Source organism: Pseudoalteromonas sp. Z9A5 (assembly GCF_011378875.1).
Classification (GTDB): domain Bacteria; phylum Pseudomonadota; class Gammaproteobacteria; order Enterobacterales; family Alteromonadaceae; genus Pseudoalteromonas.
In genome coordinates, this window is the sequence record NZ_WTLC01000020.1 from 1 (window position 1) to 57,671 (window position 57,671).

Below are 57,671 nucleotides of genomic sequence, written 5' to 3' on the forward strand. Positions count from 1 at the left end.
TTTATGGGGAATAACCACACTGTATAGGCTCTGCCTTGCCTAAATACCAAACAGACTGCTGCAAATTTAACCTTGAAAGATCAACAGACCCTAGCCTTATCAAAATTAATCATTACTTATGCCATTATATTTGCAGGCAATGCTTTTAAACCTAAAAGGGTTACTTTAAAATGCGCGCACTATGATTAAATTCTTATCTTTAAAATACATCACTTTTTTTATGGGTTTTATATCCTGCTTTGTGATGCATACAACATTTAATGTGCCGTTAGTTATTTCGGCAGCATTAACAGGACTTATCGGATCATTTATACCGTTTCCTAAAAGTGTTAAAAATCATCCTTATGCTGCTATTTATGCAGGTAGTTTTGCTGGTATGTGCTCTACTAATTTAATAACCAGTTATTGGGAAATTGCGATTATTTCGCTTATAGGCGCTAGTTTGTATGTGCTTACTATGAATATGTTTACTGGTTTTGGTGGAAAACTTGGCAGCGTTGCCTTTGCAAGCGTTGCTATATTTGTTTTAGCTAAAGGAATTGTACTATGAGCCTTGAGTATCCTCTTTTAACACTGCTTGGCGCATTCTTAACCTTTTTTTTAGCAAAGCATAATCGCTTTGACGCCATAAGAGCTTCTGCTTCGCTGTCTATAATTGCTTACTTAATTTTTAGCGCGCTAAATTTAAATCCAGATCTTTACAGCATTATATTTTTTGGCGGTACCTTTATAGGTATGAGCGCCCCACACCGTTTTGGCATATATACAGTGACTAACTCCGCTATTATTTTTTCAATACTTTTTGAGTATTTAGTCCCACGGCTTGATGGCTATGGTGGCGCACTTGGAATAAGTGCATTTTTATCGGTATGTATTTGCCATATTTGTATCACCCTTGGCGCACCTAGAAGTAAAAAGCCAATCAATTAAGTTACAGCTTACAACTCTTTATTTTACTCTAAACAAACGCACTACTTAGTAACCTATTAGAGTATTAAAAACACAAAAGTAAGTGTTGAATACCAAGCTATATTACAAAAACTCCTGCCCCCTAGCTCAATACCCACAAAAATATGTAATAAAAACAACCAAAATAATTGGTTAACCAAAAGCCAAGTATGTAAATAGTAATGCATTCTAAAAAATCACAAATTGGTAAGTTTTAATTTTTAAATTGGTATGTTAGATTAAAGTTAAGCGATATCAGTACCGCGCAATTTTTACTTCATCACACAGAGACAATAATGATAAAAAATACATCCACATTTAAACTTACGGCTTTAGCCGTTATCACCCCTTTACTTTTTACCGCTTGTACAAGCACGCAAAGCAATAACCAGCAAAGCGATGCACCAGTACCTGCAAGTAAATTTGATTTATCACACTGGAAAATAAATGTACCAGTAGATTTAAACAACGACGGTAAAATTGATGAAATAGATGTAGAAGAAATTCAGACTTACGCACACCCTGATTTTTTCTACCTTGATGAAAAAGGCTACATGGTATTTACCTCCCCTAATAAAGCGCTTACAAGTGCTAACTCTACTAATACCCGTAGTGAACTTAGACAGATGATCCGTGGATCAAATACTAAAATTAAAACTAAACATTCTAAAAACAATTTTGCTTTAGCTGTTCACCCGCTATCTGACCGATTTGGTTCTGTTGGTGGAAAAATGGAGGCAACGTTAAAGGTAGATCACGTTGCACTACGCGCTACCGACCCTGATAAAAAAGCGGCTTACTCGGTTGTTGTAGGGCAAATTCACGCAGGTAAAGATCAGGCACTTATTGATACTAAACTTGGATTTGGTTGGGGTAATGAGCCACTTAAAATATATTACAAAAAATGGCCAGGGCATAAAACAGGCTCAGTTTTTTGGAACTACGAACGTAACTTAGCTAAAACCAATCCTGACCGTACAGATATTACTTACCCAGTTTGGGGTAATACATGGGAAAACCCTAACGAGCCAGGCGGTGCAGGTATTGCACTAGGTGAAGAATTTAGCTACACGGTAAATGTGTATAAAAATGTTATGCACCTTACATTTAGCGCACAAGGCAAAGAAGACGTTAACTACTCTATTAACTTAGGTAATAACGTAGATGCTTATGGCAAAGTGGACGAAAAAGATCATCCACATGGTTACGCTGCAGATTGGCATTACTTTAAAGCAGGCGCTTATAACCAATGTAGTACTAAAAGCGCGAAAGGTATTTGGTACCCAGGTTGTTTAGGTACTGGCGATTGGACTACAGATAAACAAAATGGCGATTACGCTCAAGTAAGCTTTAGTAAACTGGAGTTAAGCCCAGCGACACCGCCAACAAAATAACTTATTAGGCTAGACAGCCTCAGATAAGTAATTTTTTAGTGATGTAAACAGTGGCGTTGGTAGATTATTAATATCGCACCAGCGCCACTTTAAACATTTATTAGGCTCTTTAAGCTCAGGCTCCCCGCCTTCAAAATCAGCTTTTACATACAACGTAATATAGTGTTTGTTCTCTGCTGTAAAAATATCATTGGTAAAATCAAGCTTAGTAATTTTACTTACCTTTAAACCTGTTTCTTCAAACACTTCTCGTATTGCACATTGCTCAACACTTTCACCAAACTCTAAATGCCCACCAGGTGTTGCCCATGTATTAGCACCGTGCGCGCCAATACGCTCACCTAGTAAAATTGTGTTTTGATGCTTTATGATAACCGCAACCCCTACTCTTACTAAGTTACTCATATCGTGTTTTCTCTTATTTTTACTGCCCGCCATGCTGAACCACACGCTTTGTATTGTCAATTTTGTATTTTTAAAACCAGTGTATTGATTAACTTTTAGCCGACCAAGGTCGAATAGCCTGCCTGTTAAAAAGAGCCTACATTTTGTAAGGTCTCTCACACACAAATTTAGTTTTAGGAGCCTTACATGTCAGGCGAGTATCAACAGCAATATAATACATTTAAGCAAAACCCCACACAGTTTTGGCTTGAACAAAGTAAAAATATTCCATGGTATAAAACACCAAAGCAAGCATACACACAAGACGACGACGGGCTTTACCATTGGTTTAGCGACGGGCAATTAAATACTAGTTTTTTAGCGCTAGACCAACACGTTATTGCCGGATTTGGCGAGCAAACGGCACTAATTTATGACTCCCCTGTTACCAATACAAAGCAAACTTATAGCTACTTACAATTACAACAAGAAGTGGCTAAATTTGCAGGTGTTATGCAGTCATTAGGTGTTAGAAAAGGCGACCGTGTTGTAATTTATATGCCAATGATCCCACAAGCGGTTATTGGTATGCTGGCGTGCGCTCGCTTAGGGGCGATTCATTCTGTAGTATTTGGTGGGTTTGCTGCGCACGAGCTGGCTGTACGCATTGATGATGCCAAGCCCAAACTTATACTTAGCGCCTCATGTGGTGTTGAAGTAAACAGCGTTATTGAATACAAGCCACTCATTGATAACGCAATAGACTTAGCTGCGCACAAAGTAGAACACTGCGTTATTTTTCAGCGCCCGCAAGCCATCGCCACACTTAAGCCTAAACGAGACATAGATTGGACTCAGGCAATGCAAACGGCTGCAAGCGCAGATCCGGTGCCTGTAAATGGAGATGATCCGCTTTATATTTTATATACCTCAGGCACAACGGGTACACCCAAAGGCGTAGTGCGCGAAAATGGCGGTCATGCAGTGGCAATGCAATACAGCATGGCAACCGTTTATGGTATGAAGCCCGGCGACGTATTTTGGGCAGCGTCTGACATTGGTTGGGTAGTTGGGCATTCTTATATAGTTTACGCGCCGCTAATGTATCGCTGCGCTACCGTATTATATGAAGGAAAGCCCGTAAAAACGCCCGATGCTAGTGCATTTTGGCGCGTGGTTGAAGAGTATAAAGTAAATGCATTATTTAGTGCCCCCACCGCCTTTAGAGCAATTAAAAAAGAAGACCCAAATGCCGATGGTTTTAATCAATACGATACCTCTAGCTTAAAACGTTTGTTTTTAGCCGGCGAGCGGTTAGACCCTCCCACTTACGAGTGGCTTAAAGAAAAAACCAAACTGCCAGTGCTCGATCATTGGTGGCAAACAGAAACCGGCTGGGCTATTGCTTGTAACCCTGTAGGGCTTGAGTACTTAGCAACAAAACCTGGCAGCTCTACCGTGCCTACTCCAGGTTTTGACGTGCGAATATTAGATATGGATGGCAATGAATGCGCAGCTAACGAGCAAGGCGCCGTGGTAATTAAACTGCCACTTCCACCAGGTTGCCTACCAACAATTTGGCAGGATACCACGCGCTTTAAAGCAAGCTACCTAAATGAATACGAAGGTTATTATTTATCTGGCGATGGTGGTTATATTGATGAAGACGGCTACCTATTTATTATGGGCAGAACCGACGACGTTATAAATGTAGCAGGACATAGGCTTTCTACTGGCGAAATGGAAGAGATAGTAGCCGCGCACCCTGCTGTTGCCGAATGCGCTGTTTTTGGCGTGAACGATCCTCTAAAAGGGCAACTCCCTATGGGAATGATCGTGCTTAAAAATGATTTTATGGGCTCAAGTACCGACGTAGAACAAGCGCTTGTTTTAAGTGTTCGTAATCAAATTGGCGCTATTGCGTGCCTTAAAAATATAGTTAGCGTAGAGAGGTTGCCCAAAACCCGCTCGGGTAAAATACTGCGTAAAAATTTACGTCAACTAGTTGATGGCGAAGAGCTACAAATACCTTCAACCATAGATGATGCCAGTATCTTTGAAGAAATAAACCAACAACTAACACAAAGATAAACCCAACCAACCTATCTAAAGCCATTTTTATAATGGCTTTTTATTTCATCCTCATATTTGATCCTTTTACTTAAGTTTAGGTTTAGGTTTAGTTTTAAGTTTTAAGTTTTAAGTTTTAAGTTTTAAGTTTTAAGTTTTAATTTAACCAACAGCTGAAATTTTTTACGGCTTTGTACTTTCTTCTTTTAATAGCGTTATTAATTTAATCAATTTAAAAAGGAATGGTGTATGCCCCGCTTGCTACAAAAACTATTAACTACAGCCCTATTATTTATAGGCTTTGCCACACAAGCCTATGAAATAGAAGACTTAGGGGACGGCTTACACCGCTTTATAGACGACAGACACCGCTCAGTATTTTTAATCACTCCTGAGGGCGCAGTTGTTACCGACCCGCTTAATAAAAAAGCCGCCACCTGGTTAAACGAGCAAATTAAAACCCGCTTTAACGTACCGGTAAAGTATGTAATTTATAGCCATAATCACAGCGATCATATTTACGGCGCCGAGGTATTTAAAAGCCCGCACACCACGTTTGTAGCGCATAAACTCGCTGCGCAAGATATTAAAAACACACAAATGAAAACAGTAACGCCCAGCCTTACTTTTGATGATGAGCTACTACTTACCCTTGGTGATTCCACAGTAAAACTTAACTACCATGGTCCAAACGATGGTCGTGGTTCGGTTAGTATATTATTCGAAAAGCAAAAAACATTGTTTGTAGTTGATTGGATTGTTATTGGCAGAATGCCGTGGCAAAAGCTGTGGAGTTACGATATTCAAGGCATGATTAACTCAACCCAAGCGGTACTCAAATATGACTTTGATACTTTTGTAGGCGGACATGCCGATATTGGCAGCAAGGCTGATGTAGCGCGTTACTTAAGTTATTTAGAGCTTTTATATAGCCAAGTAACAGCAGGCGTTTTAGCCGGTAATACGCTTGACGAAATTAAACAAAATGTAAAGTTAGACCAATTTAGTGACTTTAAACAGTTTGATGCATGGTTACCGCTTAACATAGAAGGCGTGTACGAGCGTTTAATGGAAGAGTCTGGTATGGGTTGGCGCAGCGATTTATAAGTTTGAACTCAGTGGACTAAGCTCTGAGCTCTAAACTCAATATTATAAGCATTGGTATTGGCGTATTTAACGCAGTACCAATGTACTTATTAATTAGTTAAATAGACGTCAAAAGCCATATAAACCACCTTTACAATATCCTTACGTTTGCTTACAGCACTATACAAAAAAAAGTTTATCCTAGGCTTTGTATTAAGCTATATAGGACTAATAAACATGAACTTATCTTTAAAAGTAGTTTTAGTAATGACGACCGCGCTTATTATGAGCGGCTGCACTGTATATCAACATGGTCCCAGTGCGCATAAACCACATAAAAAAGCAGTCAAAGTAGTTACGCCTGTTTTAGTAACTGAGCACAACTCTCCAAACATTGTGATCGTAAAAGCCAAGCCCACAAAACAAGCCTGCACTAAACACGATGATCATTGGCATTGTAAGGCTCGTTAACAGATACTTTGCTAAATAAATCACTAAGTTTCTATATTCTCAGCGTTAAATTAAATATTTTTGAATATAAAAAACCGCGCTAAAGCTTTTTTAAAAGTGCCTTAGCGCGGTTTTATATTTTAAATCTAAGTATTCTAAGTATTAAAAAAAGCGTATTAACTAAAATCGACCACCACTTCATAACGCCCAGGCATGTCGTTTACTTCGTATACCCAACCGTGTCGTTTTATTATTTTTTCGCTTAACTCCAACCCTAAACCGTAGCCAATATTGGCAGGCTTGTTTGTGTTATTAGCAGTGTGTGGCGTATCAGTTTGTTCGCTGCTATTTACTATAATTACACGGCTGCCCTGCTGAGTAATTCGCACTTTCCCTTGTTGCGTATGCTGATATGCATTACGTATTAAGTTAGTAAGCACAATGTGGCATGCGGTGACTTCGGTATTTATAGTCGTATTTTGGTTATCGGTATTTATAAGTACATCAACTTGTTTTGAATTGAGTAAATAATCGAGTTCGTTACCTAAGGTCGTTATTTTTTCGGCTAGGTTTACAGGCTCTGGTGCACTTTGCTGGTCGTCATTTCTGCTAAGCCACAATAACGTCTCGGTTAAATCGCTCATGGTTAAACCTGCGCGCTCTATTCGCTGCAGTGTAAGGTGTTGTTTATCGCTTAAAGGTGCTTTTTCGCTTAAGCGGTTAAGTAATTCAACGTTGCTGCGAATAACCGAAATTGGTGTACGTAACTCGTGGCTCGCATAACTTAAAAAGCGCTGTTCTCGCTCAAGGCTGTCGTGAGCAGAAAGCAAGCTACTGCGTATTAACGTTGCCAAGGTATTTAGTTCGTTATAGGTAAAGTCGGGCGGCGTGTTTTGTAAATTATTTTGATTTAACGACTTAGCCCAACCACGTAGTGACTCTACTGGCTTAGCTATTTTTTTCATTACCATAAACAAAAAGAAGGTAAATAAGGCAATGGCTGCAAAACCAGTAATGGCTATCAATGTCATGCGGTGTATTGGTTTTACACTTCCCATTCTTTTAGGGCGATTTTTTTCAAGCATAATGCGCGATATATAACGCGCCTCGCCATTTGGGTTTTGATAGTAAACAACAAAAAACAAGTCTGCAGGCATAGTAAACAACGAGGTATTATCTTTCACTTTTTGTAGTACACCGGCTTCATTTGGCGCTACTTCAAATTTTTGCTGTATTATTTCTGGCATGTCTTCCCAACGGCTCGCCACATTAAATCCAACAATATTTTTTGGCTGCCCATCTTCAATCTCAGTGGTTTGCGAAAGCTCAAACATAACTCCGTTTAACCCTCGGTCTAAGCCATCAATAAAATAATTAACACTTAAAAACGAAAAGCCAATTGCCATTAATGAACTTAAAAGCACCATGGTGGCAAAAAAATACAACCTCAGGCTGGGTCTAATTTTCATGCTTGTATCTCATTTTTTAATTTTAGCGCAAACCCTACACTGGGTATTGTTTCTAGTACGGCTTGGCAATGCGCTTGCTCTAGCTGTTTACGCAAATGATGAATATGCACTTTTAAGCTATTGCTGTCTGGCTGATCGTCGCCCCATATTGCTTGCATAATTACCTGTCGGGTTACCGGTTTTTGCTGCTCTCGTACAAGCACTTCTAATAACTTAAAAGTAATGGGTGATAACTTTAAACTGTGCTCTGCCACTGTTGCTGTATGCGCGGTTAAATTAAGTGTTAAGTTAGCAAATGTAAGTCGCTTTACCTCTCCACTTTTACGCTTTGCCAATACTTGAACCCGCGCTACTAGCTCTTTCATAGCAAATGGTTTTACTAAATAGTCGTCACTACCGGCTGCAAACCCCTCAAGCTTATTGTCAAGGCTATCGCGCGCTGTCAGCATTAATACTGGTATATCAATGCCTTGCTCACGCAATGTTTTACACATGGTTAAACCGTCCATTTTTGGCATATTTACATCTAATATAATCATTTGATATTGATTACGTTCTATTAAATTTAAACCCATTACGCCATTGCTTGCATGGTCACACTCTATTGACTCAATTTCGAGATAATCAACAATGGTGGTTGCCAAATCTATGTCGTCTTCAACCAGTAGTACGTTTATCATTAAGAGGCTGTTTCCTGCGTTTTATTTTTAGCACCTAGCGATTTTAGCACAGCATCAATACCACGTTTAGCATCGGTTTGAATCATCAATAATGCCGGTATAAGTATTAAGGTAATAACCGTAGCAAACAAAATACCGTAGCCAAGTGATGCCGCAGCAGGAATTAAAAACTGTGCCTGCATTGAGGTTTCGCTAAGTAGCGGCACTAAGCCTGCGTAAGTTGTAATTGAGGTAAGTAATACCGCACGCAAACGACTCGTACACGACTCAACTATGGCATCGTGTGTGCTCATGCCCTCTTCTTTTACTAGTTCGTTAAAGCGTGAAACAAGTAATAGGCTGTCGTTTACAACTACGCCACTGAGCGCCAAAATACCATTTAATGACAATATACTAATGGTTAAGTCGTTCCACCAATGTCCTAAAATAGCGCCCACAATGCCAAACGGAATTGCCACCATGATTAGTACTGGTTGAATGTACGATTTAAGCGGAATAGCCAGCAACACGTAAATAACTAATAAAGCCGCTACAAACATAGTACTCATTGAGCTGGTGGTTTCGCTTTGTTGCTCTGCCTCTCCTGCAAAATACACACTTAAGTTAGGAAATTGCTGTGTTAACTCAGGAATTAAGTCGCGCTTTAAATTAGCAACTAACTCGTTTGGAGCAATCACGTTTTTATCTACTTGTGCGCTTAAATAAATTGCACGTAGTCCATCAATGCGGGTTATTTCATCTTGCTGATATTCACTGCTTACTGTGGCTACGTTTACTAGCGGTACAACGGTGCCATCAGGCAGGCGAATACGCGACTGCATTATATCGGCAGGTGTTTTACGAGCATCTTCTGGGTAGCGTACACGCACTTTAACTTCGTCTTTATTACGTTGGTAGCGTTGTACAACTGCACCACCAAAGGCTTGAAGTACTTGCTTTGATAAACTGGCTGTATCCATGCCAAGTGCACGCCCTTGTGCATTTAGGGTAAATTTAAGCTGTGGCTGACCTGGGTTTAAGTTGTCGTCTATTCCGTTAACGCCTGCGGTATTTTGTAAGCGCTCCTTAAATAGTGCGCCCGCCGCCATTACGGTTTCGTCGTCCCACGCTTTAAGCTCAACTTTAAAGTTATCGACCATTTTACGCGTGGCTAATATTTGTAATTTTTTACTGCCCTCAAGGCTACCTGCTACGCGCTGCCACTCTTGAGCAAATTCGCTTGCTGTAAAAGCGCCTTCGTTTAATAGCTCAACACTTACTTCACCGCTGGTGTCGCTACTGCTAACAACTTGAAGGCTGGTTATTTCGCTTTTGTCAGAGCTCAACTTAGTCATTAAGTTTTGCTCAGCTTGTAATGCACTTTGCTCTAGCGTTAGTAAATTTGTGTTTGTTTGCCCATAGGCTGCGTCGTTTTGCATAACTAAATTGGCTGTTACGGTGTCGCCTGCAATACTTGGGAAAAAACCAACTTTAACTGTGCCTGTCATTGGCATGCCAATAACCAGTATAAAAAAGGCGATAAACGCAGCCACTACGGCGTATCTAAAGCGCAGTGAAAATTCAATAACCTTGCAGTAAATGTTTTTGCTAAACCAGCTTAAGCCACTATCAGCACCATGTTGTATTTTTGACCACAGACCCCCTAAGCCTTTTTTAACTTGGCGTTTAGTACTAATGTGGGCTAAATGCGATGGTAAAATAAGTTTTGATTCAACAACTGAAAGCAGTAAACAAATAGTTACTACGGTAGCAAATTGAGAGTAAATTTTACCTAAGTTACCTGATACATTCGAAAGCGCCACAAACGCAGCCACCGTGGTTAACACCCCAAATATTGTTGGCACAGCAACCTTCATGGTGCCTAAAACTGTATTATTTAATGTATCGCCATGTTTTTTACGTGTGGTGTAAATACTCTCGCCTACAACAACGGCATCGTCTACCACTATACCCAGCGCCATAATAAAGCCAAAGGTGGTCATTTCGTTTATGGTCAGTGCGGTGTAGCCATCGGTCATAAAATAAAGCGTACCAAAAAATACAAACGGCAAGCCACCAGCCACCCACAGCGCTACGCGTACGTTTAAAAATATGGCAAGTATTACAAACACCATAATAATACCGGTCACGGCATTTTTAGTAAGTAGCGATAAACGATCGGTGATCATGGTGCTTTTGTCGTGCCAGCTTTCAAGCTCTACGTTTTGAGGTAATAAACCGCTTTCGTGCCATTTATCTATTACGCTATTAGCTTGCTCAACAATGGTAGTTATATCGCTGTTATCGCCCATTAAAATTTCAACGCCTACGGCATTTTGTTGGTTATAACGGCTTAATGAGTTGCTATCTTCGGCAAATGAGTCGGTAACGGTTGCTACATCGCCTAACTTAATTTGTGTGCCTGATGCGGTTGTTAGCAATACAATATTGGCAAAGTCGCGCTGCCAGTAAGCTTGGTCAGCGGCTTTTAAGCGTATAATTTTACTACTATCGCGTAAACTAGTCGAAAGCGGGCTTGATGACTCATTATTAATGACCTCGCTTATATCGCTAATAGTTAAGCCATAGGCTTGGAGTTTACCTTCGTCGATTTCTATGGACATCATCGGGTCAATCACACCCGACTGCGCTACGTCGCTAATACCTGATTGCGCTAATAAATCGGCTTTAAGTTTTTCGCCCAGGTTTTGTAATGTATGGCGATCGGCATCCCCAAAAAGTTGCAGCGTTAATGCATGATCTTGCCTACGGGCTTTATCAATAACAGGTTGCTCAGCATCTGCCGGAAAGTTATTAATAGCGTCAACTTGGTTTTTAACGTCAACAAGTAACTCATCGAGTGAGTAATCAGTACTTTTTTCAATGCTTACATGGCTGCCGCTAGCATCGGATGTAGAGGTAATACGTTTAATACCTGATACGGTTTCGAGCGCTTCTTCAATTTTTAACGCTATTCCTTCTTCGGCTTGCAATGCATCGCCACTGTCGTAAACCACCGACACCGAAATAATATCCGGCTCTAAACTCGGAAATGCCTCTTTACGTAAAGTCGAAAGCGACATAACCCCCATTACAATCACACTAACTAACAATAAGTTAGCGGCAACAGAGTTATTTGCAAACCAGTTAATAATACCGTGCAGCGGGTTATTATTACTGGGTGATTGAGGTGCTTGATAAGGGCTCATTATTGTATCTCCTCAACAATTGGATTTACTTTCATATCGCTTAGGTAACTTACTAATGGGCGCGTTACTACTTTTAAAGCACTTTGCTCTGCAACTGGCGAAATATATACGTAATCACCACGCTCAAATACTTTATTGGCTTGTATGCTTACTAAGTTGTTTTGATCATTTACGTACCAAATTGAACCATCTTGAGATACCGCAGAAGCAGGTAGTTTTATTACGTTACTTAACTGCTTACCGGCAATTTCTACCGCTAAAAATGTGCCAGGCAGTAACGGCGTTGCTTGCTCAAACGGTTTATCTAAGGCAACAATTACACTGCGTTGACGCGAACTGTCATCAAGGTGTTGCTCAAAACGTGCAATGTAACCATTCCATTTAGTATTGGTGGTTACATCAGTTAAAATAACCTCGCCTGATTTATTATTTGCTAGGTTTTGCCACTGGCTTAATGAAAGCGGCACGGTTATTTCTATTTTGTCGGTACTGTTTAGCGTGGCAAGCGTATCGCCAATACCTACATAAGTACCTAAATCTATATCGCGCGATAAAATAACAGCGTCAAATGGTGCACTTAACTGGGTGTTATTTACATCACGCAGTGCGGTTTTAAGTGCATATTGTGCTTTATCGAGCGTAGCTTGCGCGGCTTCTAATTGCAGCGTTCTAAATACAAGCGGCGAGCTTGGTGCTTGCGTAACGCCTGAGCGATCCCATTCACGTTTTGCCTGCTCACCTAAATCTTGTTCTTCTTGCAGTGCTAGTTTTGCATCAGCCAATGTTGCTTTTGCGCTAGCTAGGGCCTGTAAGTATTCGGTGTCATCAATTTTTGCAAGCACTGGCCCTTTAGTTATTAAGTTACCGGTCGCAAATTGCTCGCTCATACTGGTTACTTCGCCTTTAACTTGCGCTTTTAAGCTAAGTGACCAATGCGCTTTAGCTTCACCATGCCCACTAACATAAGCCTGATAAGTGCTCGGAGCTGCATTAATTACCGATACATTTGGGGCAATAGCTTTAATAGCGGCAGGTTGTGGGCTATTTGCTTGTTCAGCCATTTTTTGACCGTTATACATAATAGCAAGTCCTATACAAACAATAGCAACAAGCGTTACAACAACCGGTGTTGGCGAAATTTTCATGACGATACTCCAAGGCCCAAAGCGAGGCCTAAATCTATGCGGTTAGTTAAAATGGTGTAGTTTATTTGGCTAAGCTGAGCTTGCAGGTCGTATACTTTTTGTTGCACTGTTAGCAAATCTAAAATATCAACCAAACCTTGTTGATACTTACTTTGATAGTTACTAAAGCTGCGTTGAGCGCTGGCAAGTGCATTGCTAATTTGCAGTTGTTGCTCAGTTAATGATTGCTCCTGCCCGAGTGCATTTTCAACTTCGTTTACCGCACTTAGTAGCGTATCTTGGTATTCCCAAAACGCTTGCTCGGCATTTAATTTTGCAATATCAACTTGCGCACGCAGTGCTCCACCTTCAAATAAAGGGGCACTTAAACTACCCAATAAACTCCACACAGGGCTAGTTAATAATGCTTGGCTTGGCGTGCTTGCTAAATCACTCAGTGATGCCGAAAGCGAAATACTCGGTAGTAGCTCTTTGTACGATACATCAACCAAGTAATGCTTTGCCTGAATGTTGTAATAGGCACTTTGTAAGTCAGGTCGGCGTGCCAAATCTTGCTCTGGTAATGTACTTAATGGCTCAATAACGCTTGGCAGTGTTAATGTACTTGGCAGGTTTTGAAGTTTATCAGTGCCTACAATTAGCATTAAAGCACGCTTTGCTTTTGCTATTTTTTCTTCGTAATCGGCAATGGTTGCGCGAGTAGATGCCGTGCTAGTACGGGCGGTATCAAGCGCTTCTAAATCACCTAACCCATATTGGTAGCGCTCTACAATACTTTGCTCATTATTTTGTAAAACAACTAAACGTTGTTGCTCTATATCGAGTAAATTTTGCTGCAAAATAATATTTAAATAAGTACGAATAACACTCGCTACTAATGTGTCTTTAGCACCTTGATAAGTAGCTTGGTTACTGGCAATAGTCATATCTTGCGCGGCTACGTTGTCAGCAATTTTTTGCCATATATCGGCTTCCCAACTTATACCTACTGATGAGCTATATTGCGTGCCTTCGGTCTCACTGCGCTGCGCGTCAAATCCTGCATCTACACTAAACCACTGACTTGCAGCGGTTACATCACGCTGCGCATAAGCTAGTTTTAATGCAACATGCACTTGATTAAACGATGGATTATTAGTAACAGCTTGCTCAATAAGCGAATCAAGCCCTTCAATATCCACCAAATCGGTAATGTAATTTACTTGCTGTGCGTTACTTTGTGTGTACTGCCAGTTTGCATGTTGCTTTAGCGACTGCTCAGTACTATTACCTTGATAGCTTGGCTGACTACTGCATGCAGCAAGCGTGCAACTAAGTGCAAGTAACAAACCGGTTGAGTGCTTTTTAAAATAAACCATTTAACTATGCCTAATTCATACCATTGCACATAGCTTATTCGGTCGAGGGTTAAGGAGAGGTTAAATGGCATTAACCTATTTAATTTTGATTAATAAATTTATTAAAAATACTAAGTCGATGCAAACTCATATTTTAAGCTATTTTATAGGTGGTAATTTTGTTCAGCTCCTACATTTAATAATGAGAAAAGCTTTCATTAGTTAAGTATATGAGTACTTTTTAGCTGAACTTAAAATATTTACATTAGCTATACACCTTTCTACTTTAACGTCTCTTTGTTTTTTAAACCCTTGATTAGTTAAAGGTAACATTCTTATTTTTAACATAAATACCGACTTCGAACTGTGAAACACAATTGATATGCGTTATCATTCGCAACATTATTAACTTCTAATATTAACAATAATGAACAGACTTATTAAATTTACCCCTATTTTATGCGCACTCGCTTTAGCAGGTTGTGGAAGCGGCTCGGGCAACAGTGCACCATTATTTACCCAATCAAATTTAAGTTTTACGCTTAACGAAGATACCGCTTTTTCAGGACAGGTTTCAGCCACTGACGACGACCCGCTTAGTTATACTTTGGCGCAATCGCCAAGTAACGGCATTATTACATTAGAGGCTAACGGTGAATTTACTTACACACCACACGCTGATTTTTTTGGTGAAGATAGCACGACTATTTCAGCAAGTGACGGCAGTTTAAGCGCTGATGTTGTTGTACGTTTTATTATTGAAAACATTAATGATGAACCTACTATTTCAACAACTAATGTTACATTTACTACCTCAACAACAAGTGTAGGTAAAATAAATACTAGTGATGTTGATGGTGATGCCGTGAGCATTACGCTACTTACACCGCCAAGTAGTGGTGTAATATCTATAAATAGTGAAACTGGTGAATTTAGCTATGAGGCACAAACACTCACTACGCAAAATGATGAATTTACCGTTAGTTATACCGACGGCATTATAAGTGAGCCATTAACTGCGACTATTTCACTTAGCCCCTCTTATGTAACAAATGAAGACAAACGTAACTACTACTACAGCTCAGATAAGTCTCATTTAAAACAAGCCGATTTAATAACAGAAAATATTAACGATGAACTATCTCGTTATAGTATTTATCAAACTCAAGCTGCAGCTTATGCGCGCGCTGGTTTTTTAACTACCGCACAAGAGTATTTAGCGCTGATTAATGAACAAACAGCCTATGCCGATGGGCTTTTAAAAGTAGCCAGTGCACTGGATACGATTAATCGCTCTGAGCAAGCTATAGAATATAGAGAGCTAGCTTTAACATCTTATAACCAATACCTTGCTGAAAAAGGATTGGATAATATAGACAGAAATGATGCATCTTGGTTGTTAACTATTACACGAGACTATTTAGATGCATTACAACTGTCGCAAGCAACTAGCTTAATTGAACAAATTGAAGGCTATGCATTAAACGCAGCACAGGATGAGTTTACAACTACATTTGGGTACTTTATTACTGCATTTTCAAGTGCTGCAAGCTCAACTCTTGAATCATATGCAGCGACACCCACTGCTGAAAACTTAGAAACTGCAAAGTTATTCGCTAAATCGTTCGCTCAATTAAGTAATAAAACAGGCTACGTAATAGCAAAAAATGGTGATTATAAAGGAGAGCCAACTCACCGCTCTCGTATATTATATTTAGCATGGTCGGCAGAGTTTTTATTACAAACTAATCAGTTAGAACTTGCACGTGAATATACTAATAAAGCACTCGCTCTTTATGGTATTACTAATTTCGATAGTAATTATAATTATGCTGCCTCACCTTATTCACAAGCAACTCTTAGCTACTACCCGTATGCACTAAGTAATTTGGCTACACTTATCGAGGCGCTGTACGACACAACTCAAAACCCTGCATATGAACTAATTACATCTGAGTGGGAGCAATCATTTGCACAACGCTCAATGGTTTCATTTATTGTGGCGCAGCGTTTATTAGCAGGCGAAGATGCAACAACAGTACTCGATGAAGTTGCTCAACCTTTTAAAGATAAAGATGAATATAACGTGCTATTTCAGGGGTTAACCGATACTACAAACTTACCTGGTACTGCACTTATTTTGAGCCAATTTAATCGAAATGATTTAGCTCAACAAGTAATGAATTATGCCGGTGACTTACTTATTTCAGATGAGTACATACAAGCCGAGAGTTATGCAACGTATCTTACTGGTTTTAGAGGCTGCTCTGCTTTTGTTGAAATAAGCGGTCGCGTTGGTATGGATGAAAAAGTTCAAGCTGAAAAGTGCATTACTATGCTCGAAAAACTACAAAGCGGTGAGCTACAAACACTCTCATCTAGCAGCCAAATTTCAGTTCATAGCAATGTAATAATGACGCTAACTCGATCTGGCTCAACAGATGGTATCCCAGCTATATATACGCAATTACTTAACCATATATCAGAACTAGAAACCCCTGAAGATCGCTTTGAGAACCGCTTAGAAACACTTGGTTTTATGATTGATGCGGGTTATTCAACACAAGCATTAGACACATTTACTTTATCGGTTGAAGAAATTACGCCTTTAATTTCAGAGTTTGATAGCAACCAATTAACCGATCTAGTTGAGCTTTTAAAAGAGTATATTTTAGATATTGAAGCGCCTAAAACTGGGTATTTCACTATTTACAGTGCGTTGTCATCTATGGGGGCTAATGCTCAAAACATTAATGACTATGAAGCTAAATACCAAGGATTTAAAGCACCAACGTCTACGTTAATTAATACTTTAGAGGAACGCATTACTGCGCTTTCAGACACCGCATTACAAAGTAATATGATGGACTTAGTTTCTGCTCATGTGCTTCTTGGTGATAATGCTAAAGCAATTTCGTTAATTGAAAATAGCGTAAATGGCTCAGCAGATAAACTCAACCTTTATACTGAAATGGCAAGTTTAATAGCTGCCCGTGATGACTTTAGAGAAAAAGCAGTTGCCAGTGTAGATACCGATCACGACGGACTTCCTAACTTTTTCCTACCAAATGTAAGCGAAGACGACATAACAGCCTCAGGTTTAATAGCCGATCAAGATGCCGACAATGACGGCATTATTGATAGCGAAGACAGTACTCCACTTGGTAATTAATTAAGAGATTTAAATGCAGACACCTAGCACCTTAGCGTGTCTGCTTTTGCTTACCCAAAACGCTTATGCAGCGAACGAGCAAGAGCAGACCGACCAGTCAAAACCCATATGCAGTACTTTACAAAATGAAGAAAAAAAACGTTGTGAAGCCTTAGAACACATAGAAGTAAAAGGTCAGTACATAGGTATTGAAGTGCCTGAAGTAATTGGTCGCTCATACCTCGACCGTAACTTTATAACCTCGACCGCTAAAGGTAATGGGGATATAAATGAGTTAATTGCCCTCCTCCCTGGAGTACAACTCAGTAACGACGCTTTTAGTATTGAAAGCTTGGCTGAAATTAGCGCACCCGAAATATCTATTTCTGGCGCGCAACCTTGGCAAACAGGGTTTTCGATTGATGGCATGAACTACAACAACCGTATTGATCCCGCCAGTGCTACACGAGTTACAGCTACCAGCAATGATGTGTCGGGCGGTGTGCAAAGCATGAATGTAAATTCAGATATTGTTGAATCAATAACCGTGTACGACCATAACATTCCAGCCGAATTTGGTGGTTTTTCAGGTGGAATTGTTGATGCTAAAACCAAAAGTGCTTTTGCAAAAGACAGCTTTAGCTTTGGTGTGCGTGGGAATCAAAGTAGCTGGGGAGAATACCATTTTCTTAAAGCTGATGAAGAGTCTGGACAACGAAATGTTGATGATGAAGCGCTAGAAGCCCCAGAGTTTAAAAAAATAAGTTACTCATTGAGCGCCAATAAACAACTCAATGAACGCCACGGACTTATGGTAAGCGTTAATTACCTTACCAGCGACATTAGTGATTTTTCACTGGGTCAACCAAAAACGCAAAGTCGCCGAAATATTAATGCATTAGTTAAATATGGATACAAAAATGGCTGGGTCGATCAGCTTGATATTAGTTTAATGTACGCCCCTTACGAAGTTGATAACTTTATTGTTGATACCAAAGACAGTAACTTTCACTTAGAAGGTGGAGCAGTGGGCGGCGTAATATCGCTAACAGAAAATTTAAGCTTTGCTACATGGCACAGTAACCTTAATGTAAATTTAAGCGATAGCAGTCGAGAGTCCCAAGATCACTTTTATAATTGGTTGCAGGCAAAAGGAAAGCAATGGGGAGAATTTGCGGACCAAGGATTATCTAATACGCGTTATTCCAAGCAAGGTGGGTATGGGGCGCTCGATAACACACAATTGACCACGAGTTGGAAAAACACTCTCGATTTTAATACGTTTAAATTTTTGAGTGTAGAGCACAATATTAAAGCTGGTATAGAGCTTATACACCAAGAAGTGAAACGTGAACGTTTTCAAAATAGTTACACATACGACTCTCCTATTATTTGGTCAAGCGCCAGTGCACCACTTAATTGCAGCGGTTACACGCTTGATTGCCAATCGCTTGAATCTGCTATTTCTATAGAGCAACTTACCGAGCAATTGGGAGGGAGTATTGATTTTAATAACCCTGAACATATTGCAGCTTATAGCGATAACATTGTAAGTACTGCACAGTATTTTAATGGTCGTAAAGTTACACCTGCTGAATATATAAATGTAGGACTTAACCGTGGCGCTTTATATATCACCGATCATTTAACGCTTGGTCATGTAAATATTAACTTAGGAATGCGCTATAACTATGATGATTTTTTAAAAAATCATAACTTAGCCCCGCGTATTTCGCTTGGTTACGATGTGTTTAATGATGGACGTACAATAATAAGCGCAGGCGTAAACCGTTATTATGATTCAGGAATTATTGGTTATAAAATAAAAGAGCAACAAAACTTTTCGTATAACGAATACCGCCCTATCGAAAACGGCTACTTACAAGGCTGGTTACCCTCTAATTACACTGGCGCATTTAAATATCGTTTTAACGATGTGCAAACACCTTTTGATGACGAGTTAGCTTTTGGTATAGCTCACTCATTTGAAAAAATTGGTAACTTTTCACTTAAGTATGTAAAACGGAAAAAGCATCAACAATTGTCTCGCTCAACTGCTGATACGCCAAGTGAAGATGGCTTCAAATATATTGAAATAACAAACAGCGGTACAGGTAGCTCTGAGCGTTACTCGATTGCATGGAGTGCACAATTTAAAGCACATTCATTCTGGGCAAATGCTTCATATGCGCAAAATAAAGTGTCAAACGACAGCTACAATGCAACCGCAAATAACACCCCTCTTGATGAGCTAGTTTATTACGTTAATGCTAAAGAAGAAGGTGAACTTGTTACACTTAACCAGTTATCTCAAATTCGCACCAATTTTGGAACTCCCGTAACCGGCGCTATGGGTTGGAATGTTGACTGGCTTGATTCACTTAGTACAGGCTTAAACATTACCTATAGTGGTAGCTTTGATACAGCTGTTAGCACAGGCGCGAGTGAAAGCGTTGAGCTAGACAAGAGCTGTATTAGTTGCCCTATTACATCTACTTTGGTTGATGTTTATGAGCAACGTGTTATTCGTGCCCGCACTATGGTCGGCTTAAGCTTACGATATAATCCTAAAATTAGTGAAAAACACAACGTAGAAATACGCGCTGATGTATCTAACCTTTTAAACGCCCGTACTTACAATGTAAACGAAGGAGCCGCTGGCATTGAACCTGGTCGAATGTTTTGGCTTGGAGTAACTTATAAATATGATTAAGCTACTTGGTTTAATAACATTATTACTCCCCCTTAGTATGCACGCTCAACAATACAGCAACACAGAGCTACGTGGTTTGTATAGTAAGAGCCAAGTAAATTGGCCTGCCATTCAAACCAGTGATGAGCGTATAGTTGAGCCTCTTTCGCTATTGCCAATAGCCACTCCACGGGCAGAGCACGTTGCACTTGGCAATAAGCTTTTTCATGATACACAGCTTTCACGCGATAAAACCGTAAGCTGCGCAAGTTGTCATGAACGAGATAAGGGTTTTCATGATGGTCGTGCCACTGCAATCGGTATAAATGATCAAGTGGGCACCCGCAATACCCCTGCAATTTTTGGTATAGATCAGTGGCAAAGTTTTTTTTGGGATGGTCGCGCTAAAACAGCTGAGCAACAAGCACTTATGCCCATTAGCAACCCAATTGAAATGGACTTAGATCCACAAAAAGCTTTAATGCGAGTCAATAAAGATAAAAGCTATACGGCATTTAATAAAAGTGCTTTTAATTCAAATACGCTCTCCATGGCACAAATGGCAGAAGCCCTCGTAGCTTTTGAGCGAACACTCATTGCACCTAATACTCGTTTTAAATCATTTATTAATGAGGTTCAGAGTAATCCAAAAAAAGCGGTTAGACACTTATCAGATAGTGAATTAAACGGGTTACATTTATTTAGAACCAAAGCAAAATGTATGACTTGCCATAATGGCGCGCTATTAAGTGACAACCAATTTCATGGCACAGGGCTTCATTACTACGGTCGCCACTTTGAAGATAAAGGACGCTTTAATATTACAAATAACCCAAGTGATATAGGGTTATTTAGAACCCCATCATTACTAGGTTTAACACAAACATTTCCTTGGATGCACAATGGGCTTTTTGATGATCTACTGGGTATAGTAAACATGTACAACCATGGTGGAGCAAGACCTAAGCCCAGAAAAACCCAGTTGAACGATCCACATTTCCCTAAAACAACGAAACTACTAAAGCCATTAAAATTAACTAAGCAAGAGCGTTTAGATCTCGTTGCATTTCTAAGAATTTTATAAGTTTTGCAGTTGTTCTATCAACCATTTATGAATTGGACTGTTATTAGTACGAGGATGCCATGCGGCTATTACTTTAAATGTAGGTGGTAGCGCCTGCGTTTTAAGCTGTTTAACTTTGCTGTTTGGTAATAATCTTGATGGGTAAAACGCCAACATATCGGTTGTATGTAAAATGTCGGGCACTGCTGAAAAGCTCGGTACCGACATAACAATATTTCGCTTTAAACCCTTATTTGCAAACCATTGATCGTGTGATCCACGTAAATTAGCGCGCGAAGGCGACACTACCAGCTGTGGGTGCGCTGCAATTTGCGAGAGTGTTAAGGGCTCATTTTCAAACTCATTTTTACAGCCTGTAATACACAAGTGCTGCTCTTCTAGCAAAGTGACATACGCTAAGTTGTCAGGAATAAACTCAGGAAAACTTATAAGTAAATCAAGTTCGCCTGCGGTTATAAGTTGATTAACGTTGTCGGATGCAAAGTCGCGCACTATAAGCTTTAAACCTGGTGCTTCGCGGCGGGTTATATTAAAAAGCTGAGGCAATAACGCCTGCGTTGCATAATCGGTCGCACTAATAGTAAATACACCTTTGTAGCTTTGTGGTGTAAATAACTCTGGCTCTAGCAAGGTTTCTAGTTGTTTTAATATATGAATAATAGGCTGCTGCATAGCGAGGGCTTTAGGGGTCGGCACCATACTATTACCTTGGCGTATAAATAAACGATCATCAAATAAATCGCGCAGTTTTCGTAACTGCTCACTAATTGCTTGTTGAGTTAAACCCATTTTACGAGCCACTTGCGAAAGGTTTTTTAAATCAAGTAATGCGTTAAGCACTCTGAGCTGTTTAATATCGAGCCTATTAATACCATTCATAATTGTATCTAAAACAAAAAACTGTTGTTTCAAATTGTATCTTTAAAACTCTACCCTTACCAACATTGCTTAAGCAGCAAATTGCTGATTAAGCCCATCACAATATTTTATCTCGTTAAATGCGAGGTAATAAGCCACTAAGTTTGCTTTAAGAGAGAGTTTTAATGAATCATCCTATTTCAGATACCAGTACGTTATTTTCATCTGTAGAACTTGGTCCTTTCACGCTTAAAAACCGTATTGTAATGCCACCACTAACACGCTCTCGCAGCACTCAGCCGGGTAATATTCCTAATGAATTAATGGCTGAATATTATGCGCAGCGCACGTCAGCTGGCTTTATGGTTACCGAAGGCACGCAAATAGAACCTCGAGGTCAAGGCTACGCTTGGACCCCTGGTATTCACTCGCAAGCACAAATTGAAGGTTGGAAAAAAGTAACAAAAGCCGTACACGCTAAAGGCGGTGTTATTTTTGCTCAGCTTTGGCATGTAGGTCGTGTATCACACACGTCGTTACAACCAAATGCAGATAAACCGGTTGGCCCTTCAGATATTGTTGCTGACAATGTAAAAGTCTTTATTGAAACCGCACCTACTGAGGGCTCGCTTGCTAACCCAAGTGAACCCCGAGCCCTAAGCACTGCTGAGGTTGGTGAGCTAGTAAATATGTATGCTCAAGCTGCACGCAATGCTTTAGAAGCAGGCTTTGATGGTGTGGAGCTTCATTGTGCTAACGGCTATTTAGTTAATCAGTTTATTTCTGAGCACACTAATAATCGTGACGATCAATACGGTGGAACACTTACTAATCGCCTGCGCTTTTTAAAAGAGATAGTGGATGCTGTGAGTGGCGTAGTGGGTGCCGATCGTTTAGGTGTACGTTTTGCTCCTTTGTTTGCAAGTACAGATGAAACAAGAGTGTATTTAGGGCTTGTAGAATCAGACCCTCACCACACTTATGTAGAAGCTGTAAAAATACTTGAAAAAGCAGGTATTGCTTATCTATCAATTGCGGAAGCTGATTGGGATAACGCCCCTGATTTACCAGAACAGTTTTACAAAGCGGTAAGAGCTGAATTCTCTGGTCGCATTATTTATGCTGGTAAATATACAGTAGAAAAGGCAATTCGTATTTTAGGTGAAGGTTACGGTGACTTATTTGCATTTGGTCGCCCATTTATAGCTAACCCTGATTTACCAGAGCGTATAGCGAATAATTGGACGTTTAACGAAGCCGATGCAGCGACCATGTATGGCGGCACTGAAGTGGGTTATAGCGATTACCCGTTTTATCAAAAGTAGTAAACCTAAACTCTAAACGATATATAAAATTGGTATAGAACCAATACGGTTTTATAACAGGTAGCTTAATTAAGCTACCTGTTTTTAGGTAAGAAAACGGTGTTGATAACACTGCTAAAATTTTATTATTAATTGTTCTCGATAATTGCTCTTGCATTGCTCTACCTTCGGCATTTATGCAACCGTATAGCAGTTATTTTTTAATCGAGTTAACGTTAGATTTAATCTCTCAAATTGATTAAGTATTACTGCGGATTGGTATTAGCGTCAAGAATAGTAAAGATAAGTAAAAGGGTGTAAAGCCTCCCTGCATTGCTCTTACATGCAGTTGGCATTCAGTTTCAAACGTCAATACTAGCCATGTTAACCACAAACGAGGCAATATTATGAAACTTACATTTATACTACCGGCACTATTAGTTATTGGCACTTTATCTAGTTCTGCATTTGCAGCATCACATGATAGATATACAAAGCAAGAATATAAAAAGGTTCAGCTAAAACGAGAACTGAAAAAAATTAACCAAACTAAGGTAATCAAGTACGTTCCCGTTAAAGTTGTTAAAAGAAACGTTAATAACACAGCATTTGTTAAAGTTAATACCATAACGTACCACCCAAGCCTTAAATTTATTAAAAGATAGATGCGTACTTTAAAATATAAAGTCATGTTTGCGGCAATAAACAACGTGCCGCAAACTTAGCTTTTTACACTACTTAAACTCTATTTTATTGGTATTACCCCATCTAAAAATGCACAGAAATAACGTTTTCTAAGCGCAACAAGACAATCCAAGTATATAATTTAATAGCAATATTATTAAAATACCTCTCGTAATAAACCCCATTACAAAGAATATAATTACCCTGTAAAATCGTCAAAAACAACTAAGTATGTCAATAACTGTCAGTAAAATGTAAAAAGCTGTAAGGTCTGTCTCTGAAACTAGCACATATCAGTTACCATTCAGTTTAAGGCGTTAGTATTGAACTTAGTTATGTAACAACATAAACGAGGCATACTATGAAACTTACTTTTTTACTACCCGCACTGCTTGTTATAGGCACTGTGTCGGGTTCGGCGCTTGGGGCGCCGAGCGAGGAAAACAGCAAGAGCTATAAACGCGATCACGATAAACGTATTGAACATAAACGTGACGAACGCAAGCACGAAAAACGTGTTGAATATAAGCGTGATGAACGCAGGCACGAAAAGAAAAAACGCATTGAGTATAAGCAAGATAAACGCGAGCAACGTAAATATGAAAATCGTAAACGTGCTTACGTTAAAAGTAATCACCATAAAGTTGTTACTTACAGACCAGGTAGATTAATAAATCACTTACCGCGTAATAGTGCATCTATCAGATTTAATGGTATTTCTTTTACTTTTAACGATGGAATTTATTATCGTAAAGCTAAAAGTGGTTACCGCTCAGTAATACCGCCAAGAGGGTTGCGTATAAGATCCCTACCTAAGCATTACTCACGTGTAAGGCATCACAACACTACATATTATACATATCAAAACGTGTATTACGTTGCTGATAACGATGGCTACACCGTTGTAGACACACCAAATATACAATTAAATAAAGCAATCAAAATAGGCAATGCTAATGATTATAGTTTAGGTGAAACCTATGACTCACTGCCCTCATCGGCAGAGGCTGTAACCATTAATTCTAAACAATATTTTAAATACAACGATATTTACTTTTTACCGCAAATAAGTGGCGATGAAATAAAATACCTCGCAATAAGCCTTGGTTAATCGTCTTATTCGTCTTAAATAAAAAGGCTCAGCTATTAATAGCTGAGCCTTTTTATTGAATATAACCCACTCTAAAATACGCTTTAATTACCACAACACACCAATTAACCATCTAACTGTGACGATTAATGAACTAAAAATAAAAACAATTATGAAAGCAATATAGTGAGGTATAAATACCATAGCCCCCTCACCAAACCCTTCAATAAAAGGCATTAAAAAATACCCATATCCAAACCAAATAGCTGCATACACAAGAAAATGAATAAAGTAACTATCTGCAAATATTAATATAGAAGAACTATAGATAGCTATAATGACAGGCATACAAAAAAATAAAACCATAAAAATGACATGTAATTTTTCATGAATATTATTTACGAGCTGTTTTAAATTACTAAGAGGTTTAATTTCTTCCTTTAATTCTTTTTCAATAAACTCATCTACCGTCATGTTATGATTTTTTGCATCAATTTCAATATCATAACCCTTAGTCCGTTCATGCTCTTTTTTTATAAAATATGCCCAAATAAGTAAAGTGGGAAAAGTTATAATACTCATCAAAAACAAGCCGTAGTAGCCATATTCTGGCTTAAAAATAGATAAAAACATAAAAGCTCCTTTTATATAATGAAGGATGTTTAAAAGTACTTTTAAACACTAAGCTTACTAACAATATGCTGTACACATGTACTTTTATCAACAACCCATAATCCATAACTAATTGGCAGTATTTCTATATTAGCGCGGCTAAATAATTTATAGGTATCGAGCTCAAAAAAGTCAGCCCATGGTCCAGGAAAACCAATTAAATTAATTGCGAGATATTGACCATTATGACGGCACAAAATATCAACATCCGTTCCAGCTATTGTATAACCAGCCCACGTTTCTATTTTTAACTGTGTTAGTTCATCAATAACACGTTGCTGAAACTCATCAATTTCCGATGTAATATTATGAGTTGCTTTAAACTGCGTTATTGAACTTAAATAGCGCCTTAATAAATAATGCTCTGGCAACTGCGTTTCATCTATTGATAAAAATACGTATTGCTTTTGTCTTGCCCGTGTAATGCACACATTAAACACATCCGCTTTATTTATATAAGCTGCGGCTCTTTTTGCATTATTATCAACCGCAAAAGAGATAAGCATAATATCTCGTTCTTCACCTTGAAAACCAAATGGAGTAGCGGCTCTAATTTTGTGTTTTATTATTTCAGCATCACTAAAATGAGCTTCTATTTCTTTGGCAATATAATCAGCTTGGTTTCTAAAAGGCGATACAACGCCAATGCTATGGTTTATTCCAGTGCTTTTATCATCACTAATTTGTAACTTAATCGCGTTTATAACACTGCTTGCTTCAAGATGGTTAATGCCCGCACTATCTCTAATCCCATCTACACGTTGTACAAGTAAATTTCCCGTGCTTGTGCAGGGTCTATGCTGCATTATTTTTAGTTTTGATTGATAAAAATGCTCATTACTAAAATGAATTAGCTCTGGCTTACTTCTAAAATGCTCATCTAAAAATGCGAGCTGTTTATTATTATTCAATGCATTTAAGGCTAAATCTAAAATAGAGTTGTCACGATAACTCATAATGCCGCCATCGCTAAGGCTCACATTATTTTTAGACATCAGTTGAGATTCTTTACTTTTTGCCAAAAAAGAATAATGTCTTAACTGTTTAGTGTCGCCCACAATCATCGCTCTTTTTGCGCGATAAAGTGCGGGTAAGCAACTACTGATATTACATTGCGTGGCTTCATCAATAATTACTAAGTCAAACATTTCGGCTTTTAACGGGAGTACTCTATACAGCGTATTTAAACTAACCAACCACACCGGAAAAGCAGATAATAAAGGACCATATTCTATATTATCAAAAAGCTCAAACTGCCTTTTTGATGTGCGACTGCGAATAGCTTGGTTAAATGCGTTTAGCGATTTACGTTGTGTATCAACTAACGTGTTGAGGTTTTTATTTTTTAACGCATTTAAATAACTACTCGCCAGCGTTTCTCTTTTAAGTTGCTGAGCATTTATTTGATCTAACGAAGACCATTGCTTTGCTAATTGCCCAATACCACGACGAGCAAATTTAATGTATAAATGTGTAAGCCATTTAATATTTTTTTCTTCAAGATTTTTGAGTCTTTTCCCTCTAATTATTGCTCGGTGGCAAAACTGACTAAAACGTTGCTCTAGCTCATTTAATAAGGTGTTTAATTCGTTTAGTTTAGACTCAATAAGCGCGGGGTTATCTTGCTCATCCGCTAAGTACCCTGCTAATAAATCGGCAATATAGTCTTTTAGTTTTTTTAAAAATTCTTTTTGCCCAGCACGTATAGACACATCACTTAAACCAAAGTTTTCATCGAGCTTATCGGCTATTACATCAAGTGCGGGGTTATTGTTTGCAACAATAAGCACCGACTCTCCTCGCGCCATATGCTCTGCTGCAATAGCTGCAATGGTGTAACTTTTTCCTGTCCCTGGCGGTCCAGAAACACATCCTAAATTGATATTTGCTGCAATCGAAATTACTTTTTTTTGCGGACCCGATAGTAAACCAGGCAAGTACTCATACTTTAATTTTTTATTTTCGTTGATGGGCTGCACAGCCCCAATTAAAGCGTTTATAGGAGGCGGCAGTTTATTTGATTCTATGATTTCTTCTAATTCATGAAGCACACCACGGCTGCTACTTGAACGCTCAACAAAAATAAGCATCGAGGCAGGTAAAAGTGTAGGCTCTTTATTTTTTAAGGCTTTTTTTATTTCGTCATAATTAGCAAGTTCAGGGTAGTTTAAAAGCTCAAGCACATTGAGCCCTAACGGGCTTTCTTTTAATAACGATGTCCAAAAATAAGCTGACTGAATATCAGTCGTTTCATCAATATTTGCAAGCTTATTAACCTCAGGCATTAAAAGTTCTGTTAATGATTCATTTATATCGGGGTGATGTTCATTTAAAGAGAAGTAATAGTCGTCCTGCTCTTTTTCAATAACGGCTTCATTAAATAAAATAGGCGAAACAACCTGCTTTATCTCGCCCTTAACTTCTATGTTACCAACGAATATAAAGCGAGCATAAAGTAATACTCGCTCTCGTTGATACACCTCAACGCGCTTCATCATTTGATCAGCAAATTCTTTGGGAATAGGAAGACGCGGTAAAAAGCCTGAACCTAAATCATCACGACCCTCAAGAATAAGGCGGTCTTCTTTTTTTAATTTATTTAAATTCCATAAATTTAAATCCGCGCTATCTTCTTTATAACAATCACGATAATAAGAAAGTACATTTTTACTGCTCAAAATTGAAACGCCTTATTAAAATGGTGTATTAACTTATTATGCTCTGTAAGCGACCCTGTAATTAAAAATAACAAGTACTCACTAATAAACATATTATACTTTTCTAAGATAAAAATTAAGGTAAATAATTACTAGCAAGCTATTACACCTGTTAATAAATTGCAAATTAAACAGTGTGTTACATGTTTATTCTTATAAAGTATAATAAAATGATAAGCTGCTAAAAATCAGCGCAATGGATTACATAAAAAGAGGAAAAATGAAAAACATCATAACTTACACTGAAAATTTAAAAGAAAATAAGTGGGGTGATTTTCACTTTGATTTAATAAAAATAAATACACTGCCAGAGTTTGAAAATTTAGATAACTTTGGCAGTATGAGTATTTTTAGAGAAGCTATTTTTAAAGAAATACAAAATTTAACAGCAAAGAGTACGTTAAAGTTACTCATTATTACCCCAGATACAACGTCAGAAAAAGCGTATGGTATTGCTTTTTTACAGGACAAAGAAATTTTAACCATGGAAATAGAAGCAACGCCTCTATTTAATCAGTGGTTCAGCTCAATTAATAAAAACGCATCAACACCTAAAGTATATACATTTACAAGTAATAGCAGTTCAAGTCGCTCCCTTTTTAACAACGAAAAAGAGCTTACTCATAAAGGTATGGGGGAGTTTATTTGTAGCCAAGTTCCAAATAGCTTTATTGCTGAAAAGTTAACTAAAGAAAAAGCTGACTTTTTAACGCCTTTTATACAGCTCAATGCATCTGATAACTTTGAATTAATTGAACAATATTTTAAAGCGTTGGTAAAACAAAATAACCTCAATGTTATTGAGCCCAAAAACAACGATGCTATTTATGCTGAATTTGAAAACGAAGCCGGCTTTGCATTCCCAGCTATACTAAAATTGTTTTTAACACTACATAATGGTGTCGAAAATACAGCATTTATGAGCATTCAACGCATTTTAAAAGAATGGCGCGACTGGCAGTCTATTTATAATGAATGGACTCAAGAAGAGTTATTCGACACAGATAATGAAAGTAATATAAAAACCGTACCCATATACGTTACTCCTTATTGGGTACCATTTTTTAATTTGGGAGGTGGAAACTTTATAGCACTGGATTTTGCACCAAATACCAAAGGTACATCAGGACAAGTAATATCATTTGGCGCAGATGAACAAAGTGCCATTTACGAGGCTAAAACGTTAAGTGAGTTTCTAAAAGGCTTTATTACTGCCGATAGCTCTGAATAACTCCAATAGCTTAAGAACTTACTTTAATAGCACTTACCTGAAGTAAAAAAGCGCTCTTATGATTACTTTAAGAGCGTTTGTTTAATTTATTAAACACTTAAATTACGCTCAAAGTTTACAATATCAACGCCGGCTTTTACTTTGTATAACTGCGCTAAGCGTCCGCCCGATTTAACTTTTTCATCTAGTGTTTCAAACATATCAGCAGCTTCAATGCGTCTAATAATACTTTTACGCTGAACAGGCTTACCTATAATGGTTTCAATTACGGACTTAAATTGCCCTACGGTAAAATGCTCTGGCAAACAATAAACCGGCGCCATTGAATACAATGCTTTTTGTTTTAAACGCGCTTTAGCTTGCTCAATAATATACTTATGATCAAAAGCCACTGGCAAATTATTTACTTCATCTAAATCTATCCACTTTGCATCGTCAACCGTTTCTATGTGGGTTGATACTTGCGCCTCTGCAATTAATGCAAAGTACACCAAAGTGACACTAAACCCTCTCGGATCTCGATTAATACCAGAGTATGTTTGCAACTGCTCTAAATATTGAGGCGCTACACTGGTTTTTTCTTTAAGCTTTCTAAGCGCCGTCATACTTACACTATCGTCAATATCTACATCAACAAACCCACCTGGCAAACCCCATCGACCTATAAATGGTTCACTCGCACGCTTAACCATGAGTACTTTTAAAGCACCGTTTTTAACGGTAAACAGTACACTATCAACTGTAAATAATGGATTTTTATATTCGGTAATATCGTAATGTTCAGTCACAGCGTACTTCCGTTAAGTTAATGTCTTAATGACACAATAAATTAAACGTACTTCAATTTCAAGCCGCAGTACAATCACAGACATATATAAGTTCAGTGATTTAGTTTAAAAAATAGCTTGATTAGTATAAGTACATTTGGTAATTTAATTGTGTCGCTAAGACACAAACATTAAAAGGACAAAAAATGAAAGTATTTAGTTATGACTCATCAGGTAATAAATCGTTAGTTGATTATGATCACTTTACTTTTTCTGGTGGCGAAGAGCATGTGAGGTTTAACACGGCTACTTTTTCAGACTCTATCAAAATAGAGATTTTTGAACGACTAACCAATTCTTCAAAAATGGTTAGATTAATGATTGCTGTCGATGCCTTAAAAAGATTAACAAATGAAAGTGCGCCTATCGAACTTGTTATTCCTTATTTTCCTTATGCACGCCAAGACCGAGTATGTGTTGAAGGAGAAGCGTTAGGCGCAGCTGTTATGGCAAACTTTATTAATAGCTTAAACTTTTCAAAAGTGACTATTTGGGATGCGCATAGCGATGTATCCCCTGCTTTAATTAATGGAGTCACCAATATTGAACAAATTTCGTTACTTGCACGCTGCGAAGAGCTAAGCCAGCGCTTAGCAAAAGGCGAACTAACTCTTATTTCTCCAGATGCTGGGGCGAGTAAAAAAACCATTAAAATTTCAGAAAAATTCAATGGTGTACCTGACGTTATTCAAGCTCAAAAAGTAAGAAACTTAAAAACAGGCGAAATAGTAAAAACAGAAATTATTGGCGATGTTAAAGGTAAAAGCGTACTTATTGCTGATGATATATGTGATGGAGGCAGAACCTTTATCGAACTTGCCAAGGTACTAAAAAGTAATGGCGCTGTTGAAATTTCTCTTTTTATAACTCATGGCATTTTTTCAAAAGGGCTTGATGTTTTTGAAGGCCTAATTGATAAAATTTACACAACAGATTCGTTTAAACCGGCTAATGAGTTTAAAAATAGTAACAACATTAGTTTACAAATAATTGAGATGTAAGGAAAACACGATGACTATTACAGCTGCAAGTATGCAAAAAGACGTTTATAAAGAATTTCATAGCCGCGCTTATCACCCTGACGTAACAGAGGTATATGCAAATTATACCTCTCGTAGTGGCAAACTAAGTAACATAGAAAATAACGATAAAGTCGCGTTTGTTGGTCTTCAATACTTTATTAAAAGTTACCTTCAAGAAGAATGGGATGAGTTTTTTAAAGTAGATAAAGCAACGGCTGTTGCTAACCATAAACGTATTATGAGCTCAATGCTTGGCTATACTGTTGATGTGAAATACTTAGAAGATTTACATGACTTAGGTTACTTACCATTAAAAATAAAAGCATTGCCTGAGGGGACATTAGTTCCTTACTTAGTACCGCCAGTGACTATAGTGAATACAAAAGCGGGTTTTCAATGGCTAACTAATATGATTGAAACGGTATTAAGCTGTGAAAACTGGCCAATTCAGACAAGCACTACAACGGCTGTCGCTTATTTAAAAGTATTTAAAGAATTTGCAATTAAAACTGGCTTAGATATGGATTTTGTACCATTTCAAGGTCATGACTTTAGCTTTAGAGGTATGTTTGGTAAACATGCTGCGGCAATGAGTGGCTTTGGTCACTTAGCATCGGGACTTGTTGGTACGGATGTTATTACTGCGGTTTTATTTGCTGAAAAATATTACGGTGCAAATGTAGATAACGAACTTGTTGGTTGCTCAGTAGATGCAACAGAGCACTCGGTTACATGTTCTTGGATACTGGAAGGCGAAATTGAGTTCTTTAAATATTTAATGCAAGAACAGTCACCTAAAGGTATTTTAAGTGTTGTTTCTGATACTTGGGATTTTTGGACTCTAGTAACTGATTATTTACCACAGTTAAAAAGCGAAATAATGGCACGTGATGGCACGCTAGTTATTCGCCCCGATTCAGGGGATCCTGTTAAAATGTTAACCGGATATAATGTTTCACCTATATCAGATTACAGTGAATTATTTACAACTCAAAATGAAGCTGAAGCTGAAGTTATTAATAAAGGCTATGAAGCGTATTACTTTAACGGTCAATATTTTGGGTTTGAAGACAACAACACTATCGAACTGATGGAATGTGAAGTTAAAGGGCTTATTGAATGCTTATGGGACATATTTGGTGGCACAACAACACCTAAAGGTTATAAGTTACTTGATGAGCATATTGGTGCTATTTACGGCGATGCAATTACTTTAACGCGCCAACGCCAAATTCTACAAAGACTTATGGACAAGGGTTTTGCATCAAAAGTGGTTTTAGGTATGGGTTCATATAGCTATCAATATGTAACACGTGATACTCACGGCTCAGCAGTTAAAGCAACGAGCATAGTAAAAAATGGTAAGCGTGTTGCTATATTTAAAGACCCAAAAACTGATTCAAAGAAAAAATCAGCAAAAGGACTTTTAAAAGTTGAACGCGTAAACGGCGAACTTACTTTATTTGATGACGTAACCGAGCAAGAAGAAGCACAAGGACTATTAGAAGTAGTTTTTGAAGATGGCAAAATAATTAAAGAAACCACGCTAAGTGAAATAAGAAGCTTAATAGATCAACAAATTTAAAGCTTATTAGCACTAAACTAAAAGCCGCTGTAGCAATACAGCGGCTTTTAAGTTTAAGAGAAAATTAACTTACTTCAAAATATATTTAGAATAAATAGTTCTCATAAATACTTAGCGCTGCCAAAAACGTAAATTACGTAACGTTTTAACAAATGCCTCACCTGATACGGTAGCTAAATCAATCCAGCCATCATCAACCTTGCTATCAAGCCCTGCGGCTTTAAATAATGGCTTAGCCTCACTTGTAAAACCTATGTATTTCATATGTGCATACGCATCACTTACAAAGTCTTTAGCTTCTGCAATAGCAGCTAGTTTTTCGGCTCCCTCTTCAGTGGTGAGTACAAGTACTGCATCGTATAAAACCGATGGACCACCATTAATAACCTGATCGGCTTCAAAGTGCTTACCCTTACTACATTTAGCACCACCGACTTGTGGGGCAATAATTTCAAAGTTAGCACCTTCGTTTTTAAGAGAATTTACAACCGATTCAAAAATGTCTGCATCAAATCCGTCACTCACTAAAATACCTAACTTGCGACCTTTAAATGTATTTGGCGCATTTTTTAAAATACTTAACGCATCTGATACAGGCAAGTCTTTACGTGTTGGCATAGCAGCTTCAGCTGGGTCTGGCATTTCTTGCAAGCCAAGTCCTTTGGCAACTTTGTTTGCGAGGGTTTCGTCAATATTTAATAAATGCGATACCAAACGCTCTCGTATTGGTACATGCTCGACTTTAGAAAGCTCAAACACGTACGCAGATTGTATATGCGCTTGCTCTACCTCTGTTTGGCTTAAGTAAAACTGACGAGCTTGACTGTAATGATCACTAAATGTGTCTGAACGATAACGTAGCTTATCCCCACTCATTTGCTCTGATGAGCTTTTAAATCCGTGCGCTGGACATTCGCGAGGATTATTTTCGCTTGCACTCCATGAGTTAGGCTCGTAGTTAACACGTCCTTTAGGGTTTTGCATCGCCATATGCCCATCTTGCTGAAAATGCCTCATTGGGCACTTAGGCGCATTTACCGGAATTTGCGTAAAGTTAGGTCCACCAAGGCGTTTTGTTTGAGTATCAAGGTATGAAAAATTACGCCCTTGTAATAATGGATCTGGTGTAAAGTCGAGCCCTGGCACAATGTTTTGAGTACAAAATGCAACTTGCTCTGTTTCTGCAAAAAAGTTATCTACTACACGATTAAGTACCATTCGCCCCACTATTTTAACAGGTACTTGCTCTTCTGGTATGAGTTTAGTGGCATCGAATACATCAAATTCAAACTCATCAGCAAACTGCTGATCGAATACTTGTACACCAAGTTCCCACTCTGGGAAGTCACCATTACCAATAGACTCCCACATATCGCGACGATGAAAATCGGGATCGGCACCATTTAATTTAAGCGCTTCATTCCATACCACCGATTGCATACCGCCTTTTGGTTTCCAATGAAACTTAACGTATTTTTCCTCACCTTCGTCATTAATAAATTTAAAAGTATGAACACCAAAACCTTCCATAAATCGCAACGAGCGCGGGATAGCTCTATCAGACATTGCCCACATAACCATGTGCATTGACTCTGGGGATAAACTTACAAAATCCCAAAAGTTGTCGTGTGCGGTTTGCGCTTGCGGAAAACCCCGGTCAGGCTCTGCTTTAGCCGAATGAACTAAATCAGGAAACTTCATAGCATCTTGAATAAAAAACACCGGAATATTGTTACCCACCAAGTCCCAGTTACCTTCTTGTGTATAAAATTTAACGGCAAAACCGCGTACGTCACGTGCTAAATCTGGAGACCCTTTGCTACCTGTAACAGTAGAGAAGCGCGTAAACACGGGTGTTTTTTCGCCTTTGCGTTTAAAAATATCTGCACAGGTTAATTCCTCTAACGAATCGTAAGTTTCAAAGTAACCATGTGCTCCGTAACCACGGGCATGCACCACTCGCTCAGGAATACGTTCATGATCAAAATGAAAAAGCTTTTCGCGCAGTACTTGATCTTCCATTAAACCAGGCCCGCGTTTGCCTACTTTTAACGAATTTTGATCGTCGCTCACAGGACAACCTTGCGCGGTAGTCATTGTTGGGTAACCGTCTGATGCACGTTGGCGCAGCTCGCCGCCGTTTCCTTTTTTTCCTGCGTATTTAAATGATTCAGCCATGTCTAATCCTTCATTACAATTTTAGTGATTGGGTGAGTTTTAATTTTATTGCTTTAACAGCAAAGGCAATGGAGCTAAATGCAAAATAAAGACCAAACAGTAAGCGTAATAAAAGCGCGGGATACAGAGTAAATGTGAAGAATTAAAAGGTGTTATAAATAGAAGAACTTACAGAGCTCTGTAAGTTTTTCAAGATCAAAAAAGGACGCTTTAAAAAGCGCCTTTTAATTTAAGTTTAAATCGTTTTAAATTGAGTTAGCCTTTATTCTCGTTAACTAAAATAACTTTACGATGTGGGAAAGGTATTTCGATGTTGTTTTCATCAAGTGCTTTTTTAATTAGCTCTGGCACAGTGTAAAGAACATCAAAGTAATGCTCACCCTTACAAAAAGGTCTTACTAAAAAGTCTACTGAGCTGTTGTTAAGTGTCTCTACTTCAACAAAAGGCGCTGGATCTTTTAGTATGTGTGGGTGCGCTGCAAGTACAGCATCAATAACTTTACGAACTGCATCTGTATTTTCATCGTAAGCAACACCAAAATGCATATCAACACCACGAATTGGATGATGTGAATGGTTAATAATTTGCGCTCCCCAAATTTGACTATTTGGAATGATAACTTGTTGATTATCGAATGTTTGTAAAATAGTAGTAAACATATCAACTTCCATCACTTTACCAAAGCGCCCTGCTGCTTCAATAAAATCACTCACTTTATAAGGCCTAAATATAAGCAACATAACGCCAGCCGCAAGGTTCGACATTGCACCTTGTAATGCCAAGCCTATAGCAAGACCAGCAGCACCTAATAAAGCAATAATAGAGGCTGTTTGTACACCAAAGCGATTCAATACTGCAATAATAACAAACGCTAATATTATGTATCGTGCCATGCTACCTAAAAAACGAAATAGCGTGTCGTCAAAATGCGTGTACTTATGACATAAACCAATAATGATGTTTCTTACTTTACTCGCCAACCACATGCCTATAAGCAAAATTACAACAGCGAGCAAAATGTTAGTCGCCCATGTAATTGCAGCAGGTAGATACTGATTTATATCAATGTTATTTATTATGTTTTCCATTATTTTTCCTGTTATTACAGCTGTTCTATAAAGCTATTAAATTGTTCTATTCCGTATTAAGCGCAGTATCTTAACAAAAAATTAACTAATGTACGAATAAATAAGTAGTTTTACATATGCGCAAAAGCATTTAAGAAATAATGAAAGTTAAACTAAAAATTTTCCTACCAATAACAAAAACAAGCTATCTAATTGTAAATAAACAACAAAAAAAGTTCTTACTTTATTTATTAAATAATTATTTATATATTAATCATGTAAAAATTTAATATGATCTTTTTAATATTGCACTTTCATTACACTTTACTTGCACTTTTCTTACACAATTGAATGTTAATTTAATGCCTTAAATTGCATAAAAGGCTAAAACATGAAATATAACCCTATTTATATATGCTTATTACTTGCCACCAGCGTACTTGTTGGCTGCGGTGACTCAGGCGAAAGCACCGATACAACTGATACCGATACATCAGAAAGTACTGATAACACTGATAACACTGATAACACTGATAGCACCTCTACTGTATCACTCGTTATTAATGAAATTGTTGCTTCTGCCGCTGATGACGGTAATGACTGGATTGAGCTTTATGCATTACAAGATATAGCCACGCTCTCTAGTTATAGTATTGTTGACGACAATACCGAGCATGAAGCGCAATACCTACCTGACATTGCTTTAGCTGCTGGCGAATTTATTGTTATTCAAGCCATAGATGAAGCAGATACTCCTCCTGATGATGGTTATTACGTTACCTTTAAACTAGGCAGCGATGATGCTGTAACTCTGTTTAAAGACGCAGCACAAATAGACCAATTAGATTGGGAGGAAGGCGATGCACCGCAAGGCGCAAGTTACGGTTTATTTACCGATGGCACAGGTACTGAGCAAACTCTAAACCCAACACCTAACGCTGCTAATGAAGAGCTTAGTGACGACTCATCTGTCACTTTAGATAAAATAACTAATAACGATGCACCAATCAGAATAAATGAAATTGTTGCCAGCGATAGCGATAATGGATACGACTGGATTGAGTTTTTTGTTACTGGCACGTCTGCGGTTAACTTAAGCGACTACACCGTTGCCGATGAAGACGGTGAACGTATGGCTTTACCTAATATTACATTATCGACTGGTGAGTTTTATCGTGTGTACGCAACCACAAGCGAAACAGATGATTTAGAAACGGTTGCGTTTAAGCTTGGTTCTAGTGATGAAGTTAGCCTCTATAACGGCGACGATTTAGTTGATCAACTAGCGTGGGATAAAGGCCAAGCACTCATTGAGTTTAGCTATGGTCGCTTTCCTGATGGCAGCGACGCTACAAAAATATTAACACCAACACCTTTAACCGCAAATACACTAGGTCAACATGGTCCTTTAGTTATAAGTGAAGTTGTTGCCAGTGACATAAACGGCTCAGCGGACTGGTTTGAGCTATACAACAGCAGCACCGATAATGTTGCCCTAACAAACTACAGCATTATTGATGAAAGCGACGACATAGAGCCACAAAGCTTACCTGATGTAACATTAGCACCTGGCGAATACTTAGTTATTTATGCAACAGATGAAGAAAGTAATGGCTACACTGTTAACTTTAAATTAGGTAAAGAAGATGAGTTAAGCTTAATTCTTAATGACGAAACTGTTGACTACATTAGCTGGAAAGAAAGTGATGTTATTGCAGGCTTTAGCTACGGATTAAGTGATGTTACTACAATAGAAAACAGTTGGGACAAAGCATTTTTAACGCCGACTCAAGGTAGTGAAAACAGTCAAGCAAAAGCATTTAACCCTACTTTAGTTAATAGTTTATCTATAACCATTACCGATGAAAATTGGAATGACATACTAGATAATCCATTAGATGAAGAGTACCACGAAGCCAGTATTACGTTTAACGGCGTAACGCTCGACAACATAGCAATAAGAACAAAAGGCAATTCTAGCCTAACCAGTGTTGCTAACTCATCGAGCGATCGCTACAGCTTTAAAGTAGATGTAAACGAGTATGTTAGTGGGCAAAAACTATTTGGTTTGAAAAAGTTTACCTTACATAACTCGTACAACGACCCTTCTTATATGCGTGAAACAATTGCCTACGATCTATTAACCGAAATGGGCATTGCCACACCACAGCATTCTTACGTTAATTTTTATGTAAATGGCGAGCTTTTTGGTTTTTACCTTATGGTTGAAGCAATTGATGGGACGTTTTTAGAAAACAACTTTGAAAACGCTAATGGCGACTTATATAAGCCAGACGGAACAGGCAGTGACTTAATATGGATAGATAACGATATTACAAGCTACGCTGACATTAATTTAAAAACCAACGAGGACACTACCGACAACGGCGCGATTTTAAACTTTATTGAGCAAATTAATAACGGCGAAACCGATGCAACTGATGTAGACGGTTTACTAAAATATTTATCAGTGAGTGTTGCCCTATCAAACCTAGATAGCTATCACGGTACGTTAGCGCACAACTATTATATATACGACAGAGATGGCGTGTTTAACTTGTTACCATGGGATTTTAACGAATCATTCGGCACATTTACGATGGACTGTAATGGCGTTGATATACGAGAACTTTATATAGACGAACCAACCAGTGGTGCACTTGCAGAGCGCCCACTTGTAGCAAGCGCATTAGCGAGTGAAAGTAACTTAACAACGTATCATGCGTACTTACAAACGTTAATTAATGGCTCGCTTTCAAGCGCTCAATTTAGTCAACGTATTGCTGATTTAAAAGATTTAATTAGCGAGCATGTTGCTAATGATCCAAGTGCTTTTTACAGCTACTCACAGTTTGAGCAAAATCTTACATCATCGGTTAATAACTTTTATGGTCTAACCGAATTTATGGATTATCGCGTAACTAACATGACCCAACAGCTTAATGGCGACCTACCATCAGCAGGTACTGGCAGCGGCTTTTGTGGTAACTCGTTCCGCCCATAGGTTTATTATAAATATATTTAAACAATGAAGTAGTTAACAAAGAAGTAGTTAACAAAGAGCCATACACACTGTATGGCTTTTTTCCATTTCAAAACTTCAAGTTCGTTTAGCAATAAAAATTTAAATAAGTCATCTGATCATAAGAGGTATTACTAAAAGCGACTCACTGTTAAAAACTATTTTAGGTACACTTCTATTTAAATTCATTTGGTGTTAATATTCAGCAATGGTGATCGAATACTCATTAAAGGATTAATAATGATTATCTATTTCAAAATATTAGTCCTCCGGTATCCATTTACCCGCAAATGAAATATTCAAATATCAAACAATAAATTCAGTTGATTACCCATTGAAATAAATGAGGAATTTAACTGTGGTTATAATATTGTCATCTATTATTTTCCTTTATTAAAAAGCTTCAAATTAACTTTCATAAATTTAAAAGGATTTTCATGAAATATAAATTATTAAAAACCACTTTATTATTAACTTGTATGACTACTGCGATAGCCAGTAATTATGCTTTGGCGTCAGAACCTGCTAAAAGTAGTAATGACACGTACATTGCAAAATTTTTTGACCATACTTTATCTGTAGCTACTGGCCTTGAAGGCGCTTATACCGGTGATTTTAACGGTGATGGTATAAAAGAAATCGTTACTGTACAAAATAGTACTATTGATTTTATTAATTCAATTGAAAATAATGAATTTAAAGTAACTGATAAGATAGTTGTTAGTAATAGGCAATATTATGAAAGGAATCCATTAAGCAAAACTTATCGCAACGCTGAGTATTATCACGGTGGTTTATTTAGAAGTAGTTTTTATTTTTATGATGTAAACTCTGATTCACATTACCTTTACATTGAAGCAGAAAAAGAAGTTCCTACATCAAACTATAATACAGCAATGTACATTGTTGACTTAGCCACAAGAAAAATTAAAAACACAGTTGAAATAAACATATTAGACTATACATTACCTCGTGTTTTAGATTTCAATAATGATGGTGTAAATGAGCTTATTAAATATGGTGTGGTCAATAGACAATATAATACTGTAAATATATTAGATCCATTGACTCTAGAAATTATAAATACTTACCCCTTTCCTGAAACCGAAGTTGAAAACCTAAAGTATATAAAAAAAGTAGGATCATTTACCGAAAAAAATGAACAACAAATTTTATTTATTAACGGTCAAATATCGCAATTACAAAATACAGGTATGGATTTAATTACAAAAACTAACATTCCAGCATCTCTTGACCTATTAATTACAGATACGAATAATGATGGTTATGATGAGGTAATCTTACTAAACAAAAACTCCATATCCATCTATAACCCCAGAACAAACACCATCGATTTAACAACAGAAAACTTAGAAGGTAGCTACTTACACAAAACCATCGTAGATTATAATGGCGATGGTATTAATGACAGTATGTTTTATTTTGATCCTGATAGACAAATAGTATTTGGCTTATCACTTTTAAACCTTGAAGTCTTTTGGGAATACGAGGTAATTGATTTTCAATGTAGCGCAAGTTTTCTAATTGATGATGTTAATGGAGACGGTAACTTAAACTTAGCATGTGGTAGTAGACCATTTTTGGATGGTGCTTATAGAGCTGAGAACAGTAGCACTAAGTATAAGATAATAGATATCCCATCAAAAGAAACCTTATGGAATAAAGAAACCTTAGTTTATTCTTCTGGTATCTATGAGGTAGTTGATATAAATAGCGATGAAAAGCCTGAACTAATCTATTCAGAAGATAGCTACTCTACCTTAAAAGTTATTGATTTAGAGACTAAGCGCCCTTTTTATGCAGAAGTAGAAAATATATTATCCGTTTCCAATCCTAACTCCCCAAATTTATTAGCACAAAAAGTAACAACAGGTGATTTATTTAATACAGGCAAAAAGCAAATAATAATAGGTACGAAAGATATAGATAATTTAGCGTTACAAGTTCTTTCACCTGAAAACGCAGAGCTCATGTATCAAGTCGAACTAGAAGGAAAAGAGATAACGCAACTTAAAACTTTAGATATTAATAATGATGGGGTTTTAGAAATACTTTTAATTGTAAATATAGCCGACAACAACCATATATTATATGTTCTAAATGGACAAACTGGCGATGTTATAAAAAGTGCAACGATTGCTCACTGGACTCTTTCAGCTTATGATATGGAATCTATTTATTTAAATAATAGCGATATACCAAAGTTAGTTCTTAGCGAAAAATATCATGATAGCTCTCTTATTATTTATGACTTTGTAGATAACACATTCACTAATTATGCATACGACTCTGGGCATCATTGGAGCTATAGTAATTATTCCTACGCTACAAAAGTTAAAGTTGGGAATGAAGAAAGACTTGTATCAGTAAATCACAGTAATTCAACAGCATCCTACCTACAAACAAACGGTGAAGTGGAAAAAATTGCAGCTAATCTATGTGACAGTGATACGGATACAGACCCCCGCGGTACTGCGATTTACTATATAGGTGGCGTTGCTAAATCTGAAAAAAATTGGCGTGTAATATATTCGTGTGGTAAAGATTTACGAGAATTAAATTTAAATAGTGGTGAAAACACCACTATTTTAAATAATAATATTTTTTCAGACAAACTAAAAACAACTACGATTGGTGATACAACTTATATATCAGCAATAGGCAGTTCAGCTGTAATATATGCAAAAAAAGTAGACCAAAAATCAGAAAAGCCTAATGACGCTTCATTTTCAACTCATGCACTTTCACCAATTGAAATAGATTTACAGTTAAACAATATAGATAATATTATTATTGATACTCCGAAACTTGGGACAATTGAATATATTGACAATAAGGTAGGTAGATTTACATATACACCAAAAGGAGAGGTTGGAGTCGAAAATCTCTATTTTTATACTGTGCTAGACGGATTAGAGTCTGAAGTAGCCAATATTGATATTGAAATTAAAAATACTAAACCAACCACCAATGACTTTACTGTTAGTACACATTGGAACACGCCTATTGAGTTTAGCTTACAAGGTAATGATGACGATCAAGACTTACTCACCTATAACTTTAACACTCTACCTGCAAGTGGGACTATTGAGTTAATAGACCAAAATAATGGCAATGTTAGATATATACCTAACGCACAATCTCTAGAGCCTTTAACAGCAACCTATACCGCGAGTGATTCAATAACAAATAGCGAACAAAGCATAGTTACCATCATGTTTACAAACACAAAACCAGTTGCTAAGAATGCTAACTATAATGTAGTAGGAAGCGATCCTATAAATGCTCAATTGAGTGGTACAGATGAAGATGGCGACCCTATTACGTTTAAACTCATTTCTCAGCCTGCGTATGGTAGCGTTTCAATAGAATCTGAAACTGGTTTATTTGTTTATACTCCTGAGGGCGAAAGCAACCAAGCTACGAGCTTTAAATATTCAGTAAGCGATAAACTTTCTGAGTCCGAAATTAAAACAGTTAGTATTGTTCTAAGCGCTGATGAAGTTGATGAAAATGTTGATGACAACACTGATAATGAAAATGTTGATGGCAGCACTGATGATGAAAAGTCATCTGGTAGTATGTTTTATTTGCTTTTAATTGCGATGATTACTCTTTCACGTAGGTACAAGCTTTAGTTTTTAAATTATTGCGAGTAAGGACCCGATTGATTATATCAGTCGGGTCCTTATTACATGACTCTAGTTATTAAATTCACAACGCTATATTTGGCTTATTCGATAATATAGGGTGATAACGTGATGTATTATTTAGCTTAAGTAAAAATAATAATCATATATGCCAAATATTCATTAAAAACCCTCTACCAATGTAAAAACAGAGCCCTTTCAATTACGTCATAAAACACTCAAGGTGTTAAGTAAAAAACATAAATACCACCTGCTTTGAATTAGCTTTTTACAGCTACTCACAGTTTGAGCAAAATCTTACATCATCGGTTAATAATTTTTATGGTCTAACCGAATTTATGGATTATCGCGTAGCGAACATGACCCAACAACTTAATGGCGAGCTTCCATCGGCAGGCACAGGTAGTGGCTTTTGTGGTAACTCGTTCCGCCCATAGGTTTATTATAAATATATTTAAATAGTAAATTAATTAACAAAGAGCCATACAAACTGTATGGCTTTTTTGTTTTTAATTTTTCTATTTCAAATCCCAAAGTTTGATCTAATACAAAGTAAGCCTCGTCTGAGCGTGCAATTATGGGGTTAGCAAATACTGCTAATATTTTACCCATAAGGGGACGCATAATGTCTAAAAAAACGATTTCTAAGTTTGATATTTCTGCAACCGCACCAGAGGGTTTTGAACACGAACCCGATGCAACTAAAGACTTTTGGCATAACACGCCTAAAGGCACACTGCCCCCTTATGATTTTATTTCGCCTTATGCCCGCCATAAAACCTTACCAACACCCGGAATAGAAAATCGTAGTGCGTGGATAGTCGGTGGCGGTATAGGTGGTCTTGCTGCGGCGTTTTATTTAATTCGTGATGCGCATATGCCTGCTGAAAATATTACCATCTTAGAAGAAATGAGTATTGAAGGTGGCTCAATGGATGGGCAAGGAAACCCCGAGGATGGCTATATTATTCGTGGGGGTCGTGAAATGAACATGAACTACGATACTCTTTGGGATCTATTTCAAGATATACCCGCAGCTGAGCTTCCTGAAGGCTACTCTGTGCTTGATGAATATAGGTTAATTAACGACAACGATCCTAATTACTCAAAAGCACGCCTCATAAAAAGTTGCGGTGAAATATTAGATGCCACCGACTTTGGTTTAAATAAATCTCAACAATGGGAATTAATTAAGCTAATGCTAAAACGTAAAGAAGCGTTAGATGACATAAGCATTGAAGAGTATTTTAGCGCTGGCTTTTTAAAAAGTAACTTTTGGTTTTTATTTCGTACTATGTTTGCCTTTAAAAATTGCCATAGTCTTTTAGAAACTAAATTATACTTACACCGCTTTCTCGATTCTATAGATGGCTTTGGAGACATGTCTCTCTTAGTTTTTCCTAAATACAATCAATACGACACATTTATAAAACCGCTATCGGATTATTTACGAAAAAAAGGGGTTAAATTTCAGTTTGATACCTGCGTACACGATCTTGATATGAACTTCACCGATGATAAAAAAACAGTCGCGGGTCTTCAAGCTATTACGAAAGGGCAAAAGCAATATATTGCAATAGAGCCAAAAGACTTAGTATTCGCTCTCAATGGTTCAATGACAGAACAAACCGCATACGGTGACATGGATACAGTGCCCGTTCTTACTTGCGAAAAAAATGATCCAGGTAAAGACAGTGGTTGGAACTTATGGAAAAACCTTGCAGAAAAATCACCTGTTTTTGGCAATCCTGAAAAGTTTTACGGCAATGTAGATAAATCGATGTGGGAGTCAGCAACGCTTACCTGCAAACCATCACCGCTTATTGATAAACTAAAAACGCTATCAGTTAACGACCCATATTCTGGGCGTTCAGTTACGGGCGGTATTATTACCATCACCGATTCTAACTGGTTACTAAGTGTTACGTGTAACAGGCAGCCTCACTACCCAGAGCAACCCGACGATATATTAGTGCTGTGGGTTTACGGCTTATTAATGGATAAAAAAGGAAATAAAATAGAAAAAACAATGGCTGAATGCACAGGTAAAGAAATACTGACTGAGCTTTGTTTCCACCTTAATATTGAAGAGCAACTTGACGACATAGTTGCTAACACCAAAGTACGTACTGCTCTTATGCCGTATATTACAGCACAATTTATGCCGCGAGCAGTAGGCGATAGACCTCGCCCCGTACCGCAAGGCTGTACTAACTTGGGTATCGTAGGTCAATTTGTTGAAACTCGTAATGATGTGATTTTCACGATGGAAACATCCATCAGAACGGCTAGAATTGGTGTATATAAGTTACTAAACATTCCAAAACAAGTGCCCGATATTAGCCCTACTCAGTACGATATTCGTAATTTAATTAAAGGAGCTCGTGCACTTAACAGTGGTAAACCATTTATTGGCGAACGATTACTACATCGCTTGCTTGATAAAACCTATTTTGCTCATATTTTGCCGCCACTTCCTGAGGCCGATAACAAAAAACAAACTCATTTTGAAGAAGAGCTAAATGACCTCCTCGGCAAAGGTAATATCGCAATCCATAAATTTACTAACTGGGTAAGCTCGATGAGAGATAATTTTTTGCACAAAGGAGATAAATAATACAGTTTAATCTGAGTCCGGCTTACTTCGTTCTTGATAAACAACTTAGATTTGTACAAAAAATGGGGAAGCGGCAAGCCGCTTCCCCATATAGTTTATTAAACCAATTATTAATAACTAAGCTGTTGATACGTTTTCAGCACCTGCATTTTCAAGCGCTTCTTTTATATCATCCTTATTGTCACTGGTGTATTTAACACCTATAAGTACAGAACCTTCTTTAATTGCGTCTTCGTAATACTTAATTTCGTGCTCTGGAATAAAAGCACCAACAATAGCACCTACCGCACCACCTGCGGCTGCACCAGCTCCACCAGCAGCAAGCGCTGCAACAAGTGGTCCTGCAACTAGAAGTCCTGCACCACCAGTGGCTACAGTACCCACAGCAGTAAAACCACCAACAATTGCAGCAAGCACCCCACCAGAAGCCGCACCTAAAATGCCACCTTCTGCCGCTTTAGTACCTTCATCTACAGCAAAGTCATCTTTTGTATAAGAATCGTTTGCCACAATGCTGATTTCAGAATCTTTAACTCCTAACGCTTCTAATCTATAGATTGCTAATGTAGCTTTAGACGTATTGCCAAATAAACCTGTAATAACATTACTCATATCTTAATTCCTTTTCTTAGTTTAAACGTTGTGTTGCTAAACTAATAAAAGCAAATAACAAACCAAAAATAGTTTATTTATAAACAATTTAAAATTAAACCTAAAAAATCAGCAACTTGGAATGCTAAAAACAAAATGTTCAATAGCGATTTTTTATGTTTATAAAAATAAAACTTGAATTTATTACCAACTTAGATGTAAATAATTCTCAATTAATACTATATATCGGTATTTTTAAATTACTGAGCCATTTATGTGTTTTAACATTGAGCTAATATAGTAATAAATAGCATATAAAACATAGCCATATATATTCTCTATAAATTAAACTTAACTCCAAATTTAATAGTTCTACTTAATGTATTTTTCTCTACATAAAACATATTTTATATCTTGCTATCACAGTGTTTCGCTCATATAGTCAGCAAATTATCACACCTTTATATTGAATGTTTTTGTTTATGAAATCTTCTGCTCCTGCTAGCGTTTTTGGTACCTTATTAGGTTATGCACCTGGTAATGTTGCTGTGTATTCATCTGATTATGATACGGCTGATGAAAGCATTTATCCTAACCGAAGTGCCTACCGTAGCTACCTAGACGGCATTTACATGGGCTATAAATGGCAATGCGTTGAATTTGCTCGTCGATGGATGTACCTCAATCATGGTTATATTTTTGATGATATAGCCATGGCTTACGATATTTTTGAGCTGCGTTCAGTGCGCGATGTAAATAGCCAAAGCAGACTACCGCTAAACGCGTTTAAAAATGGTGCTAAACATCACCCTCAAGTAGGTAGCTTACTTATTTGGGAAGAAGGCGGCGAGTTTGAAGAAACAGGTCATGTTGCTGTCGTTGTAGAAGTACATGAGGATAAAATACGGCTTGCTGAGCAAAATGTAGGGCATCAAATATGGCCAAAAGATCAAAGCTGGTGTCGTGAGCTAAAAGCAAAAGTAACTAAAGATGGCGACTATTGGATTGAGTGCTCTTACAGCGACGCCACTATTTTAGGCTGGATGACACAAACAGATAAAACCGAATATGCTGAGCCAACGTCTGAGCTAAACACTGACTTATTTACTATAGAAGCACATAAAGCAGCAGATACAGGGCAAGCAAAAAAGTCATGGTTAAATATTGCCAATGACGATGAAGCTGCTTACGTAGAAATGATGCAAGGTCATAAACTTACATCCGTAGATGAGGATCAGCATAATTACTTTGCAATATCTCAAACGGCGCAGCAAACTATTGAGCATGCTACAAATGAGCTACATGGCTTATTTATGCACGCTACCGATTACGTATTGCAGCACCCTGAGTTATTAAAAAAGTTTAATTTACCCGATGTTGTGCTTAATAAAATTCGTCAATCGTGGGATAACCGCTTAAACCAATTAATTACCAGCCGGTTTGACTTTGCCTTAACAACAGCAGGTTTAAAAGTTTACGAATACAATTGCGATTCAGCGTCGTGCTATATGGAAAGCGGCAAGGTTCAAGGTAAATGGGCAAAACACTTTGGTGTTAAAACAGGTGTAGATGCAGGTCAAAATTTATTTAAAGACCTCGTAAAAGCATGGCGTAAAAGTGAAGTAAAAGGCCTTGTTCATATTTTACAAGACGATGAACCAGAAGAACATTACCACGCATTATTTATGAAAGAAGCTATTGAAGCCGCAGGCTTTGAATGTAAATTAGTTATAGGTTTAAGTTCACTTAGCTGGAATGAATCTGGCAACATAGTAGATGAAGACGGCTCACAGCTGAGCTATGTGTGGAAAACCTGGTCTTGGGAAACTGCGCTTGATCAAATTCGTGAGGAATGCGAAGCTGATCAATTACTAACTGATAACTTTGAACCACAATTTCAAGCTGGTGAAACACCGCGCCTAGTAGATGTACTGCTGCGTAAAAACGTGATGGTATTTGAACCACTGTGGACATTAATCCCAAGTAATAAGGCCATTTTACCAATACTTTGGAGCTTGTTCCCTAATCATAAGTATTTACTTAATACCGCATTTGAACTTAACGACGAGTTATTACAAACCGGTTATGTAGTTAAACCAATAGTAGGACGTTGTGGTGCTAATATTCAACTTGTTGATGAACATCAGCAAGTTATAGAAAAAACAGCTGGGCACTTTGCCGAGCAAGACCAGATATACCAACAACTATTTGCACTGCCTAAAGTAGATGACTACTTTGTACAAATATGTAGCTTTACGGCTGCTGGTAAATACTCTGGTGGTGGCGTACGCGTTGATAAAAGTATGATCATAAACGGTCATAGCGATTGCATGGCACTGCGTATTAAATAATGAGTAACACTAAGCTCGCAATATCGTCGCGGGCTTGTACTTATTAACTTCATTAAATACAAAAAATTAAGGTTTTTCATGGCAAATCAATTCAATGTACTCGATACACGTTTAAAATTATGTTGCGGAAATGGTGGATATACACGTGAAGGATTTTGTTATGTGCCAGAGTCAGATCTTGGTAATCATAGTGTATGTGCAATTATGACTGACGAATTTTTACAATTTTCAAAATCACAGGGGAATGATTTAATAAGCCCTAACCCTCTTTACGATTTTGAAGGTTTAAAAGCCGGTGATAAATGGTGCTTGTGTGCAGTAAGATGGCTACATGCTACTACTGCTAACGCCGCGCCACCGGTGGTACTTGAAGCAACAAATAAAAAATCGTTAGAAATAGTCTCGCTCGAACTCTTAAAAGCGCATGAATATATAGCCAAAGTTTAAATACACCTAAGCTGTAATTAAAATAAAGTCTGCATATTTTACAAATGCATGCAGGCTTTTCAAAAATAAAAGTTAATCCTACCTGCAAAAAACCAAGATCAAACATAATACATTGTTTTAAAACAACTTTAAATAAATCTCACTTTCGGCATAACTGTTGCTTCATTAAGTTTAAGTCAAGCTCATAATGCAATATACGCATACATGAGCAACACATTACTTAAGCAGGAGAAATTATGAGTAACACTAACGAATCAAGTAAAACAGCTAAATTTACCGCGCCAGGTATGAGTGACGAATCAGCTCAAAAAACAATAGCTACACTCGAGAACCGTATGGTTGCACTACTCGATTTACAGCTTACTTTAAAACATATTCACTGGAACGTGGTTGGTCCTAACTTCATTGGTGTACATGAAATGATAGACCCGCAGGTTGAAATCGTACGTGAAATGACAGACACCATTGCAGAACGAATCGCTACACTTGGCGGGATACCTGTTGGTACACCAAAATCAATAGTAGATCGCCGCACATGGGAAGAATACTCAATAGGTAGAGGCTTAGTAACAGAGCACTTAGGCGCACTCGATAAAGTGTATAACGGTATTAATGCAGACCACCGTAAAGCTATCGACACTCTTTCAGAGTTAGACCCTGTTTCAGAAGACATGATCACCAGTCAATTAGCTGACTTAGAGCAATTTCAGTGGTTTATTCGAGCTCATATTGAATCGTCAACCGGTGAACTAAAAAAATAAGTAAATTTTCATAAAAATTAAGTGTATCTGTACTTACTAAAATTGCTTTCTTTTGAACAATACACTTAAAATTTTAAAGACCTCGTACCACCAATACGAGGTTTTTTATTGCCTTAACTCAAATACCCAATAATATATATTGAGATATAGAACAGCCAGCCCACCAAAAAACAACCCTTAATAACTACAACAACAAAAATAAACAACCCTAAAATACTATTTTAATTTACACTATGTTAATACTTTGCTAGATTTGAACCTGAATTAGAAACTAAACTATCAAGGTATAATATGAAAATAATTTCTTGTAAATCAATTATTGTCAGTTCTTTACTTGCTCTAAGCGCAACAGCTACAGCAGGTAGCTTTAACGATATTAGTTGGACATTAGAAAACGAAGATAACCTTCCTGAAACGGATGCAAGTGGTTGTGCTCTAAAACCAAGTACATCAACGTCAACAAGCAAGACATTCAAGTTTGGTTTAACTGATGATTCTAATTGCATTGATGGAAAACAAAGAGATGAATTTAAATATCAACGTAGAACAGGATATAACAGGCTCACTGGTTATTTTACAATAGATGGTAACTATTCCGATTTTAATAAAATGGGCGTAGCACAAACCCACGATCATTCTACAAGTGATACCGGTGTTTTCAGTATTTACCAAGTAAGAAAAGAAAATGGCTCGTATATATTTGGTGTTCAAGGAGATAGCAACTATTCAAATAATGGTTGGAGTGATCATCCTCAAGTTAAAATATCACTTGATACTCGTTACAAACTAATCATTAAAACCAATGGTCTTTCTAACGGTAATTCTTATGAAGATGCGAACCTTTATCTTGATGATGTTAAAATTTGGTCTAGTTCTATAGAGGTTGGTGGCGAGGAAAAACAATATAAAAAAATAGGTGCCTATCAGCTTACAGGTGGCGAAGGTGAGTTCCATGTTAAGTGGGATTCTGTAAAACTTTACACGGGTAAATAACCAATAAAATTTAAATAGAACCTCCACATTAAAAATGTAGGAGGTTTTTTTAAAATTAAAGGGCACAAATAACACTAACTTTTCTAAAAACGCTATTTTTCTAGTAAGCAGATGACCTCCCTGACAACGTTAAAATAGCCCATATGAAACAACACATCTATGATTTCACCTTGCAGTTACCCCCCTACTGTCGTAGTAATAGATCACTAATTCAATGAAAAAGGTATAACTTAATTAAAAGCTAAAGTTTTATATTTAATTACTTATTTTCAAGTTAATGATATGACGCCGCGTTTAAATCTCTAAAATGAAAATTTAATACGTACTTTATTACCTTATTATTTTTTCATCACCCACTCACAAAAAACGGTTAACCAATACCGTATAAAAAAACAAAAATAAAACCATAACCATCTTACCAATGCAGATAAAAACAAAAAAAATCAATAAATAAGTAATTTATATTTTCTCATTTTTTCTAACAAATGCAGTGCTACATGCTTGGTAAGTAAACACCTCTTTTTTGTATCACCCATATGTAATAAAGCACTCTCCTATCTAAAATAATGGATTATTTACCAATTAAAACCACATATTTCCCATATAAATAAGATTAATTCTATCTGTTTTTTAGAATCTAAAACGAGTAAATAACGATAATAAACCTATAAACCAACATTAAATTCAATTTTTTTACTACGATTACAAAATAATTAAAGAACATAACTTGTTAAATTTATTAACTATAAATCCACATTAGACCAAAGTTGTAATACCAAATTCACATTATTGGTAAACAAAGCTTGATATCAAACCTTAATTGAACTAATTTTAACCACACTTTCTGTATGACAACAAACAGAGAACACAAAGCTAAATTGGTAAACCAACACTCACTAACAACACACAATTACCCAACTGGGAGAGATACATGGAACTCAATCGAATTACTTCCTCACTAATAAATAAACAACAAAAAAACAACTCTAAATTAATGGGTGCAGCTGCATTCTTATTAATGACTTCGTCAGCTTTAGCTGCGCAAGAAGCGCAAAACACGACTGAAACATCTGACAGTGACATTGAAGTTATTGAAGTTAGAGGCATGTTAGGAAGTATGAAGGCTGCAGCAATGCTTAAACGCACCGACGGTCGTATTGTTGATGCTATTGTTGCTGAAGATATAGGAAAACTCCCAGATAACAATATTGCTGAAGCGCTGCAACGCATTACTGGTGTGTCTATTAATACCGATTTTGGCGTAGGTGATAGCGTTTCTATTCGTGGTTTACCGCAAAACCGTGTTGAGTTAAATGGTCGCTCTACTATTGGTGACTCTCGTGATGGTATTAGCTTACAAGATTACCCATCAAGCTTCTTAAAAACGGTAGAAGTTGTTAAATCACCTACTGCCGATATGATTGAAGGCGCATTAGGTGGAACAGTTAGTTTAAAAACTGTTCGTCCATTAGAATTAGAAAAACTAACGGCAGCAATGTCATTAGATGGCGAATACGCCGATAAAACAGAAAAAGTAGCACCGATTTTTAGCGGTTCACTTGGTAACAACTGGGACTTTGACGAAATGGGTACCTTTGGTGCCATTGCTATGTTTTCGTATCAAGATCGTGAAATTCGCCAAGATGAAACGTCTAGCCGTGTTAAACCTCAAGACATCGAAATTAACGGTCAAGAAGGTAACACACCAAGCGGTAACGCAATCGTAAGAGATGAGCACAGTGTTGAGCAATACGTAGAAAAACGTGAGCGTACAGCTGTAAACTTGTCACTTCAATGGGCACCACAGTCAGGTAATGGCATGGTATACCTTGATTTAAGCGGAACTAAGCGCTCGGGTGAGCAAACTGGTAACTCTATTTTAGGTGTAGCTGGTTCATTATCAACAGATGCAAACACCACACAAGACGCTAACGGCGTAAACAACTACACACTAACTAACGAATTTGGTATTCCTAAAACATACAGTGACTTTCGTGAAACTGACTCGTTTTCAAATGCACTTGGTGCAGAATGGAACCTTACAGATAGCATTAAAATTTCTGGTGAAATTGCTGTTGCGTCATCAGAAAGCGTAAGACCTGATTCTGAGTTTACCTTACGCCCAATCGAAAAATCAACATTCGAAGCAAGTGGCGGCGTTGATTTAGTAAACCATTTATATGATGGTGCATTTTCTCAAGACGGTAATAAATTACCAAGCATCATACACTCAGATCCAAATGCATTTACTGACCCACAAAACTTAGCACTACGTACGTTTAAAAGTGAAGATAGAAGAACTGACAACGAAGAAACGGCCGTTCGTTTTGATGTTGAAATGTTTGAACCTATCAGCAGCTTAAGCTGGGTATCTAAAGTTAAAGCAGGTGTACGTGTTACTAACCGTGATTACGAATACGAGCAATACAAAGTAGAAATTAAAGATATTTACAAAAATGCATTTAACGACTCAGATGGTTCATTAGCTACATTATGGGTTGATGACTTCAATGCTGCATTTCCAAATAGCTTTACAACAGTTAGCCACGACAACTCTTTTGACCAATTAGGTCACACAGGACAAAACGACTTACTAACATTTTTAAGTTATAACGGTTTATCTAATCCAGCAAATACTTATGCTCAACTTCAGCAGTTACTAGCAGGCACTAACCTAGCATCAACAGGTAGCCTTTCTGATAACCAAGAGTTTCAAGAAAGTGCATACCGTAACGTAGTTGAAGATACAGCGGCTGTGTATGTGTCGGCTTACTTAGACTTTGATAATGTTACTGCAATTATTGGTGGTCGTTATGTAACGACAGACCTAGAATCAAGCGTATTTCTTAATGGCGAAAAAGTAACAGGCGATAACGACTACAGCGACTTTTTACCAAGCTTAAACGTTACTTATAACTACTCAGACGAAACATTATTTCGCTTTGCTGCTGCAAAAGTTATGCGTCGAGCAGACTTTAGCGAGCTAAGCCCAGCATTTGACGTTAATAACGACATTACGGGTGCAACTCAAGGCTCTATCGATTTAGAACCTTACCGTGCAACACAATACGACTTATCTGTAGAGCATTACTTTGATGAAGGTAACGTAATATCTTTCGCTGTATTTTATAAAGATGTTAAATCTTTCTTAAGTAACGAAAGTAGCTGTCAGGCTGCATCAAGCACGGCTGCTGGCCAAAATGTAACTCAGTGGAACCAAGTATGTCAGCTTGATACAGCGGGCGTATCGCAAGATAACCTAGTTTACTCAGATGCAACTGACTTCCCTGTAGATGCAGATGGTTTTAATCATGTTTCTGATTTACGTGATGCTGGTTTAACAGGCATCGACACCGTTAAAAATGTAAACGGTGAAAATGGCTCTGTTCAAGGTTTTGAAGTTGGTTACCAACAATTCTTTACAAGCTTACCTGGTGCATTTTCGGGCTTAGGTATTAATGCAAACTACACGTATGCAGACAGTGAACAGCCGAACGGAAACCCACTATTAGATATTTCTGAAAATACGTATAACTTACAAGTATTTTGGGAATACGAAGGTTTCTCTACTCGCCTAGCTTATAACTACCGTGATGGCTTCTTAGATACTGAAAACGAAAAACGTGTAGAAAACATTAACTCAACAGGCGGTATTTCAGAAGATGGCACTGTTTACGGTAATAACTACCGTGATGACAGAGGCCAGTTAGACTTCTCTGCAAGTTGGGACATTAACGAAAACTTTACGCTAGTAGGTAATGCAACAAACTTAACAGGTGAGCCTTCAATCTACCTATCTGAACTAGGTGGCGCTTGGAAGTACACTGAAGCGGATCGTCGTTATAGCTTCGGCATTCGCGCTAAATTTTAATTTTCCCTGAAAGCTAAAGCCTGCTTTTATGCAGGCTTTTTTACGTCTATAGAAAAGTAAATTTAGATGATACAAACCTTATTAAAAACATGATTATTCTACCGAGTTAAATAACTCTCCATCGCTATAGTAAATAACTAATTCAATGCAGTGGGTATTACGTAAAAAATACTCTCCTCTAGCTATACTTATTTTAATATTAAATTTACTATCAAAGCGTTATTACTATTAACAGGGAATTGGAAGTGCTGTCGCGTTTATATAATTTTATGCCGGGTTTAAATACATTGCTCCATTATGAGCGACAATGGTTTGCCGATGATGTTAGAGCCGCACTGTCGGTAGCCGCAGTTGCCTTACCCGTTGCAATTGCATATGCGCAGCTAACCGGAGTTAACGCCGCTGTAGGGTTATATTCTTGCATACTCCCTATGTTGGTATATGCACTTTTTGGTACTTCAAAACAATTAATAGTAGGTCCTGATGCAGCTACCTGCGCAGTTATTGCAGCCGTAGTTACGCCACTTGCGGCGGGTGACAGCTTTAAGCATTGGCAACTTGTTGTAACCATGACCGCCATGACCGGCTTTTGGTGCTTTATAGCCAGTAAATTTAAACTAGGTGTATTAGCCGACTTTTTATCTAAACCAATTTTAATGGGCTTATTAAACGGTGTAGCAATTACTATTATTGTTGGTCAGTTCTCTAAAGTATTTGGTTTTACCTTTGATGAACGCTACTTACTTGAACGCCTAGGCGGGGTACCCACATACCTATCACAAACACACATTCCAACATTATTAATGGCGCTACTTACCTTTGCTGTTTATTTTGCCATGAAACGCATAAAACCTACGTGGCCTTCATCTATGTTCGCCATTGCATTTGGTGCACTGTTAGTGTGGATTTTTGATTTAAAACAACTTGATATAAAAACCATTGGTACCGTAACAGGCGGGCTTCCTGTTTTTAATACCCCTGTTTTTGATTTAGGCATTATTCGCGAGCTAGTTGTACCTGCACTTAACTTAGCCATCGTTAGCTTTGTAAGTATGATGCTAACCGCTCGCAGCTTTGCCGCTAAAAATGGCTACGACATAGACGCCGATAAAGAATTTAGAGCATTAGGCATTGCCAATATAGCCTCAGCACTTTCGCAAGGTTTTGCTGTAAGTGGCGCCGACTCGCGTACCGCAGTTAACGATGCCACAGGCGGAAAAACGCAGTTAGTATCAATAATCGCGGCAACAATTATTGCTGTAATAGCTATATTTTTAACTGCTCCGCTTGAATTTATTCCAAGTGCGGCACTGGGTGTTGTACTTATTATTGCCTCTGTACACTTACTCGATTTAAAAGCCATTTGGCAATTAAAACGAAAAGATAAACAGGCATTTTATCTCGCCTCAGCCACCTTACTTGCGGTGTTATTTATTGGCGTTATACCAGGGATCACACTTGCTGTGTTACTTGGGTTATTTCAGTTTATTCGCACTGTTATGCGCCCAACCGACAACATATTAGGCGTAGATGTTAATGGTGTAGTAAGAAGCTTAGACGCCACAGATAAAGCAAAATCGGTGCAAGGCGTCTTTATCTATCGCTTTAACTCACCTTTAACTTACTTTAATGCCAGCTACTTTAAACGCAGATTACTAGAACAATACGCCAGGCAAAAAGACGACACTCAATGCGTAATAATTGATGCAGTACCTTGCTTTACTCACTTAGATTTAAGCGTAATGGCAATGCTTGCCGATCTAGATGTTATATTTAAAAAGCGCGATATAAGGCTTGAGCTTGCAGGCAGGAAACGCCAGCTGCTGTCATGGTTTGAAATTGCCGGTATGAAGTCAGGAACAGAGGGTATATACATTCATTCAGACTTATATATAGCCTTAAAAAGAAATAGCGTAAGCCAGCACACACAAGAGGTTAGCTTGTTCGAATCGAGTATAAATAGTGAATATTTAGAGAAGTAGTTTCCCCTTTATAAATTTACTTCTGAGTTAATTAGTTAATAACATAAGTAATAAGCATAGGCTCTTAGTGCAGGAGTCTATGCTTTTCAGCCTAGTTTATAATCCTCTATTTAGATTTTTTATATAGAGTTACTAGGTTTCGGCCATTATTTTTAGAGTCATATAAAGCCTCATCAGCTAGGCGAAGAGGCTCTTCAATATCAACCTGCCCTTCATCTAACATTGCAACTCCCGCACTTATAGCGAGCTCTATAGTCGTGTTTTCAAATTGAAAACGACTAGTTTTAATTTTTTCGCGAATTTTATCTGCTAAATGAAAACAATCGTCTTCATTCATATCGGGTAGTAACATTACAAATTCTTCGCCGCCAAAGCGAGCTACGCAATCAGCTGTACGGCAACTTTCTTTAAGGATATTAGAAACATGCTGAATAGCTAAATCACCAGCAGCATGACCATACGTGTCATTAATGCGTTTAAATAAATCAATATCAAAAATAACTACACCAAGTTTTTGTTTATGACTACGGCTCGCTATTATGGCTTTGGTTGCGTGTACATTAAATGAGCGTCGGTTTAATAACCCCGTTAAATGATCAAAGCTAGCATCGTATTGTAATTTATAAGCAAATTTACTAATTCGATCAACCATAGGACGAAAAACTAAAAATGCTTCAATTAAAATAGTTAATATAATAATGCCCAAAACTACATTTTGTGCAAATCGCAACTCATTCACTTTATCAATACTTTCTTTCTCGTATTGCATTACAACCATATTTAAAGCATTTAATAAAGGCTCTTTAGCCATTGCCAAAAAGCCTGTTTTTATGTTTTCATATCCTTGTTGATCACCTGGTTTTAAAGTTAATGCAGCTTCAACTTGCTTAGTAAAAAGCTTTAACTTGCCATCAACATTTTGCGGCTCTTTAAAATACATATTTTGTAGAGTTACAGATAGCGGCAGCGCTTCTTTGTCTTTTAATGCTTTGTAATAATCGCTCAATAGATTTTGATGATTTATTTGCATTTTATTTAAAGAAGCCAAAGC

The 57,671-nt window shown here is 37.6% G+C and carries 38 protein-coding genes (1 of these 38 running past the window's edge); 24 read left to right on the plus strand and 14 right to left on the minus strand.

Annotated features, from left to right (window positions below; all coding sequences use genetic code 11):
- Positions 1-244: 244 nt before the first annotated feature.
- The 3 genes from GQR56_RS11635 to GQR56_RS11645 all read left to right on the plus strand — a co-directional run bounded on the left by GQR56_RS11635 (position 245) and on the right by GQR56_RS11645 (position 2,342).
- Positions 245-550, plus strand: a complete 306-nt coding sequence (locus tag GQR56_RS11635; RefSeq protein WP_033024453.1) for a hypothetical protein — start codon at positions 245-247, stop codon at positions 548-550.
- Positions 547-930, plus strand: coding sequence for a hypothetical protein (locus GQR56_RS11640; RefSeq protein WP_024611953.1), 384 nt, complete (start codon positions 547-549; stop codon positions 928-930). The genes GQR56_RS11635 and GQR56_RS11640 overlap by 4 nt, the downstream gene beginning before the upstream one ends.
- A 314-nt stretch (positions 931-1,244) precedes the next feature.
- Positions 1,245-2,342, plus strand: coding sequence for a polysaccharide lyase family 7 protein (locus tag GQR56_RS11645; protein ID WP_166111579.1), 1,098 nt, complete (start codon positions 1,245-1,247; stop codon positions 2,340-2,342).
- A 9-nt stretch (positions 2,343-2,351) separates the two neighbouring features.
- Here the strand turns inward: GQR56_RS11645 and GQR56_RS11650 are convergent, their stop codons facing one another.
- On the minus strand, positions 2,352-2,747 hold the full coding sequence (locus tag GQR56_RS11650) for an NUDIX hydrolase (protein WP_166111582.1): 396 nt from the start codon (positions 2,745-2,747) through the stop codon (positions 2,352-2,354).
- A gap of 186 nt (positions 2,748-2,933) precedes the next feature.
- Here GQR56_RS11650 and GQR56_RS11655 point away from each other — a divergent pair, with 186 nt between their 5' ends.
- The 3 genes from GQR56_RS11655 to GQR56_RS11665 all read left to right on the plus strand — a co-directional run bounded on the left by GQR56_RS11655 (position 2,934) and on the right by GQR56_RS11665 (position 6,353).
- Positions 2,934-4,817 (plus strand): propionyl-CoA synthetase, encoded by a 1,884-nt coding sequence (locus tag GQR56_RS11655; protein ID WP_166111585.1) that lies wholly within the window; start codon positions 2,934-2,936, stop codon positions 4,815-4,817.
- 228 nt (positions 4,818-5,045) lie between these two features.
- Positions 5,046-5,903, plus strand: coding sequence for an MBL fold metallo-hydrolase (locus GQR56_RS11660; protein WP_166111588.1), 858 nt, complete (start codon positions 5,046-5,048; stop codon positions 5,901-5,903).
- 216 nt (positions 5,904-6,119) lie between these two features.
- The gene (locus GQR56_RS11665) at positions 6,120-6,353 is read left to right on the plus strand and encodes a hypothetical protein (protein ID WP_166111591.1); all 234 of its coding nucleotides are present in this window, start codon (positions 6,120-6,122) and stop codon (positions 6,351-6,353) included.
- Between the two features lie 155 nt (positions 6,354-6,508).
- Here the strand turns inward: GQR56_RS11665 and GQR56_RS11670 are convergent, their stop codons facing one another.
- Genes GQR56_RS11670 through GQR56_RS11690 form a run of 5 tightly spaced genes read right to left on the minus strand, consistent with a single transcriptional unit; the run spans position 6,509 to position 14,172 of the window.
- On the minus strand, positions 6,509-7,801 hold the full coding sequence (locus GQR56_RS11670) for a HAMP domain-containing sensor histidine kinase (RefSeq protein WP_166111594.1): 1,293 nt from the start codon (positions 7,799-7,801) through the stop codon (positions 6,509-6,511).
- Complete coding sequence (locus tag GQR56_RS11675) at positions 7,798-8,481, minus strand: response regulator transcription factor (RefSeq protein WP_166111597.1); 684 nt, start codon at positions 8,479-8,481, stop codon at positions 7,798-7,800. Before GQR56_RS11675 ends, GQR56_RS11670 begins: the two co-directional genes overlap by 4 nt.
- Positions 8,481-11,669, minus strand: a complete 3,189-nt coding sequence (locus tag GQR56_RS11680) for an efflux RND transporter permease subunit (RefSeq protein ID WP_166111600.1) — start codon at positions 11,667-11,669, stop codon at positions 8,481-8,483. The genes GQR56_RS11675 and GQR56_RS11680 overlap by 1 nt, the downstream gene beginning before the upstream one ends.
- Positions 11,669-12,814 (minus strand): efflux RND transporter periplasmic adaptor subunit, encoded by a 1,146-nt coding sequence (locus GQR56_RS11685; protein ID WP_166111603.1) that lies wholly within the window; start codon positions 12,812-12,814, stop codon positions 11,669-11,671. The genes GQR56_RS11680 and GQR56_RS11685 overlap by 1 nt, the downstream gene beginning before the upstream one ends.
- Positions 12,811-14,172, minus strand: a complete 1,362-nt coding sequence (locus tag GQR56_RS11690) for a TolC family protein (RefSeq protein ID WP_166111606.1) — start codon at positions 14,170-14,172, stop codon at positions 12,811-12,813. The genes GQR56_RS11685 and GQR56_RS11690 overlap by 4 nt, the downstream gene beginning before the upstream one ends.
- 406 nt (positions 14,173-14,578) lie before the next feature.
- Between GQR56_RS11690 and GQR56_RS11695 the strand changes: the two genes are divergently transcribed.
- From GQR56_RS11695 to GQR56_RS11705, 3 genes are read left to right on the plus strand one after another with little or no spacing between them, the layout of a single operon-like run.
- Positions 14,579-17,323, plus strand: coding sequence for an Ig-like domain-containing protein (locus GQR56_RS11695; RefSeq protein WP_166111609.1), 2,745 nt, complete (start codon positions 14,579-14,581; stop codon positions 17,321-17,323).
- A gap of 13 nt (positions 17,324-17,336) precedes the next feature.
- A complete protein-coding gene (locus GQR56_RS11700; RefSeq protein WP_165739955.1) occupies positions 17,337-20,015 on the plus strand; it encodes a TonB-dependent receptor plug domain-containing protein in 2,679 nt (892 codons plus the stop codon).
- The gene (locus GQR56_RS11705; RefSeq protein WP_166111612.1) at positions 20,008-21,078 is read left to right on the plus strand and encodes a cytochrome c peroxidase; all 1,071 of its coding nucleotides are present in this window, start codon (positions 20,008-20,010) and stop codon (positions 21,076-21,078) included. Before GQR56_RS11700 ends, GQR56_RS11705 begins: the two co-directional genes overlap by 8 nt.
- Here the strand turns inward: GQR56_RS11705 and GQR56_RS11710 are convergent.
- Positions 21,073-21,990 carry a LysR family transcriptional regulator gene (locus GQR56_RS11710; protein ID WP_007587269.1) on the minus strand — a complete coding sequence of 306 codons (918 nt, stop codon included), beginning with the start codon at positions 21,988-21,990 and terminating at the stop codon, positions 21,073-21,075. The genes GQR56_RS11705 and GQR56_RS11710 overlap by 6 nt on opposite strands.
- Positions 21,991-22,121: 131 nt before the next feature.
- Between GQR56_RS11710 and GQR56_RS11715 the strand changes: the two genes are divergently transcribed.
- The 3 genes from GQR56_RS11715 to GQR56_RS11725 all read left to right on the plus strand — a co-directional run bounded on the left by GQR56_RS11715 (position 22,122) and on the right by GQR56_RS11725 (position 25,035).
- Positions 22,122-23,261, plus strand: coding sequence for an alkene reductase (locus GQR56_RS11715; protein WP_166111615.1), 1,140 nt, complete (start codon positions 22,122-22,124; stop codon positions 23,259-23,261).
- 386 nt (positions 23,262-23,647) lie between these two features.
- A complete protein-coding gene (locus GQR56_RS11720) occupies positions 23,648-23,905 on the plus strand; it encodes a hypothetical protein (RefSeq protein WP_166111618.1) in 258 nt (85 codons plus the stop codon).
- A gap of 380 nt (positions 23,906-24,285) precedes the next feature.
- A complete protein-coding gene (locus GQR56_RS11725) occupies positions 24,286-25,035 on the plus strand; it encodes a DUF6515 family protein (RefSeq protein ID WP_166111621.1) in 750 nt (249 codons plus the stop codon).
- Between the two features lie 87 nt (positions 25,036-25,122).
- Here the strand turns inward: GQR56_RS11725 and GQR56_RS11730 are convergent, their stop codons facing one another.
- Positions 25,123-25,647 carry a hypothetical protein gene (locus tag GQR56_RS11730; RefSeq protein ID WP_166111624.1) on the minus strand — a complete coding sequence of 175 codons (525 nt, stop codon included), beginning with the start codon at positions 25,645-25,647 and terminating at the stop codon, positions 25,123-25,125.
- 41 nt (positions 25,648-25,688) lie between these two features.
- On the minus strand, positions 25,689-28,364 hold the full coding sequence (locus GQR56_RS11735; protein WP_206018161.1) for a DEAD/DEAH box helicase: 2,676 nt from the start codon (positions 28,362-28,364) through the stop codon (positions 25,689-25,691).
- A 259-nt stretch (positions 28,365-28,623) separates the two neighbouring features.
- Here GQR56_RS11735 and GQR56_RS11740 point away from each other — a divergent pair, with 259 nt between their 5' ends.
- Entirely contained in the window at positions 28,624-29,634 is a 1,011-nt protein-coding gene (locus tag GQR56_RS11740) for an SMI1/KNR4 family protein (protein ID WP_166111627.1), read from the plus strand.
- 89 nt (positions 29,635-29,723) lie between these two features.
- On the opposite strand, the gene GQR56_RS11745 is transcribed toward GQR56_RS11740, so the two are convergent.
- Positions 29,724-30,422, minus strand: a complete 699-nt coding sequence (locus GQR56_RS11745) for an NUDIX domain-containing protein (RefSeq protein WP_024612176.1) — start codon at positions 30,420-30,422, stop codon at positions 29,724-29,726.
- 185 nt (positions 30,423-30,607) lie between these two features.
- Here GQR56_RS11745 and prs point away from each other — a divergent pair, with 185 nt between their 5' ends.
- Positions 30,608-31,462 carry a ribose-phosphate diphosphokinase gene (prs, locus tag GQR56_RS11750; protein ID WP_166111631.1) on the plus strand — a complete coding sequence of 285 codons (855 nt, stop codon included), beginning with the start codon at positions 30,608-30,610 and terminating at the stop codon, positions 31,460-31,462.
- A gap of 10 nt (positions 31,463-31,472) precedes the next feature.
- Complete coding sequence (locus tag GQR56_RS11755) at positions 31,473-33,068, plus strand: nicotinate phosphoribosyltransferase (protein WP_166111634.1); 1,596 nt, start codon at positions 31,473-31,475, stop codon at positions 33,066-33,068.
- A gap of 111 nt (positions 33,069-33,179) precedes the next feature.
- Here the strand turns inward: GQR56_RS11755 and GQR56_RS11760 are convergent, their stop codons facing one another.
- Both GQR56_RS11760 and GQR56_RS11765 read right to left on the minus strand, forming a co-directional pair.
- On the minus strand, positions 33,180-35,246 hold the full coding sequence (locus GQR56_RS11760; protein WP_166111639.1) for a catalase: 2,067 nt from the start codon (positions 35,244-35,246) through the stop codon (positions 33,180-33,182).
- Positions 35,247-35,501: 255 nt separating this feature from the next.
- Positions 35,502-36,335, minus strand: coding sequence for a mechanosensitive ion channel domain-containing protein (locus GQR56_RS11765; RefSeq protein ID WP_166111642.1), 834 nt, complete (start codon positions 36,333-36,335; stop codon positions 35,502-35,504).
- A 370-nt stretch (positions 36,336-36,705) separates the two neighbouring features.
- Between GQR56_RS11765 and GQR56_RS11770 the strand changes: the two genes are divergently transcribed.
- The 3 genes from GQR56_RS11770 (at position 36,706) to GQR56_RS11780 (ending at position 45,624) form a co-directional block, all read left to right on the plus strand.
- Entirely contained in the window at positions 36,706-39,318 is a 2,613-nt protein-coding gene (locus GQR56_RS11770; RefSeq protein ID WP_166111645.1) for a CotH kinase family protein, read from the plus strand.
- Between the two features lie 455 nt (positions 39,319-39,773).
- The gene (locus GQR56_RS11775; RefSeq protein WP_166111648.1) at positions 39,774-42,995 is read left to right on the plus strand and encodes an Ig-like domain-containing protein; all 3,222 of its coding nucleotides are present in this window, start codon (positions 39,774-39,776) and stop codon (positions 42,993-42,995) included.
- A gap of 637 nt (positions 42,996-43,632) precedes the next feature.
- Positions 43,633-45,624: an oleate hydratase gene (locus tag GQR56_RS11780; RefSeq protein ID WP_166111651.1), complete on the plus strand. Its 1,992-nt coding sequence runs from the start codon at positions 43,633-43,635 to the stop codon at positions 45,622-45,624.
- Positions 45,625-45,741: 117 nt separating this feature from the next.
- Here the strand turns inward: GQR56_RS11780 and GQR56_RS11785 are convergent, their stop codons facing one another.
- Positions 45,742-46,236, minus strand: coding sequence for a hypothetical protein (locus GQR56_RS11785; protein WP_166111653.1), 495 nt, complete (start codon positions 46,234-46,236; stop codon positions 45,742-45,744).
- 461 nt (positions 46,237-46,697) lie between these two features.
- Between GQR56_RS11785 and gss the strand changes: the two genes are divergently transcribed.
- The 6 genes from gss (at position 46,698) to GQR56_RS11815 (ending at position 56,620) form a co-directional block, all read left to right on the plus strand.
- Positions 46,698-48,566, plus strand: coding sequence for a bifunctional glutathionylspermidine amidase/synthase (gene gss / locus GQR56_RS11790; protein ID WP_166111656.1), 1,869 nt, complete (start codon positions 46,698-46,700; stop codon positions 48,564-48,566).
- A 78-nt stretch (positions 48,567-48,644) separates the two neighbouring features.
- Complete coding sequence (locus tag GQR56_RS11795) at positions 48,645-49,013, plus strand: DUF2237 domain-containing protein (RefSeq protein WP_024611760.1); 369 nt, start codon at positions 48,645-48,647, stop codon at positions 49,011-49,013.
- A gap of 236 nt (positions 49,014-49,249) precedes the next feature.
- On the plus strand, positions 49,250-49,774 hold the full coding sequence (gene dps / locus GQR56_RS11800; protein ID WP_166111659.1) for a DNA starvation/stationary phase protection protein Dps: 525 nt from the start codon (positions 49,250-49,252) through the stop codon (positions 49,772-49,774).
- 291 nt (positions 49,775-50,065) lie between these two features.
- Positions 50,066-50,767 (plus strand): hypothetical protein, encoded by a 702-nt coding sequence (locus GQR56_RS11805; protein WP_166111662.1) that lies wholly within the window; start codon positions 50,066-50,068, stop codon positions 50,765-50,767.
- Between the two features lie 931 nt (positions 50,768-51,698).
- Positions 51,699-54,638 carry a TonB-dependent receptor gene (locus GQR56_RS11810; RefSeq protein ID WP_166111665.1) on the plus strand — a complete coding sequence of 980 codons (2,940 nt, stop codon included), beginning with the start codon at positions 51,699-51,701 and terminating at the stop codon, positions 54,636-54,638.
- A gap of 245 nt (positions 54,639-54,883) precedes the next feature.
- Positions 54,884-56,620, plus strand: a complete 1,737-nt coding sequence (locus tag GQR56_RS11815) for a SulP family inorganic anion transporter (RefSeq protein WP_166111668.1) — start codon at positions 54,884-54,886, stop codon at positions 56,618-56,620.
- Between the two features lie 106 nt (positions 56,621-56,726).
- Here GQR56_RS11815 and GQR56_RS11820 read toward each other — a convergent pair whose 3' ends face one another.
- Positions 56,727-57,671 carry the 3' portion of a diguanylate cyclase gene (locus GQR56_RS11820; RefSeq protein ID WP_166111671.1) on the minus strand. 252 nt of this gene lie beyond the right edge of the window, so 945 of the gene's 1,197 nt are visible here — the last part of the coding sequence; the start codon falls outside the window, past its right edge — the gene reads right to left on this strand; it ends in the stop codon at positions 56,727-56,729.

What these genes read in the sequence shown, in the direction of transcription:
- GQR56_RS11635 (WP_033024453.1), top strand. Translation starts at nt 245, where the DNA reads ATGCATACAACATTTAATGTGCCGTTAGTTATTTCGGCAGCATTAACA.
- GQR56_RS11640 (WP_024611953.1), top strand. Translation starts at nt 547, where the DNA reads ATGAGCCTTGAGTATCCTCTTTTAACACTGCTTGGCGCATTCTTAACC.
- GQR56_RS11645 (WP_166111579.1), top strand. Translation starts at nt 1,245, where the DNA reads ATGATAAAAAATACATCCACATTTAAACTTACGGCTTTAGCCGTTATC.
- GQR56_RS11650 (WP_166111582.1), bottom strand. Translation starts at nt 2,747, where the DNA reads ATGAGTAACTTAGTAAGAGTAGGGGTTGCGGTTATCATAAAGCATCAA.
- GQR56_RS11655 (WP_166111585.1), top strand. Translation starts at nt 2,934, where the DNA reads ATGTCAGGCGAGTATCAACAGCAATATAATACATTTAAGCAAAACCCC.
- GQR56_RS11660 (WP_166111588.1), top strand. Translation starts at nt 5,046, where the DNA reads ATGCCCCGCTTGCTACAAAAACTATTAACTACAGCCCTATTATTTATA.
- GQR56_RS11665 (WP_166111591.1), top strand. Translation starts at nt 6,120, where the DNA reads ATGAACTTATCTTTAAAAGTAGTTTTAGTAATGACGACCGCGCTTATT.
- GQR56_RS11670 (WP_166111594.1), bottom strand. Translation starts at nt 7,801, where the DNA reads ATGAAAATTAGACCCAGCCTGAGGTTGTATTTTTTTGCCACCATGGTG.
- GQR56_RS11675 (WP_166111597.1), bottom strand. Translation starts at nt 8,481, where the DNA reads ATGATAAACGTACTACTGGTTGAAGACGACATAGATTTGGCAACCACC.
- GQR56_RS11680 (WP_166111600.1), bottom strand. Translation starts at nt 11,669, where the DNA reads ATGAGCCCTTATCAAGCACCTCAATCACCCAGTAATAATAACCCGCTG.
- GQR56_RS11685 (WP_166111603.1), bottom strand. Translation starts at nt 12,814, where the DNA reads ATGAAAATTTCGCCAACACCGGTTGTTGTAACGCTTGTTGCTATTGTT.
- GQR56_RS11690 (WP_166111606.1), bottom strand. Translation starts at nt 14,172, where the DNA reads ATGGTTTATTTTAAAAAGCACTCAACCGGTTTGTTACTTGCACTTAGT.
- GQR56_RS11695 (WP_166111609.1), top strand. Translation starts at nt 14,579, where the DNA reads ATGAACAGACTTATTAAATTTACCCCTATTTTATGCGCACTCGCTTTA.
- GQR56_RS11700 (WP_165739955.1), top strand. Translation starts at nt 17,337, where the DNA reads ATGCAGACACCTAGCACCTTAGCGTGTCTGCTTTTGCTTACCCAAAAC.
- GQR56_RS11705 (WP_166111612.1), top strand. Translation starts at nt 20,008, where the DNA reads ATGATTAAGCTACTTGGTTTAATAACATTATTACTCCCCCTTAGTATG.
- GQR56_RS11715 (WP_166111615.1), top strand. Translation starts at nt 22,122, where the DNA reads ATGAATCATCCTATTTCAGATACCAGTACGTTATTTTCATCTGTAGAA.
- GQR56_RS11720 (WP_166111618.1), top strand. Translation starts at nt 23,648, where the DNA reads ATGAAACTTACATTTATACTACCGGCACTATTAGTTATTGGCACTTTA.
- GQR56_RS11725 (WP_166111621.1), top strand. Translation starts at nt 24,286, where the DNA reads ATGAAACTTACTTTTTTACTACCCGCACTGCTTGTTATAGGCACTGTG.
- GQR56_RS11730 (WP_166111624.1), bottom strand. Translation starts at nt 25,647, where the DNA reads ATGTTTTTATCTATTTTTAAGCCAGAATATGGCTACTACGGCTTGTTT.
- GQR56_RS11740 (WP_166111627.1), top strand. Translation starts at nt 28,624, where the DNA reads ATGAAAAACATCATAACTTACACTGAAAATTTAAAAGAAAATAAGTGG.
- prs (WP_166111631.1), top strand. Translation starts at nt 30,608, where the DNA reads ATGAAAGTATTTAGTTATGACTCATCAGGTAATAAATCGTTAGTTGAT.
- GQR56_RS11755 (WP_166111634.1), top strand. Translation starts at nt 31,473, where the DNA reads ATGACTATTACAGCTGCAAGTATGCAAAAAGACGTTTATAAAGAATTT.
- GQR56_RS11760 (WP_166111639.1), bottom strand. Translation starts at nt 35,246, where the DNA reads ATGGCTGAATCATTTAAATACGCAGGAAAAAAAGGAAACGGCGGCGAG.
- GQR56_RS11765 (WP_166111642.1), bottom strand. Translation starts at nt 36,335, where the DNA reads ATGGAAAACATAATAAATAACATTGATATAAATCAGTATCTACCTGCT.
- GQR56_RS11770 (WP_166111645.1), top strand. Translation starts at nt 36,706, where the DNA reads ATGAAATATAACCCTATTTATATATGCTTATTACTTGCCACCAGCGTA.
- GQR56_RS11775 (WP_166111648.1), top strand. Translation starts at nt 39,774, where the DNA reads ATGAAATATAAATTATTAAAAACCACTTTATTATTAACTTGTATGACT.
- GQR56_RS11780 (WP_166111651.1), top strand. Translation starts at nt 43,633, where the DNA reads ATGTCTAAAAAAACGATTTCTAAGTTTGATATTTCTGCAACCGCACCA.
- GQR56_RS11785 (WP_166111653.1), bottom strand. Translation starts at nt 46,236, where the DNA reads ATGAGTAATGTTATTACAGGTTTATTTGGCAATACGTCTAAAGCTACA.
- gss (WP_166111656.1), top strand. Translation starts at nt 46,698, where the DNA reads ATGAAATCTTCTGCTCCTGCTAGCGTTTTTGGTACCTTATTAGGTTAT.
- GQR56_RS11795 (WP_024611760.1), top strand. Translation starts at nt 48,645, where the DNA reads ATGGCAAATCAATTCAATGTACTCGATACACGTTTAAAATTATGTTGC.
- dps (WP_166111659.1), top strand. Translation starts at nt 49,250, where the DNA reads ATGAGTAACACTAACGAATCAAGTAAAACAGCTAAATTTACCGCGCCA.
- GQR56_RS11805 (WP_166111662.1), top strand. Translation starts at nt 50,066, where the DNA reads ATGAAAATAATTTCTTGTAAATCAATTATTGTCAGTTCTTTACTTGCT.
- GQR56_RS11810 (WP_166111665.1), top strand. Translation starts at nt 51,699, where the DNA reads ATGGAACTCAATCGAATTACTTCCTCACTAATAAATAAACAACAAAAA.